Genomic DNA, 46,866 nt, shown 5'->3' on the forward strand with positions numbered 1-46,866 from the left:
CCAGGGGATCGAGACCCGACTGTTCTTCCAGCCGATGAGCCGTCAGCCGGGATACTTCGACCCCTCCTGGCCCGGCCTCACCCCTTCGACGTGTCCGGGGCTCAGCCCGGCTGGCCGGTCACCGCCACCGGGCGGCTCTCGTCGCTCGACCACTCGCTCCACGAACCCGGGTACAGCGTGGCGTCCAGGCCCGCCGCCTCCATCGCCAGGATCTGGTGCGCCGCCGTCACCCCCGAACCGCAGTACACCGCGGTCCTGCGCTCCCCCGCGCCGAACGCCCGGAACCGGGCCAGCAGTTCGGCGACCGGGCGGAACCGCCCGTCCGGGCGGAGGTTCTCGGAGGTCGGCGCCGACAGCGCGCCCGGGATGTGCCCGGCCCGCGGATCCACCGGCTCGGTCTCGCCCCGGTAGCGCTCCCCCGACCGGGCGTCCAGCAGCAGACCGCTGCGCGCCCACTCCGCGGCGCCGTCCGCGTCCACCGTCGGCAGCTGCCCCGGCACCGGCCTGAAGTCGCCCGCCGCCGGCTCCGGCAGCTCGGCCGTCACCGGCAGCCCGGCCGCCTGCCAGGCCGCGAAGCCGCCGTCCAGCACCCGGACGTCCCGATGCCCGGCCCAGCGCAGCAGCCACCAGGCCCGGGCCGCCGCCATCGAGGCCGCCCCGTCGTACACCACGACCGGGCGATCGGAGCTCACCCCGAAGCCGCGCATCGCCGCGCCGAACTCCTCGGGATCCGGCAGCGGGTGACGCCCGCCCCGGCCGGGGGCGCCGGGCGGGGCCGCGAGGTCCCGGTCCAGCTCGACGAAGTGGGCACCGGGCAGATGACCCGCCCGGTACTCCTCGGCCGCGGTCGGGCCGCCCGGTGCGGCACCGACCAACTGGTAGCGCACGTCCAGCAGTACCGGCGGACGCTCGGAGGCGAGCGCCTCCCGCAGCTCGGCCGCGGAGATCAGCGGGGAACCGTCGTTGAAGGTGGTCATGTCGGCCATTGTCGCGCAGCACGCCCGAACCACGGCTCTTTGTGCGCTCTTTGCCGGACTTTCCGCGCGGGTCGAGGGTTGGGCGCGCGCCAGGGTGGAAGCATCACCCTCGCGCGCGTGGACTTCCGTGCGCCAACCACGCGTGAGGAGGCCCGCATTGCCCGCGGTGGAACTCCGACTGGCCCAGGGCACGCCCTGCTGGGTCAGCCTGCTGACCCACGACCTGCCCGGCGCCCGCGCCTTCTACGGCGAGTTGCTCGGCTGGACGTACTCCCCCGGGCCCGGCCAACTCGGCGCCTACGTCCGGGCCGAGCTCGACGGCGCACCGGTCGCCGGACTCGGCGTCTCCACCGCCACCGGCTTCCCGGTGCAGTGGACCACCTACTTCGCCGTGGACGACGCCGACCGCACCGCCCAACTGGTGCGCGAGTGCGGCGGCACCGTCGCGGTCGGCCCGCTGCAGGCCGAACGGGCCGGACGGATGGCCATCGCCTCCGACGTCTCCGGCGCCGTCTTCGGGCTCTGGCAGGGCGAGGAGCACCTCGGCCGGGAGGCCGGCGCGGAGCCGGGCGGCCCCGCCTGGGCCGAACTGCTCACCCCGGACGCCGACGGCGCCGCCACCTTCTACGGCGCCGTGCTCGACCGGCCGGTGCGGCCCGCCCTCGGCGGATCCGCGCTGCTGGTGCACGGACGCCCGGTCGCGGGCATCCGCCACCACGCCGACCTGCGCGGCCACCCGCCGCGCTGGCGCACCCACTTCGCGGTCCAGGACGCCGCGCTGACCACCCGTCACGCCGTCGAGCTCGGCGGCCGCGTCCTGGTCGAGCCGCACGACACCGCCCGCGGCCGGGCCGCCCGACTGGCCGACCCGCAGGGCGGGCACTTCTCGGTGCTCGAAGCCGCTGCTTAGGCCTGCTCCTCGAACGGCAGCACGTCCGGGGAGAGCACCGAGGCGCGCGCGGTCGCGGCGGTCAGCCGGCGGCGGTGGTGGCGGCGGCACAGCACCTCGTAGCCGATCTCGTCCTCGCTCACCGTGATGTCGCCGATCACCACCTGGGCGCCCTCGACCACCATCACCCCGCCGACCGTACGGGCGTTGTGGGTCGCCCGCGCACCGCACCAGCACAGCGCCTCGACCTGCAGCACCTCCACCCGGTCGGCCAGCTCGATCAGCCGCTGCGAACCCGGGAACAGCCGGGTGCGGAAGTCGGTGGTGATGCCGAAGGTGAAGACGTCGATGTCCAGCTCGTCCACCACCCGGGCCAGCTGGTCGACCTGCTCGGCGGCGAAGAACTGGGCCTCGTCGCAGATCAGGTAGTCCACCCGGCCGCCGGCCGACAGCCGCTGCACCACGTGCGCGTGGAAGTCGAAGTCGTCGGTCACCTCGACCGCGTCGGCGCGCAGGCCCAGCCGGCTGGAGATGGTGGCCGCGCCGGCCCGGTCGTTGCGGGTCAGGATGACGCCCTGCCGACCGCGCGCGGTGTGGTTGTGGTCCATCTGCAGCGCCAGCGTCGACTTGCCGCAGTCCATCGTGCCCGAGAAGAACACCAGTTCAGCCATGGGTGGAGCAAAGGCCTTTCACATCAAGGGGTTTCGGGCACCGGGAAGTCAAGGATCCGGCTCAGCCGCGGACTTCGAGCAGCGGCACGAACTGCTCGACCGGGGTCATCGAGCCGTGCAGGCCGATCATCGCGGACTCGCCGGGCTCGTTGCGGGAGGCGACGATCGCGATGTCGTCGCGCGCCGCGGCGACCACGTCGCCGATCCGGTGGTACACCCGGTCGTCGACCTTCGGGCCGAACCAGCCCGCCGCGATCGCCTCGTCCCGGGTGGCCACCCACATCCGGTCACCCAGCACCTCGCTCCAGACCGTGTGCACGTCGGCCGCGGCGCCCGGCACGGCGTACACGTGCCGAGCCCGGCCCTCGCCGCCGAGCAGGGCGACGCCGGCGCCGAGCTCCCAGTCCTCGTCGAAGTCGATCCGGTCCTCCGGCGCGATGTCGATCATGCCGTGGTCCGCGGTCACGTACATCGCCGAGCGCGGCGGCAGCTGCTCGGCCAGCCGGCGGGCCAGCCGGTCCACCGCGTCCAGGGTCATCCGCCACTCGTCGGAGTCCACCCCGAAGCGGTGGCCCGCGCCGTCCAGCTCGCTGACGTAGGTGTACACCAGCGCCCGGTCGTGCTCGGCCAGCCAGGAGGCGGCCAGGTCCATCCGCTCCTCGCCGGTGGTGCGGCCCAGGAAGCTGCCGCCGGACAGCGCCACCTTGGTCAGCGGGGTCTGGGCGAACAGCGGGGAGGACACCTGGGCGGTCGCCACCCCCGCCCGGTGGGTCTGCTCGAAGACCGTCGGGTACGGCTGCCAGGCCTGCGGGTCGGTGTGCGGCTGCCAGCGCAGCTGGTTCATCAGGTAGTCGGCGCCCGGCACCGCCACGGTGTACCCGGCCAGGCCGTGCAGGCCCGGCGGCGTGCCGGTGCCGACCGAGGCCAGCGAGGTCGCGGTGGTGGACGGGAAGCCCGCGGTCAGCGGACGGCCGGTGCCGCCCAGCGAGCTCCCGGCCAGCGAGGACAGGAACGGCGCGTACTCGGGGTGGCGCAGCAGCAGCTCCCAGCCCAGGCCGTCCACCAGGAACACCACCGCCCGGTCGGCCGGGGCGATCGGCAGCGTCGCGGTGAACCCCGGGACGCCCAGGCCCGCCGCCACCGAGGGCAGCAGGTCGCAGAGCGAGCCGCTGCCGTACGGGGGCGCGGGGGCGGCGGCCGGGTCGAGGATCTCGAAGGCGTCGTAGCCGTCGGAGGGTGCGAAGGACATGGAACCGGATTCGTAGCGGTCGGAAACGCGGGCGGGAGCGCGAACGGGCGCGCGAGCGGGAACGCGAACGGAAACGGGGCGGGAACGCGGGCGGCAGCGGCCGGGGGCTCAGGCCCGCGGGCCGTTGTCGATCGTCGCGTCGGACAGCGCCCGGGCGAACACCAGCGCCTGGGCCACCGTCTCGGGGCCGTCACCGGCCTCGCTCACCCGCAGCGAGAGGTCGTCGGCCGTCGCCGAACCGGTGTAGCCGTGGTCCGCCTCGCAGTTCGGGTCCGAGCAGCCGGCCGGCTCCAGGTCGAGGCGCTGCACCGCACCCCAGCCGATCGTCAGCACCACCTCGCGCGGCAGCGTGCCGGGCGTGTAGGTCTCCGGGTTCGCCACCATCCGGCTCAGCACGACCGAGCCGATCCGGTCCAGCCGGACGCTCTCCGTCGAGGTCGTCGCGAACGGCACGGCGGGGCTGCCCGCGTCGCCCGACTGCTCATCGGTGTGGCTCACCACGAACCGGGTCGGGGTCAGCACCAGCACCGTCACGTGCCGGCGCACCTCGTTGGAGTCGAAGGTCGTCTCCTGGTGCACCAGGTAGGAGCTGATCGGCTCCGGGCCCACCGCGGACTCCACCGCCTCGGACACCAGGGCCGGGTAGTAGCCGCTGCGCTCGATCGCCGAGCGCAGGTCCTGAGTGGTGGTGGTACCGGTCTTCGCCATAACTCCATCCTGGCATGGTCCGCCGACGAAGCGGGCGGCACGGCGCCGAGCTTCGGACATCAGCGCCCACGGGCAGGCGCAACCAAGGAAGGTTACAGCGTGCTCATCGCGCGCGGGCCCAGATCGCTGCGGACGGGCAGCGGTGCGACCCGCACCCGCGCCCCCAGGATCGCCAGTCCGTGCGGGGCCACGACCACCGGTTCGAGGTCCACCGAAGCGATCTCCGGGAGGTCGTCCACCAGCCGCGACACCCGCAGCAGCAGTTCCTCCAGGGCGTCGGTGTCCACCGCCTCGGCGCCGCGCCAGCCGAACAGCAGCGGCGCCGCGCGCACCTCGCGGATCAGCCCGGCGACGTCCTGGTCCGTCGCCGGGACCAGGCGGTGGGCCACGTCGCCCAGCAGTTCGGCCGGGGCGCCGGCCAGGCCGAAGGACAGGATCGCGCCGACGGCCGGGTCGACCGTGGCGCCGATCACGGTGTCCACCCCGCGCGGGGCCAGCCGCTGCACCACCAGCTGGGCCTCCGCCGCGCCGCCGAGCAGGGCGTCCAGCTCCCGGTGGGCGCGGCGCAGGCCGGGTTCGCCGGTCAGGTCCAGGCGGACGCTGCCCAGGTCGGGCCGGTGACGCAGGTGCGGGGCCGTCGCCTTCAGGGCCACCGGGTAGCCGAGCTGTTCGGCGGCCCGGACGGCGCTCTCCTCGTCCGGGGCGGGCAGCGTGGGCGAGACGTCGATGCCGTAGCGGGCCAGCAGCACCCGGGCCTCGGTGTCCGGCAGGGTGATCCGGGCGCCACCGGGCTGGGTGAACGAGAAGGAACGGCGCGTAGCGCCTCGAACAAGGGTGGTGGTGGGCGAGGGGCGGGAGACCGCGGCCCGGGTGCTCAGCGCCGCCTCCACCAGGGCGCGGGCGCCGGGCTCGTCGATCCGGTCCAGCTCGGGGACGCGCGCCGTCTCCTCCGCCTCGGCGGTGCGGCGGCGCCACTCGGCGTAGTGCACGGCGTGCGCGAGGGCGTGCACGGCGCGCTCGGGCGCCGCGTAGGCCGGGATGCCACCGGGGCGCAGCCGGGGCGGCAGGTCGGTCAGCGCCAGGTGGGCCAGCACCAGGGGCTTGCCCAACTCCCGTGCGCGCTCGCCCGCTTCGAGCAGGGCGGTGGCGATCTCCGGGTCGTCCGAGCCCATCTCCGGGTCGTCCGGACCGGTCAGTCGGCCGCCCGTGAAGGCGTGGGCGGAGGTGCCGATCGGCGGGATGGCGACGGCGATCACCGCGTCCACGGCCGGATTGCTGAGCGCGACGTCCAGCGCGACCCGGAAGTTCTCGCCGGTGGCGGCGGTGGTGAGGTCGACGGGGGTGCGCGGGCGCAGCCCGGCGCTCAGGCAGGCGTCGTAGGTGAGCAGGCCGAGCGAGTCGGAGTTGCCGATCACGGCGACCCGGTCGCCGGGCGGCAGCGGCTGCTGGGCGAGCAGCTCACCGGTGTCGAACAGCTCGGTGATGGTCGCCACCCTGATCACCCCGGCCTGTTCGAACAGCGCGTCCACGGTGGCGTCGCGCAGGCCGGTGGCGGTGGCCGGGACGGCGTGGCCGGGCGGCAGGCTGCCGGTGTGCCGGGCGCCCTTGACCACCACCACGGGCTTGGCGGTGGCCAGGCGGCGGGCGATCCGGGTGAACTTGCGGGGGTTGCCGAAGGACTCCAGGTAGAGCAGCACCACCTCGGTGGCCTCGTCCTCGGCCCAGTACTGCAGGAAGTCGTTGCCGGAGACGTCCGCGCGGTTGCCGACCGAGGCGAAGGAGGAGACGCCGAGGCCGCGCCGGTGGGCGGACTCCAGCAGGGCCACGCCGATCGCCCCGGACTGGCAGAAGACCCCGAAGCCGCCGCGGTCGGGCAGGTGCGGGGCGAGCGAGGCGTTCAGCGGGCCGTCCGGGTCGGTGTTGATCAGACCGAAGGCGTTCGGGCCGATCACCCGCATCCCCGCCGCGCGGGCCTGGCGGACCAGGGCGCGCTGGCGGTCACGGCCCTCCGGGCCGGTCTCCGCGTAGCCGGCGGTGACCACCACCAGGCCCTGCACGCCGTGCGCGCCGCACTCGGCGACGGCCGCCGGGACGGCGCTCTCGGGGACGGCGATCACCGCGAGGTCGACCGGCCCGGGAATGTCCAGAATCGAACGGTGCACCGGGACGCCGTCCAGCTCGGTGCCGGGCGGGGCGCTGCGGTTCACCGCGTGGACGGCGCGGTCGGCCGGGCTGCTTCCCAGCAGGTCGCGCAGGATGGCCCGGCCGACGGTCTGCGGGTTGCGGGAGGCGCCGATCACGGCCACCGAGCGCGGGGTCAGCAGCCGCTGCACCGAGCGGGCCTCGGCACGGTGCTCGCGGGCGCGCATCACGGCGAGTGAGCGGTCGGTCTGTTCGAGGTCGAACTCCAGGTGCACCACGCCGTCGGCGAAGCTGCGGCGCTGGGTGTAGCCGGCGTCGGTGAAGACCTTCACCATCTTGCGGTTCTCCGGCAGCACCTCGGCCTGGAAACGGCGGATCCCGCGCTCCTGGGCGACCGCCGCGATGTGCTCCAGCAGTGCGGAGGCCACCCCGCGACCCTGGTGGGCGTCCTGGACCAGGAAGGCGACCTCGGCGTCCGTACCGTGTTCGGAGGGGCGGCCCTCGGCGTCGATCCGGTCGTAGCGGACGGTGGCGATGAAGTGGTCACGGACCACTACGGCGAGGCCGACCCGGTTCACGAAGTCGTGGTGGGTGAAGCGGCGGACGTCCTTGTCGGAGAGCCGCGGGTAGGGGGCGAAGAAGCGGAAGTACTTGGACTGGTCCGAGACCTGCTCGTAGAACTCCACCAGCCGTCCGGCGTCCTCGGGAGTGATCGGCCGGATCCGGGCCGTGCCGCCGTCGCGCAGCAGGACGTCGGCTTCCCAGTGCTGCGGATAGTCGGGTTGCGCGGGGTTCGCCACCGCGGGGTCTTCCACATTCGCCAGGTTATCCGGCGGCGGGCCGGATGGCGCCGGGCACGTGCCCACGGCAGATTGGACAGGGCCACTGGCCGGGTTATGCCCCGAAAAGAAACAATCACAACTCCCGAACGCGACGCCTCGCAGGGGTGATCTGCATGCAACACTGGTCTAGACAACACGGTCGTTTCCCCCGCTCCCCCGAGCACGGCCGTGACCAGCTTCACCGGAAAGGCACGTCTCATGGCCGAGCGCCGCGTCACCATCGGTTGGGCCGAGGGCCTGCACGCCCGTCCCGCCTCCGTCTTCGTCCGGGCCGTCACGGCCACCGGCGTGCCGATCACCATCGCCAAGCCGGGCGGCAACCCGGTCAACGCCGCCTCCATGCTCGGCCTCCTCGCCCTGGGCGCCCAGAGCGGCGAGGAGGTCATCCTCGCCTCCGAGGCCCCGGGCGCCGACGAGGCCCTCGACCGCCTCGCCAAGCTGGTCTCCGAAGGCCTCGACGAGCTCCCCGCGGCCGCCTGAGCCTCGCAGCGCACACGAAGCGCCCGGTAGTGCCCAGCACTACCCCGGCTGCATGGCGCTTCCACGAAAGAAGGCTGCGGCCGAGCAGGCAGCCGCGTGGGTCAGACCGCCCGACTGGAAGCGCATGCTCAAGCGCAGTTGGAGCAAGGCGGAGGATGACATCCTCCTGGCAGCAGCCAGCATTAGAGGAGCCGCAGAACAACTCGGCAGAACCGAGAAGAGCTGCGATATTCGCCGATGGCGCCTCAACGGCTGCCAACCGCGAAAGACAGCGTCCAAACTGAGGCCCCCGGAAAATCCGGGGGCCCCATTTGTCAACCCTTCACACAGACCACCTGCTTGAGGTGCGCGACGACCTCTACCAGGTCCTTCTGCTGCTCGATGACCTTCTCGATGTTCTTGTAGGCGCCCGGGATCTCGTCGACGACACCGCTGTCCTTGCGGCACTCGACGCCCTTGGTCTGCTCGGCCAGGTCGCGCGTGGTGAAGCGCTTCTTGGCGGCGTTGCGGCTCATCTTGCGGCCGGCGCCGTGCGAGGCGGAGTTGAACGCCGCCTCGTTGCCCAGGCCACGGACGATGTAGGAACCCGTCCCCATCGAACCCGGGATGATCCCCAAGTCGCCGGAGCCGGCCCGGATCGCGCCCTTGCGGGTCACCAACAGGTCGACGCCGTCGTAGCGCTCCTCCGCCACGTAGTTGTGGTGGCAGCTGATCACCTCGTCGAAGGTGACCTTCGCCTTGCCGAATTCGCGGCGCACGACGTCCTGGAAGAGCGCCATCATGACCGCGCGGTTGTTCTTGGCGTACTCCTGCGCCCAGAAGAGGTCCTGGCGGTAGTCCGCCATCTCCGGGGTCTTCGCGAGGAAGACCGCCAGATCCCGATCGACGAGCCCCTGGTTGTGTGACAGCGAGCGGGCGACGCCCATGTGGTGCTCCGCCAACTCCTTGCCGATGTTGCGCGATCCGGAATGCAACATCAACCAAACAGAATCGGTCTCATCTAGGCACACTTCTGAAAAGTGGTTGCCACTTCCGAGCGTTCCCATCTGCTGCATGGCACGTTCGCGACGCCATTTGACCGCTTCCGCCACCCCGTCGAAGCGCTGCCAGAAGTCGTCCCAGCCCGCCGCGCGGAAGCCGTGCAGCTTGGTCGGGTCGACCGGGTCGGTGTGGAGGCCGCGGCCGACCGGGATGGCCTGCTCGATCTTGGAGCGCAGGCCGGAGAGGTCGTCCGGGAGGTCCTTGGCAGTGAGGGAGGTCTTCACCGCGCTCATCCCGCAGCCGATGTCGACGCCGACCGCCGCCGGGCAGACCGCACCCTTCATGGCGATGACGGAGCCGACGGTCGCGCCCTTGCCCAGGTGGACGTCGGGCATCACGGCGAGGCCGTGCAGCCAGGGCAGCGAGCTGATGTTGCGCAGCTGCTGCAGGGCCGCGCCCTCGACCGTCGCCGGGTCGGTCCACATCCGGATCGGCACCCGGATTCCGGGCACTTCGGTGTACGTCATGGTTGAACGACCTCCAACGGTCGGTGGGTTCAGAGGAAAGGCATGCCGCGCGAAGAGAATCCCGGTGCGGCTCGGGGAAGTTCAGGAAACGGGTGCGCTCAGGCAGCCGGAGCGACGCAGGGGAGGTACGGCCTCGGGGAGCGCCGTCGTATGGCTTGCTCGACCCGCATGGTGACCGCCTCCCTTCCGTTCGTCGCAGTTCGCAGTTCGCACGTGCTGTGCGTCGTGGAACATCTATCCACGGAACCGGACGGGCCCGCAAGGGATTTAAAAACGCGTCCGGCCCGGCGGAGCGGAGGTGCTCCACCGGGCCGGACGGCGAACGACCGCAGGCGTCAGTTGACGACGGTGACCTCGCCGATGCCGAGCGCCCGCACGTCGTCCTCGATCTCGGCGGCGTCGCCGACCAGGACGGTGACCAGGCGGTCCGGCGGGAAGGCCGCGACCACGGCCTCGGTGGCCGCGGCGGTGGGCAGTTCGGCCAGCTGCCGGTAGACCTCGGCCTGGTAGTCGTCGGGGAGGTGCTGCTCGACCTGGTCGGCCAGGGTGCCGGCGACGGAGCCCGCGGTCTCGTACTTGAGCGGCGCGACGCCGACCAGGAACTGCACGGCCTCGTCGCGCTCGGCGTCGGTGAGGCCCCCGGCGGCGAGGTCGCGCAGGATGGTCCAGGTGTCGGCGAGCGCGGGGGCGGTGGAGGCGGTGTCCACCGAACCGCTGATGGCGAGCAGCGAGCGTCCGCTGCCGTCGGCGGCGGAGCGCAGCGGCTGGGCGAAGGCGCGGACGCCGTAGGTGTAGCCCTTCTCCTCGCGCAGGACGCGGTCGAGGCGGGAGGTGAGGGTGCCGCCGAGGCAGTAGGTGCCGAGGATCTGGGCGGCCCAGACCGGGTCGTGGCGGTCCGGGCCGATCCGGCCGATCAGCAGCTGGGTCTGGACGGAGCCGGGGCGGTCGACGATGAGGACGCGGCCGCGGTCGTCGCCGGTGACGGGGGCGTGGACGGAGGGTTCGGCGGCGGAGCCGGTCCAGGTGCCGAGGGTGCTCTCCAGCAGGGCCGGCAGGTCGACGCCGGTGAGGTCGCCGACCACCACGACGGTGGTGGTGGCGGGCCGCACGTGGGCGTCGTAGAAGGCCTTGACGGCGGCGCGGTCGATCGACTTGACGGTGTCGGCGGTGCCGCTGCGGGGCCGGGAGAGGCGGTCCGCGGCGTCGAAGAGTTCGGCGTAGAGGGCCTTGGCGGCGCGCCGGGCGGGGTTGGCCTGCTCGTGGACGATCTCGTCGAGCCGGTTGGCGACGAGGCGCTCGATCTCCTCGGCGGGGAGGGCGGGGGCGCGCAGGGCGTCGGCGAGCAGGGTGAGACCACGCTGGAGCCGGGAGGCGGGGACCTCCAGGGCGACCCGGATGCACGGGTGGTCGGCGTGGGCGTCGAGGGTGGCGCCGGCGCGCTCGAGTTCGCCGGCGAACTCCTCGGCGGTGAGGGTGTCGGTGCCCTCGTTGAAGGCGCGGGCGAGGATGGCGGCGACGCCGTCGAGGCCCTCGGGTTCGGCGGCGAGCGGGGCGTCGAGGAGGACCTCGACGGCGACCAACTGCTGGCCGGGCCGGTGGCAGTGCAGGACGGTGATGCCGTTGCCGAGGGCGGCGCGCTCGGGGGCGGGGAACGCCCACGGGCTGGGGGTGCCGGGCTGGGGCTGGGGGTGGAAGGTCATCGCGGGGACGTAGTCGGTGCTCATACGGCGGCACCCTCCTCTTCGGAAGCGGCGTCGGAAGCGTCGGCGGCGGTCGGCTCGTAGGCGAGGACGGCCCGGTTGTCGGGGTGGAGCCGGGCCTTGGCGACGGCCTGGACCTCTTCGGCGGTGACGTCGAGGACCTTGGGGAGGGCGTCGTTCAGCAGCTTGGGGTCGCCGAACAGGACGGCGTAGCGGCAGAGTTCGTCGGCGCGGCCGGCGACGGTGGTGAGCCGGTCGAGCCATTCGCGCTCGATCTGGGCCTGGGCGCGCTCGAGTTCCTCGGCGGTGGGGCCCTCGGCGGCGAAGCGGGCGAGCTCCTCGTCGACGGCGGCGTCGATCTGGGCGATGGTGGCGTCGCCGGAGGTCTTGACGTCGAGCCAGCCGAGGCTGGGGGCGCCGGCGAGGCGCAGCAGGCCGAAGCCGGCGGCGACGGCGGTGCGGTCGCGGCGGACGAGCCGGTTGTAGAGGCGGCTGGACTCGCCGCTGCCGAGGATGGTGAGGGCGAGGTCGGCGGCGTCGGCTTCCCGGGTGCCGTCGTGCGGCAGGCGGTAGGCGGCCATCAGGGCGCGGGAGGGGACGTCCTCGGTGAGGTTCTGGCGGACCTCCCGGCCGATGGTTTCGGGGAGTTCGCCGGAGCGCGGGGGCTGCTTGCCGTCGTGGGCGGGGATGGAGCCGAAGTACTTCTCGACCCAGGCGATGGTCTGCTCGGGGTCGATGTCGCCGACGATGGAGAGCACGGCGTTGTTGGGCGCGTAGTAGGTGCGGAAGAACGCGCGGGCGTCCTCGAGGGTGGCGGCGTCGAGGTCGGCCATGGAGCCGATGGGGGTGTGGTGGTACGGGTGGTCGTCGGGGAAGGAGAGCGCGGTGAGCTTCTCGAAGGCGGTGCCGTACGGGACGTTGTCGTAGCGCTGGCGGCGTTCGTTCTTGACGACGGCGCGCTGGTTCTCCATGGACGTCTCGTCGAGGGCGGCGAGCAGGGAGCCCATCCGGTCGGCCTCCAGCCAGAGGGCGAGCTCCAGCTGGTGGGCGGGCATGGTCTCGTAGTAGTTGGTGCGCTCGAAGCTGGTGGTGCCGTTGAGCGAGCCGCCGGCGCCCTGGACTAGTTCGAAGTGCCCGTTGTTGGAGACGTTGGCGGAGCCCTGGAACATCAGGTGCTCGAAGAGGTGGGCCAGGCCGGTGCGGCCCTTGACCTCGTGGCGGGAGCCGACGTCGTACCAGAGGCAGACCGCGGCGACCGGGGTGAGGCGGTCCTCGGAGAGGACGACGCGCAGGCCGTTGGCCAGGCGGTGCTCGGTGATGGCGATGCCTCGGCTGGAGGCGGGGGCCGGGTTGGCCATGCGCTCGGGTCCTTCCCGTCGTCGATGTCGGGGTTCGTGTGGCGTCCCCCATTGTGGTGCAACGCGTGGGGGGCGTGTTCGTGCCCGCGCGGAAGCGGCGTTCGCCAGGGGCGGAAGAGGGCCGCTGGCCGGGAGTGTCGGCGCGAGGGTCCACAATGGGGGCGCCGCGCCCTGTTGACCGCGCCCGGTTGACGGGTCGCGGCGGCAGGACGGTGAAGCAGGACGGCGACGCCCGTCCGACGATTTGACCGACGGCCGACGATCGACCGACGACACAGCCAGCGACACGTAAGGGAGCCCCGCCGCGATGGCCCGCCGCAGTTCGCAGACCCCGCCGCCCGGAGACTTCGAGGAGCGGATCCTCGACGTCGACGTCGTGGACGAGATGCAGGGCTCCTTCCTGGAGTACGCCTACTCGGTGATCTACTCGCGTGCGCTGCCGGACGCGCGGGACGGCATGAAGCCGGTGCACCGCCGGATCCTGTACCAGGCCAACGAGATGGGCCTGCGTCCGGACCGGGCGCACGTGAAGTGCGCCCGCGTGGTGGGCGAGGTGATGGGTCGGCTGCACCCGCACGGTGACCAGTCGATCTACGACGCCGTGGTGCGCATGGCGCAGCCGTTCTCGATGCGGCTGCCGCTGATCGACGGGCACGGCAACTTCGGTTCGCTGGGCAACGACGACCCGCCGGCGGCGATGCGTTACACCGAGTCGCGGCTGACGGCGGCGTCGATGGCGATGGTGGAGTCGATCCACGAGGACACCGTCGACTTCGGGCCGAACTACGACGGCAGCGAGCAGGAGCCGCTGGCGCTGCCGGCGGCGTTCCCGAACCTGCTGGTGAACGGCGCGACGGGCATCGCGGTGGGCATGGCGACGAACATGCCGCCGCACAACCTGTCCGAGGTGGTGGCGGCGGCCCGGCACCTGATCAAGCACCCGAACGCGGACCTGGACACGCTGATGCGGTTCGTGCCCGGTCCGGACCTGCCGACGGGCGGGCGGATCGTGGGCCTGTCGGGGATCCGGGACGCGTACGAGTCGGGCCGCGGCACGTTCAAGATCCGGGCGACGGCGACGGTGGAGGCGGTGACGGCGCGCCGCAAGGGCATCGTGGTGACCGAGCTGCCGTACAACGTCGGCCCGGAGAAGGTCATCTCGAAGATCAAGGACCTGGTCAACGCGAAGAAGCTGCAGGGCATCGCGGACGTCAAGGACCTCACCGACCGCGAGCACGGGCTGCGGCTGGTGATCGAGGTGAAGAACGGCTTCGTGCCGGAGGCGCTGCTGGAGCAGCTCTACAAGCTGACGCCGATGGAGGAGACCTTCGGCATCAACAACGTGGCGCTGGTGGACGGGCAGCCGCTGACGCTCGGGCTGAAGGAGCTGCTGGAGGTCTACGTCGACCACCGGTTCACGGTGGTGCGCAGGCGCAGCGACTTCCGCCGCCGCAAGCGCGAGGAGCGGCTGCACCTGGTCGAGGGTCTGCTGGTGGCCCTGGTCGACATCGACGAGGTCATCGCGATCATCCGGTCGAGTGACAACGCGCAGCAGGCGAAGGAGCGCCTGATGGAGCGCTTCTCGCTGTCGGAGACGCAGACCGGGTACATCCTGGACACCCCGCTGCGCCGGCTGACCAGGTTCGACCGGGTGGAGCTGGAGCAGGAGAAGGCGAAGCTGACCGCGGAGATCGCGGAGCTGACCGAGATCCTGGAGTCGGACAGCAAGCTGCGCAGCGTGGTGTCGTCCGAACTGGGCGCGGTGTCCAAGCAGTTCGGGACGGAGCGGCGGACGGTGCTGCTGGAGGCGGGGGCGGCTCCGTCGGCGGCGCTGTCGGTGCCGCTGGAGGTGGCGGACGACCCGTGCCGGGTGCTGCTGTCCTCGACGGGGCTGCTGGCGCGGACGGCGGACGGTGAGCCGTTCGAACTGTCGGAGAAGCGGGCGAAGCACGATGTGATCGTGTCGGCGGTGCCGGCGACGGCGCGGGCGGACGTGGGTGTGGTGACGTCGGCGGGCCGGGTGCTGCGGCTGCCGGTGATCGACCTGCCGGCGCTGCCGCCGACGCCCTCGCCGACGCTGGCGGGCGGTGCCGCGGTGGGTGAGTTCCTGCGGCTGGAGGCCGGGGAGCGGGTGCTGGCGCTGACCACGCTGGACGAGTCCTCTCCGGGGCTGGCGCTGGGCACGGTGCAGGGTGTGGTGAAGCGGGTGGTGCCGGAGTGGCCGGCGAACAAGGACGAGTTCGAGGTGATCGCGCTCAAGGACGGCGACGAGCTGGTGGGTGCGGTCGAACTGCGCACCGGCGAGGAGGACTTGGTCTTCATCACCTCGGACGCCCAGCTGCTGCGCTACCCGGCGGGCCAGGTCCGTCCGCAGGGCCGTCCGGCGGGTGGCATGGCGGGCATCAAGCTGTCGGACGGCGCCCGGGTGCTGTCGTTCACGGCGGTGGATCCGGCCGGGGACGCGGTGGTGGTCTCGGTGGCGGCCGCGTCGGGCACGCTGTCCGGTGACGAGCAGACGTCCTGGAAGGTCACCCCGTTCGAGCAGTACCCGCGCAAGGGCCGGGCGACCGGCGGCGTGCGCTGCCACCGCTTCCTGCGCGGCGAGGACGGCCTGGCGTTCGCCTGGGCGGGTGCCGCTCCGGCCCGGGCCGCCACCGCCAAGGGCGCGCCGGTCGACCTGCCGGAGCGCGACCCGCGTCGGGACGGCTCGGGCACGCCGGTGACGACTCCGATCTCGGTGGTCGCCGGTCCGGCGTAGCGGCGGGTCCGGTGGGCGGGGTGCCGGGGGCTGGGTGCCGGTGGGCTGGGTGCCGGTGGGCGCGCCGCCTTCCGGCACGCCCTGCGGCGCGTCCTCCGACCCGCCCCCGGCACGTCCGGAGGATCTCGTTCCGGCACGTCCGGGCCACTCGGCGGCCCCCGGGACGGGCCGAACCACTGAGGGTAGCCTTGCCCAGATGAGCACCTGTACGACCCTTTCGCGTGAACTTTCGGAGCCGTTGACCGCGACCGCGGCGGTGGCGACCACCTGGCTGCTGGTGGAGCAGAACGGCCCGTGGGGCGCGAAGGCACTGGGCGAGAGCCACCTCGACCGGGTCACGGGGCACGCGCTGGAGGGCGCCGCGGCCGGTACGGGCGTGCGGGTGGCGCTGATCCGGCGGCCGGGCCGGCACGCGGACTGCCCGCCGACGGCGCGGCACGAGGTGGTCGTGGCGCACACGGTGCCGGGCCGCGGCTGGGTGCGCCGGGCGCAGGTGGCGGATCCGGCGGAGCTGCTGGAGCTGGACTTCGCGGCGCTGGGCGTCGGCGACCACACGGGTTTCGGGGTGGAGCACGTCGGCGGTCCGCTGGCGCTGGTGTGCACCAACGGCCGTCGGGACCGCTGCTGCGCGCTGCTGGGCCGTCCGCTCGCGGCGGAGCTGGCGGCGGCCGGGCACAGCGAGGTGTGGGAGGTGACCCACCTGGGCGGGCACCGCTTCGCGCCCACGATGCTGGTGCTGCCGCACGGCTACGCGTACGGGCGGCTGACGCCCGAGACCGCCAAGGAGGTGCTGGCCGCGACGGCGGCCGGGCACATGGTGCCGGAGTGGTCGCGGGGCTGCTCGGGCTGGGAGCGGCCGGGGCAGGCGGCCGAGCACGCGGTGCGGCTGGCGACCGGCGAGACCCGGGTGGACGCGCTGACCCTGGCCCAGCGGCCGGACGGGGAGGGCCGCTGGCTGGTGCGCGTGGTGCACCGGGACGGCCGGGCCTGGGAGGCGGACGTGATCGAGACGGTGAGCCAGCCGCCGCGTCCGGAGAGCTGCGGCAAGGCGGCGGGGACGCCCTCGCGGATGGACGTGCTGTCGGTCCGGGGCGTATAGGGCCTGTCTGGTGGCCCCGCGCCCGTGGGGGTGAGCGCGGGACCGCGATGGTGGTCGGGGATCAGCCGGCGGCCTTGCCGACGACAGCACACCCCCGATGACGCGGACATGGGGGCGCCTGGACATGGGGAACCCCAGCGGCCCCAGGCCCGCCGGGGTTCCCCGGGGCGCGACGCTCAGGCCGCGCCCGCACCGGTGAGGGAGCGCACCTCCAGCTCGGCGAACCGGTCCGCGTCGGCGGGCTCGGGCGAGGTGAGCGTCCCGATCCAGCCGGCCAGGAAGCCGAGCGGGATGGAGACGATGCCGGGGTTCTCCAGCGGGAACCAGTGGAAGTCGACGCCGGGGAACAGCGCCGCATTGGAGCCGGAGACCACCGGCGAGAAGAACACCAGCACGATCGCCGGGACCAGCCCGCCGTACACCGACCAGACCGCGCCCCGGGCGGTGAACCGCGACCAGAACAGGCTGTACAGCAGCACGGGCAGGTTGGAGGAGGCGGCCACCGCGAAGGCCAGGCCGACCAGGAAAGCGACGTTCAGCTGCTGGGCGTACAGGCTGATCACGATCGCCACCGCGCCGATCCCGGCGGCGGCGAACCGGGCGACCAGCACCTCCTGCTGCTCGCTGGGCTTCTCGGCGGCCTCTCCCCCGCGGCGGCGGCGCGGGCCGCCGCGCCAGGCGCCGGCCCAGATGTCGTGGGCGAAGGCGGCGGAGGAGGCGAGCGTCAGCCCGGCGACCACGGCGAGGATGGTGGCGAAGGCGATCGCCGAGATCAGCGCGAACAGCACCACCCCGCCGGTGCTGCCGTTGCCGCCGCCGAGCACCAGGGCGAGCAGTGGAACGGCGGTGTTCCCGGCCGAGTTGGCGTGCCGCACCTCGGCCGAACCGACCAGCGCGGTGGCGCCCAGGCCGAGCGCGATGGCCATCAGGTAGAAGCCGCCGACCAGGCCGATCGCCCACATCGTGGAGCGGCGGGCGGCCCGGGCGGTGGGCACGGTGTAGAAGCGGGACAGGATGTGCGGCAGGCCGGCGGTGCCGAGCACCAGGGCCAGGCCGAGGCTGAAGAAGTCCAGCCGGCTGGTGAAGGTGGCGCCGTACTTGAGCCCGGGTTCGAGGTAGCGGTGCCCGGCGCCGCTGTGCTGGGCGGCCTGGCGCATCAGCTCGAAGAGGTCGCCGTGGAAGCGCACCACCAACAGCACGGTCAGCAGCATCGAACCCGCGATCAGCAGGAAGGCCTTGACGATCTGGATCCAGGTGGTGGCCCGCATCCCGCCGATCGTGACGTAGACGATCATCAGGGCGCCGACCCCGATGATGGTCCAGGTCCGGGCCTGGGCGCTGTTGGTGCCGAGCAGCAGTGCGACCAGCGAGCCGGCGCCGACCATCTGGGCGACCAGGTAGAGCAGGGTGACCACGACACTGGCACCGCCGGCCGCCGCGCGCACCCTGCGGCGCCGCAGCCGCAGCGCGAGCACGTCGGCGAGGGTGTACCGCCCGGCGTTGCGGACGAGTTCGGCGACCAGCATCAGCACGACCAGCCAGGCGACCAGGAAGCCGATGCTGTAAAGCACGCCGTCGTAGCCGTACAGGGCGATCAGCCCGGCGACGCCGAGGAAGGAGGCGGCGGAGAGGTAGTCGCCGGAGAGGGCGAAGCCGTTCTGCAGCGGGGTGAAGTCGCGCCCGCCGGCGTAGAAGTCCTCGGCGGCGTTGCCCTGGCGGCCGACCCAGAGGGTGATGCCCAGGGTGACCAGGACGATGACGGCGAACAGCACGATCGCCAGGCCGTGGTGCTGGCCGGTGGGGGCGACGGGGGGCGGGGTGGCGGTGGTCATCACACCGGTGGTGGTCGTCATCGCAGCTGGTCCTGGGTGTCCCAGCGCAGGCCCAGCGCGGCGCGGTCGCGCTTGGTCCGGGCGTTGCGGGCGTAGAGCCAGGTGAGCAGGAAGGTGGAGGCGAACTGCAGCAGGCCGAGCAGCCAGGCCACGTTGAACGGGCCGACCACCGGGCTGCGCATCGCGCCGGGCGCGGCGGCCGCGGCGGCGACGTACAGCAGGTACCAGCAGAGGAAGGCGCCGCAGGTCGGGAAGACGAACGCGCGGTAGCTGCGGCGGATGTCCTGGAAGGCCGCGCTGGCCTGGACGCTCCGGTAGACCTCGGTCCTGTCGGTGCCGCTCACCGGCGCCGGCGGCTCCTGCGCCACGACGGCCGGGACGACCGGCGGGACAGCCGGCGGGGCGAGCGGCGGCATGACGGGCGGGGCCGACGGCGGGGCCACGGGCGGAGCCGGCCGTGCGGTCACCTGCTCGGCAGCGGCGCCCGGCTGGGCGACGGTCGGCTGGGTGGCGCCCGCACTGCTGGGCCCCGGCTGGGCCGGTACGGCCGTTCGGCGGGGCGCGGCAGCCGGCTCGGAAGCGGTGGCGGCGGCCGGAGCGGCCCACCAGTCGAATCGCTGTCCCTGGTCGGGACTGCTGGTCTGCTGCTGTGGCACTGCTGCTCCTGGGCCGGGCCGGGCGTTCTGACCCGAACCATCATGGAGGCCGCCGGACACCGTCCCTGACCATCGCAGATACCTTCACTCAATGAGGTGATCGATCATCTGACGGATGCTCATCCGACTACTGCTGCGTTCCGGTGATTCCGTGGCGGAAGGCGTACGCGACCGCCTGCGCGCGGTCCCGCACCGCGGTCTTGGCGAACAGGTTGTTGATGTGCGTCTTCACCGTGGCCTGGCTGACGAACAGCCGCTGGGCGATCTCGGTGTTGGAGAGGCCCTCGGCGATCAGCCCGAGCACCTCGGCCTCCCGCACGGTCAACCCGTCCGGCAGCTCCCCGGCCCGGGCGGCGGGTCGCTCGGCGGCGCTCGACGCGTTCGAGGCGCCCGGCGCGTTCGGCGCGTTCGGCGCGGCCTTCAACGGAGCCTCCGAAAGCCGCTCCAACAATCGGAGTTGGACCTGCGGGGAGAGCCCGGCCGCGCCCGCGCGGACGTCCGCGATGGCCTTGGCGATCTCCTCGCCGCCGACGTCCTTGGTGAGGTAGCCACGTGCCCCGGCCTGCAGCGCCGGGAACAGCGACTCGTCGTCGGCGTAGGTGGTGAGCACCACGACCTCGGTCTCCGGGTGCGCGGCCCGGATCCGCCGGGTCGCCTCGACGCCGTCGACCCTCGGCATCCGCAGGTCCATCAGCACCACGTCCGGGTGATGCCGCTCCACCAGGGCGACGGCCTCCTCCCCGTCCGCCGCCGCGCCCACCACCTCGATGCCGGGCAGCAGCCCCAGCAGCATCACGATGCCCTCGCGCACCACCGTCTGGTCGTCCGCCACCAGCACCCTGGTGACCGCGGAACTCATGCCGGCACCCGCAGCAACACCCGCCACCCTCCGTCCTCCGGGCCCGCCAGCAGGGTGCCGCCGAGCAGTTCCGCGCGTTCGCGCATCCCCAGCAGACCGTACCCGCTGCCGCTGTCGGCCAGTTCACGGGAGGACGACTCACCACAGGACGCCTCTCCCGCGAACTGACCGCGCGACGCCCGGGCGTTGCGCACCTCCAGCTCCACCGCGTCGTCCAGGTACCGCAGTTCGACCGAGCACCGGGCGCCCGGCGCGTGCTTGCGGACGTTGGTCACCGCCTCCTGCGCGGTGCGCCGCACCGCCAGACCGGCCTCGGCGCCCAGCGGCCGGGGTGTACCCGTGACGGTGAACGGGGCCCGTTCCCGCTCGGTCAGTTCCACCAGGAACTCCCCCACCGGCGTGAACTCCCCGCGCAGCGCGGACAGCGCCTGCCGGGTCTCGGCCAGCCCGTCCTGCGCCATCCGCCGTGCGGCGACGACCCGTTCGCGGACCTGCTCGCGGTCCGTCCCGGCGTCCAGCATCAGCCGGGCCGCCTCCAGGTGGACCAGCTGCGCGGAAAGGCTGTGGGCGAGCACGTCGTGGATCTCCCGGGCGATCCTGGCCCGTTCGGCGAGCGCCGCGCTCTCCGCCTCGGCGGCCCGGACGGCACGCTCCTGGACCAGCAGCCGGCGGGCGGTGCCGCGCGCCTCGATGTCCAGCCGCAGCAGGAAGCCGACCAGGAGGGAACCCCCGACCGTGGCGGAGACGCTGAGCCAGCTCGCCGGGGAGGCCGCCGCGTACGAGCCCAGCGCGGCCGCCGCGACCAGCAACGCGGGTGCCGGCGGGACCCTGACCAGCACCGTCACGGCCAGCCCGATCCAGAGGAAGTCGGCCAGCGTGTAGGCCAGTCCCCAGTTGGCGAGCCAGGCGCCTCCGACCAGGGCGGCGGACAGCAGGTACGAGGCCACCGGGCGCTGCTCCCGGGTGACGTGCAGGTACAGCGCGCAGAGTGCCACGGCCGAGGCCAGGCCGGCCACCGCGGCCGCTACCCCCCAGCCCGCGTACTTGCCGCCGGCGAGGGTCCCCCACGCGACGATGACCACCATGACGAACCGGCCGAACACGGTGAGGACCCGTCGCGGCCGGCTCTCGGCCTCGCGCTCCATCCCCTCCCGGGACGGCCAGCGGGTCCAGTACCACCCGGGCAAGGAGTCCTCCTCGGTGCTCACGACGACGGTTCAGTGCAGTACGGCGGTGGCCCGCGAGGGCTCCAGCGTCCGGGCCCTCCAGTTGACCACGAGCGAGCGGACCAGTAGCAGGACCGCCATGCCGAGCATCAGCGAGCTGCCCGCCTGGTGGACGCCGAGGGCCGAGCCGGCCGCGTACAGGCCGATCCGGATGGCGAGCGTCCCGCCCCAGGCGGCCATGGTGGCCTTGGTGCCCTTGACCAGGACGTGGCCGTCGTCGTCCCGCCAGATCCGGACGGTCCAGCCCCAGACCGACCCCATCGCGAGGGTGGTGACCAGTCCGGCGGCGAGCAGGGTGGCCGACAGCGCGGTGTGCTGGTGGTCGATGATCTGCGGATCGCGCAGCGCGATCACGCCCAGGACCAGCGGCAGCACCCAGAAGCGGCGCTCGGTGTCCAGTCGCTTGACGCGCATCTGGCGCCCGACCACCAGGACCACCACCGCGGCGATCACGAGGAGGTTGACGAGGGCAGACATGAGGGGTTCTCCGTCCCGGGGAGAGGCCGTTCACTGACCTCTCCGACGCTACGGATCCGGCGCTCCCCGCTGATCGGATCCGGGGTGGACCCCGGGTGGAACCGGCAGCGCGAGGGCCCTCCACCCACGGGTGGAGGGCCCTCGTCGTCCGGGTGCGTCAGGCGTCGATGCGGGAGCGGTCCAGGGTGGCCGCCGAGTCCACGATGAACTCCTTGCGCGGGGCGACGTCGTTGCCCATCAGCAGGTCGAAGATCCTCTCGGCCTGCTCCAGGTCGCCCAGGTTGATCCGGCGCAGGGTGCGGTGGCGCGGGTCCATGGTGGTCTCGGCCAGCTGGTCGGCGTCCATCTCGCCCAGACCCTTGTACCGCTGCACCGGCTCCTTCCAGCGCTGCCCCTTGCGCTGGAACTCCAGCAGGGTGGAGCGCAGTTCGGCGTCGGAGTAGGTGTAGTGGTACTTCTCCTGGCCGCGCTTGGGGTTGGTGAGCTCGATCCGGTGCAGCGGCGGGACGGCGGCGAAGACCCGGCCCTGCTCGACCATCGGCCGCATGTAGCGGTGGAAGAGGGTCAGCAGCAGGGTGCGGATGTGCGAGCCGTCGACGTCGGCGTCGGCCATGAAGATGACCCGGCCGTAACGGGCCTGGTCGATGTCGAAGGTGCGGCCCGAGCCGGCCCCTATCACCTGGATGATCGCGGCGCACTCGGCGTTCTTGAGCATGTCGCTCACCGAGGCCTTCTGGACGTTGAGGATCTTGCCGCGGATCGGCAGCAGAGCCTGGAACTCGGAGTTGCGGGCGAGCTTGGCGGTGCCGAGCGCGGAGTCCCCCTCGACGATGAACAGTTCGCTGCGGTCGACGTCGTCGCTGCGGCAGTCGGCCAGCTTGGCGGGCAGCGAGCTGGTCTCCAGCGCGGTCTTGCGGCGCTGGGCCTCCTTGTGCTGACGGGCGGCGACCCGGGTGCGGGCGGCGGCGACGACCTTCTCCAGTACGGCCCGGGCCTGCTGCTTCTGGTCCTTCTTGGCCGAGGTGAGGAAGGCCTTGAGCTCCTTGGCGACGACGGCCGCGACGATCCGGTTGGCCGCCGAGGTGCCGAGCACCTCCTTGGTCTGGCCCTCGAACTGCGGCTCGGCGAGCCGGACGGTGACCACGGCGGTGAGGCCCTCGGTGGCGTCGTCCTTGGTGATGTCGTCCTCGGCGACGCGCAGCAGCTTGCTGGCGCGCAGTACCTCGTTGACGGTCTTGGCCAGCGAGCGCTCGAAGCCGGTGACGTGGGTGCCGCCCTTGGGGGTGGCGATGATGTTGACGAAGGAGCGCAGGGTGGTGTCGTAGCCGGTGCCCCAGCGCAGCGCGATGTCCACGCCGAGGTGGCGGGTGACCTCGGTGGGGGTCATGTGGCCGAGCTCGTCCAGGACCGGCACGGTCTCCTTGAAGGTGCCCTCGCCGCGCAGCCGCAGCACGTCGCTGACCGGCTTGTCGGGGGCGAGGAACTCGCAGAACTCGGCGATGCCGCCGTCGTAGTGGAAGACCGACTCCTCGATCTGCTCGCTCTCCACGAGCCGTTCGTCACGCACGACGATGGTCAGGCCGGGGACGAGGAAGGCGGTCTGCCGGGCGCGGTTGTGCAGGTGCTCCAGGGAGAGCTTGGCGTCCTTGAGGAAGATCTGCCGGTCGGCCCAGTACCGGATCCGGGTGCCGGTGCGGGTCTTGGGCACCTTGCGGGTCCTGGTGAGGCCGTTGGCGGGCTCGAAGGGCGCGTCCGGGCTGGCCTCGGTGAAGATGCCGGGGGTGCCGCGGCGGAAGCTGATCGCGTGGGTGTGGCCGCTGCGGTCGACCTCGACGTCCAGCCGGGCGGAGAGCGCGTTCACGACCGAGGCGCCGACGCCGTGCAGACCGCCGGAGGCGGCGTACGAGCCGCCGCCGAACTTGCCGCCCGCGTGCAGCTTGGTCATCACGACCTCGACGCCGGACAATCCGGTCTTGGGCTCGACGTCGACCGGGATGCCACGGCCGTTGTCGCGGACCTCGACCGAGGAGTCCGGGTGCAGCAGGACCTCGATGCGGTCGCAGTAGCCGCCCAGCGCCTCGTCGACCGAGTTGTCGATGATCTCCCAGAGGCAGTGCATCAGGCCGCGGCTGTCGGTCGAGCCGATGTACATGCCGGGGCGCTTGCGGACGGCCTCCAGGCCCTCCAGGACGAGCAGGTGCCGCGCGGTGTAGTTGGAACCGTCGTCGCCGGCCAGCAGCGCGGACGGCACGGTCGTTTCGGCACTCACGCGGCACTCTCCTCGGTGAAGTTCTGTCTCAGGTGAAGTTCTGTCTCATCGGTCACATCCGGACGCATCCGGACCGTCCGCCAGTGCAGCACACCGCACCGACAGCCGTCGCTCCCTGTGCCCGCACCCCTGCGGCGGGTGCACAGCACGGCGGGCCGGCCCGGCGCAGCTTGTACGCGCTGCGCGAACAAGGACCGCATCCGGGTGTGGGCCCCGGGGGCGCCATCTCCTTCCGGTACCACCGGTCCTGGCGGATCGTGGGGTCCGGTACAGGCTCCGGAACTGCCGTTATGCAGGCTACCGGGGCTCGGGACGGGGCTTATGCTCCAACCCGGCAGAGGATTATGCTACGCGGACCTCGAACCCCGCCCGATCGGACGTTCGAGCGATGGGTGGCTCCCGGGATCCGGCACGCATGAACCACCGGTGCCCGGGGCACGTCCTCATCAACACAGCAGAATCCTCAGAGAAGAAAAGCCACGAGCGGGAACGTTTTCGGCCTGGTTGGATGTTGAGCCTGGTACGACAGCTCGTCGAGCTAGAGAAGAGGCGACGTGACTACTGTTCTGACACCTGCGAGCCCGCTCACCGCGGCTGACCGCTGCGACCGCTGCGGCGCCCAGGCCTACCTGCGCGTCGTACTCGCCAGCGGCGGAGAGCTGCTCTTCTGCGCCCACCACGGCCGGAAGTTCGAGCCCGAGCTCAAGAAGATCGCCGTGGAGATACAGGACGAGAGCGGCCGTCTCACCACCAGCACCACCGCGACGGCCGCCGACGACGAGCGCTGATCACAGGCGCCCCCACCGGCCGGCGACGAGCTGTGTCCGGTCGCGCACCACGCGCGACCGGGGAGCCGGGTGGTCGACCCCTTCGAGGGTCGGCCACCCGGCTCCGCTGTTCTCCGGACAGTTCTCCCACGTTCGCCCGGCCCGGGCGCGGCGCGACCACCGGGAACCGAAGCGACGTCAGAACGTCATGACGCCATCACCCACGGCGATGGTTCAGAGCGCCGAGTGCACCGCGTCCGTGACCGAGGACATCCGGGTGTAGACGCCCGGGTGGGCAGCCTCGGCGCAGCCCGTCCCCCAGGACACCAGTCCGGCCAGCCGTCCGGCCACGATCAGCGGGCCACCGCTGTCGCCCTGGCAGGCGTCCTTGCCGCCCTTCTCCTCGCCCGCGCAGACCATGCCCCGGGCGTCGAACTTGCCGTCCGGCCCGCCTGGGTAGGCGTGCGCACAGGTCTGGTCCGGGACGATCGGCACGTCCACCCCGCGCAGCACCGGCGAGTAGTCACCCCGCCCGCTGGTGTCGCCCCAGCCGTAGACCTGGGCCCTCGTCCCCGCCGCGTACGGTCCGCTCTCGCCCTGGCCGACCAGCTCGACCACCGGCCGGGAGCCCTGGGACTCGGCGAGCGTGAGTACCGCCACGTCGTTCATGTTCGCGGCGAAGTCGTAGTCGGGGTGGATCCAGATCCGCTGGACGGCCACCTCTCGGCCGGCTGAGCCGCGCATGTCGTCCCGGCCGACGATCACCTTCAGGCCGGGCCGGTCCACCCGGCCCTTGGCCTCGTCGTAGAAGCAGTGCGCGGCCGTCACCACCTTCGTCGGGGTGACCAGCGCGCCGCCGCAGAACTGGCCGGAGCGTCCGCTGCCGAACTGCTGGCGGCTGGCCAGCGCCACGATCCAGGGGTGGTCGACGGTGCTCACGCTGCCCCCACCGACAACCCTGCGCTGCGCCTCGGCCGGGCCGGCCGTGCCGAGGGCGACCAGCGGGACGGCGGCGAGCAGCGCCAGCAGGGCGCCCCGACGCCGGAGGCGGCCCCGACGGGCCGTGCGCGGAACGGTGGCCCGGGCGGTCGGGGCGGCCCGGCACGGGGCGGGGGTCGGCAGGTCGGCTCGGTCCGGGTCGGTCAGCACCGTGACTCCACAAGGCTCGGCAGCAGGCAACCGGCAAAGCGTAGGCGAGCAACTACACTGCGCGACCACTTCCCGGTGCGCCGCCACCCGGACGAGCGACAAGCGCCACCCGGACGCTGACGCATCGCCCCCGAACGGCCCGAAGGCCCGGAACCGTGCGGTTCCGGGCCTTCGTCGCGTACTGCCGTCGATCAGTCCAGGTAGTCGCGGAGCACCTGGGAGCGCGACGGGTGGCGCAGCTTCGACATGGTCTTCGACTCGATCTGGCGGATGCGCTCACGGGTGACCCCGTACACCTTGCCGATCTCGTCGAGGGTCTTCGGCTGACCGTCCGTCAGGCCGAAGCGCATCGAGACCACGCCGGCCTCGCGCTCGGACAGGGTGTCCAGCACCGAGTGCAGCTGCTCCTGGAGCAGGGTGAAGGAGACCGCGTCGGCCGGGACGACCGCCTCGGAGTCCTCGATCAGGTCACCGAACTCGCTGTCGCCGTCCTCGCCCAGCGGGGTGTGCAGCGAGATCGGCTCGCGGCCGTACTTCTGGACCTCGATGACCTTCTCGGGGGTCATGTCGAGTTCCTTGGCCAGCTCCTCCGGGGTGGGCTCGCGACCCAGGTCCTGGAGCATCTGGCGCTGGACGCGGGCCAGCTTGTTGATGACCTCGACCATGTGCACCGGGATGCGGATGGTGCGGGCCTGGTCGGCCATGGCGCGGGTGATCGCCTGGCGGATCCACCAGGTGGCGTAGGTCGAGAACTTGTAGCCCTTGGTGTAGTCGAACTTCTCGACCGCACGGATCAGACCGAGGTTGCCCTCCTGGATCAGGTCCAGGAACAGCATGCCGCGGCCGGTGTAGCGCTTGGCCAGCGAGACCACCAGACGGAGGTTGGCCTCCAGCAGGTGGTTCTTGGCCCGGCGGCCGTCCTCGGCGATGATCTCCAGCTCGCGCTTGAGCTTGGGGGCGAGCTTGTCTGCGGCCGAGAGCTTGTCCTCGGCGAACAGGCCGGCCTCGATGCGCTTGGCGAGCTCGACCTCCTGCTCGGCGTTCAGCAGCGGGACCTTGCCGATCTGCTTCAGGTAGTCCTTGACCGGGTCGGCGGTGGCACCGGCGACGGCGACCTGCTGGGCCGGCGCGTCGTCCTCGTCGTCATCGGAGAGGACGAAGCCCTCCGACTCCTCCTCCGGGCCCGCCTCGGCCTCGGCCTTGTCGCCGGGCAGCGCGACGTCCTCGAGCAGCTCCTCGTCGCCGAGCAGCTCCTCGTCGCCGCCCTTGGCGGCCTTGGCGGTGGTGGTCTTCTTGGCGGCGGCCTTCTTGGCCGGCGCGGCGGTCTTCTTGGCCGCGGCCTTCTTGGCCGGGGCGGCCTTCTTCGCCGCGACCGACTTCACCTCGGTGACGACGCCGGCCGTCTCCTCGACGGTGATGTCCGCGGACACGATGGGGGCGGGCGCCGCGGCGGCGGCCGCGACGGCCGGAGCCGCGACAGGAGCGCCGGGGGCGATCCGCACGGGCGGCTTGGTCGGGGCCGACGGAGCGGCCGGGGTCCGGGTGGTGACAGCCTTGGTGGCGGTGCGCTTGGTGGGGCTCTTGGCAGCAACGCTCTTGCGCTTGGCGCCGGCCGGTTCGGCCGCGCTGACCATGAGGTCCACCCCCTCCTCAATCAGCACCTGGTTGAGGCTGCGCATGACGTTCTTCCACTTGGTGACCGGGATCTGGTCCGCCTCGAACGCCTGGCGCACGTCGTCACCGGCGATCTGCCCCTGGGCCTTGCCCCGCTCGATGAGCGCCAGCAGAGCCGCGGACTCGGCGATCTCGGGGGGAAGCGAACGGGATGTGCTGGCCGACACGAACAACCTCTCGGACGATGAGTGGACTCGAACCCGTACCGGCCGCCCGAGCGGGCGGGGAAGGAGATCGCGCGTCGGACGCGCGGTGTCGATTCCGACCGACTCGGGCTTGAGGACTGGGTTTGCAGGACGGCAGCAGCGCCGCGGACCAACACAGCATTCTGACATGTTGGAGTATTCCGGAGCTGCTTCCGCTCAGGACACATCGCTGCTACTCGTCAAGTGTTACGCATGGCCTTCGTGTCGCGGGTCACACCGCTCGGCGCCCGCGGCCACGGGGCCGGGATCCATCATCGCGCACTCGCGGCGGAGTCGGTTGTCATGAGCGGGTCGGGCTGTTCGGGGTGACTGCTCCGGGCGGTGCCGCGGGGCGCGGCTCCGCTTCGTGGCGCCGCCGATTCGTGGCTCCACCTCTTCGTGGCGTCCACCGCTTCGTGGCTCAACTCGCCGGCGCTGCCTCGCTGCCGCCGTCGGCCGGGGCCCCCGGGCGGTCGCCGCTGTGCGGAGGCCCTCCGGCTGCGCCGCGCGGTGCGACCGGAGGGCCCTTGTGGAACGGACCGCGTCCCGCGCGCCCGCTCGCCGAGAACAGCCCGCTCAGTGCTCCCGGGGCGCGGGGACGGAGGGCTCCAGCTCGGGGTGAACGGTGAGCAGCGCCCGCATCGCGGCCTCGCCCGCGGTGCCGTCGCCTGCACCCAGCGCGTCCACCAGCCGGGCGTGGAGGCTGACCGAGGACTCGGAGGGCCGCTCGCAGGAGATCGCCGGACCGCCCGAGACCTGCAGCGCGCAGGAGACGATCCCGGACAGGTGCTCCAGCATCCGGTTGCCGGCCATCTGCAGGACCAGCCCGTGCAGCTCGGCGTCGGCCCGGGTGTAGGTGGACAGGTCGGCCTGGGCGGCGGCGTGGCCCATGATCTCGACCAGCTCGACCAGCCGCTGCTGGACGTCCTCCCGGCCGTGGCCGGCCGCGAGGCGGGCGGCCAGCGGCTCGATCGCCCAGCGGAGCTCGAACAGCTCCCTGCGCTGCTCGTCCCGCTGCGGACCGAAGGCGCGCCATTCGATGATGTCCGGGTCCAGCAGGTTCCAGTCGCCGACCGGGCGGACCCGGGTGCCGACGTTCGGGCGGGCGCTGACCAGGCCCTTGGCCTCCAGCACGCGCAGCGACTCGCGGACGACGGTCCGGGACACCTCGAACCGCTGGCCGATCTCCTCGGGCACGAGCGGACGGTCGGCGCCCAGGTCGCCGGAGACGATCATCTGGCCGAGCTGCTGGACCAGCTGACCGTGCAGACCGCGCCCGCGGCTGCTGGTGGTCTTGCGGCCGACCCGGCCGATGTCGGACTCGGCGCCCTCCCAGCGGGGCGCCGGCGGGGTCGGCCGGTCGGCGTACGAGAAGCGGTCCGGATCGCCGGGGCCGTGGATCGGCCCTTCGGCGGAACGGGCGGGGGTCATGGTGGGGTGCGCAAGGGTACTCACGCCTCCTTTGTCGGCGATCGGCAGGCGCAGCTTGAGAATTCTCGTGAAAAGCACACGAAAGGGTGATCGACCGTGACTGGATAATTGACTTCATATCAGGAAGAACCGCCCAATACGTTCGTCACTGGTCGATCTTGGTGCTTCGAAGCGGGCACGCGGTCCGGGCGGCGGGCCGAGGAACACGCCACGGCGGGCGCTGGAACGCACGGCAGGGGCCCGGCGCGAGACGCGGCGGGCCCCTGCACGAGTGACGGCGGGTCCGGTCGGAGCGGGAGGTGGGAGAAAGCGGCGCCGGACCTGGACGGGTCTAGAGCGAGCGGCGCCGGACCTGGAGGAGCAGGGCGGCCAGCAGCAGGGCCGCCGCGGGGGCCGCGACCGCCGCCAGCAGCGCCGGGTCAGTCAACGCCGCGCTCCCGGCTGCCGCCTCACGGGCTCCGCCGTACACCCAGCCGTAGGCCCACTCGATGCCGGACTGGAAGGGCAGCAGCTCCGCCGCCCTGGTCGGCCAGGGACGGCCGGTCCGGCGCAGCAGCAGGGCGACGCCCGACTCCAGCAGCGGCGGCAGCGCACACAGCAGGAGCACCCCGGTGGCGGCGCTGCGGGTCAGCGAGGCGGTCAGCACACCGGTCCAGGCGGCCACCACGGTCAGCAGGACGAAGGCCAGCAGCGCGGCCGGCACGCCGTGCCCCAGCACCAGCGCCAACGGGGCGAAGACGCCCGGCAGGTCGGCCGGAACACTCAGCCCGACGGCGCCCAGCGCCTCGGACACCCGGTCGGACAGCGCGCCGGAGTCCGACCAGGCCGCCACCGTCACCCCGTCCGGCAGCGCGAGGTGCACGACCACCGTGTCGACCAGCAGGGTGCCCAGCGCCAGCAACGCCGCCACCGGGCCGACCAGCAACAGCTTGGCCAGCAGCAGGCGCACCCGGCGCGAGTACGTCACTTGGGAGGCCGCGAGCCCCGGGTGACGCACCTCGTGCCCGTACGAGAGCGCGCCCAGCGCTCCGGCCCCGAGGGCCGCGAAGGGCAGCGGGATCAGCGGGATGGCGGCGGTCAGCAGCCGCACCCCGGCCGGAGCGGCCAGCGGACCGGCCGGGGCCTGGCTCGCCAGGAGAGCGGCCACGACGGCGTCGCAGAGCAGGACGGCGGCGAGCAGCAACCAGGTGGAACGCAGGCCGCGCAGGCGGCGCAGCTCGTAGGCCAGGACACGCACGGTTCACTCGCTCCGGTGGTCGTCGGGGGTGGCGGGGGCCTTGCTGGTGGTGACCCGGCCGAGGCGGACGGTGTCGTCGGTGAGCAGGTCGGCAGCGCTCTCGCGGTGGCGCGGGGGCTCGGGCTCGGTACGAACGGGGTCGGTGCCGACGGGGTCGGCGGCCGCGGTGGGGCGGGCGCCGGGGGTCAGCTGGTTGCGGAAGAGCCGGTCGACAGCGACGGCGGGGGCGGCGGAGGTAGGGGCGGGCTCCGCCTGCGAGGTGGTGGCCGCGGCAAGGGCGGGCAGGGCGGCCCTCACGGTGGCGACCGGCAGCGCGCGGGTGGGCCGGACCGCCGCGCGGTCCCGGGGGCGGCCCTTCGCGGCGGGCTCGGGGACGGTGAATTCGGGGACGGTGGGTTCGGGGAGGGTCGCTTGGCGGCCCGGTTCGGGGCTCGGCTCGGGGCTCGACGCCGGGCTCGGCTGCGCGGCCTCGGGGGGCGACTCGTGGGCAGGCTCGTGGGCCCGCTCAGGGGCCGGATCGTGGGCCGGACCGTGGGCCGACTCGGATCCCGGCTTGAGGCGGAGGCGGCCGGAGCGTCCGGAGGCGGCCGGCACGGCGGCCCGGGGCACCGGCTGCTCGACCACCCGGTCGGCGAGTTCGTGCAGCAGGATCCCGTGGCGGTAGGCGAGTTCACCGATCTCGGTGCGGTCGATGCCCGCCACCGCGAGACCCGCGCCGCCGTCCGGGCGCACCTCGGCGCCCTGGCTGACCAACAGGTCGGACAGCCGGGTCATCTGCGGCCCCCGGACGGCCACTTCGGGGCTGAGCCTGGTCCGGCGGAACTCCGCGACCGGCTGGTCGGCCACCAGAAGGCCGCGGTCCAGAGTGACCACCCGGTCCGCGAGCTGCGCCGCCTCCCGCGGGGTGCGGGTGGTCACCAACACCGTTCCGCCCGCGACGGCGAAGGAGCGCAGGAAGGAATGGAACCACTCGACGTTGCGCGGGGACAGGCCCTCGGTGGGCGCGTCCAGCAGCAGCGTGCCGGGATCGCCGAGCAGCGCGGCGGCCAGCGAGAGCCGGCGGTGCATGCCCGGCGAGAAGGTGCGCAGCCGCTGCTCGGCGACGGCGGCCAGCCGGGTCTGCTCCAGCAGCTCGTCGGCCCGCCGTACGGGGACGCCGACGGCTGCGGCAAGCATTCGCAGGTGACCGCGCGCCTTGCGCCCCGGGTTCCCGGCCACCGCCGCGACGCCCTCCCCCGGCCCGGGCAGCAGCACACCGACCTCGCGCTCGGGGCGGCGGATCCGGCGGTAGGGGCGGCCGTCGAAGAGTGTGACGCCCTGGCCGCGTTCGAGTTCGAGCATCAGCCGCAGCGCGGTGGACTTGCCGGCCCCCTCGTCACCGAGCAGCACGGTCACCATGCCCGGCCGGGCGTCGAAGGTCAGATCGAGCACGGCGGGCGGTGCGCCCTTGCGATGGATCTTGGTCAGTCCGGTGATCTGGATCATCGCTGGCTACTCCCATGCCCTCGGCCGACCTGCTCGACGCCAGCACATTAGGGGTCAGCACCGCCGATTCCGGGCATTATCGAACCGCCACGGGCCCAACGCCCGCCCACCTCACCCGATCAGGGGACAATCCGATCCTGCGATTCACGGGGCGGGCGCACTCCGGAGGCGGTCGGGCCTCCGGTCGGAGGCCGGAGGCGCGGTCTGGAGGAATGCCGCGGCACCCGGCGGCAGCGGCTGACCGACGCACTCTCCCTGGAACTCCTCGACGGCGGCCTTGCCCTCGGCGGCGATCACGGCCAGCTGTTCCTCCTCGGCGCTCAGCGTCTCCTGCACGGAGGCGATCGTGGCCGGGTCTGCGTGCGCGGCCTTCAGGGCGGCCAGCTGCTTCTCGGTTCCGGTGACGGTCGCGCTGAGGTTCTTGAACTCCGCCACCTGGCGCTCGATGAGGTCTCGCTGTCTGGCGCAGTCGTTGTCGGTGGTCATCGCGGCTCCCAGGTCCCAAGGCCTTCGGCCCGGTGACCGAAGCGTCCAACGTCACTGTGCGCCGGTGCCACCGCGTCGGCCTCCGGGCCGGGGCCGTTCGGCCGCCGCGGGCGTAGGCGGGTCCGGGGCCTGGCGGGCCTGGCGGAGGCGGGTGCGGGCGGAACCGGGGCCCGGAGCGCTCAGGAGTCGGGGCGGAGCATGGGCGGGTTGAGGACGGTCGCGCCTCCGGCGGTGAAGAGCTGGGCCGGGCGACCGCCCTGTCGGGTGGTCGTGCCACCGGAGGGGAGGAGGAACCCGGGGGTGCCGGTCACCTTGCGGTGGAAGTTGCGCGGGTCGAGGGCGACGCCCCAGACGGCCTCGTAAACGCGGCGCAGCTCGCCCACGGTGAACTCGGTCGGGCAGAAGGCGGTGGCCAGGGAGGAGTACTCGATCTTGGAACGGGCGCGTTCCACACCGTCGGCGAGGATCAGACCGTGGTCGAAGGCGAGCGGGACTCCGTTGGCCGGGCTCTCGCCGAGCAGCTCGCTGACCGGGGCCCAACGGGCGCTGCTGGCGTCGCCGCCGGCCCGGGGGGTCGGGAGGTCGGGGGCGAGCACCAGGTAGGCGACGCTGACCACGCGCATCCGGGGGTCGCGCTGCGGGTGGCCGTAGGTGGCGAGCTGCTCCAGGTGGGCACCGGCCGCTCCGGGGCCGACCGCCTCGTGGCCGGGTGCGGAGTGGGCGCGCAGGCCGGTCTCCTCGGCCAGCTCGCGGGAGGCCGCTTCGGCCAGGCCCTCGTCCGGGCGGACGAAGCCGCCGGGCAGTGCCCAGTACCCCTGGAAGGGCGGTTCGCCGCGTCTGACCAGCAGGGCGCAGAGCGAGTGGTCGCGCACCGTCAGAACCACCAGGTCAACCGTGACAGCGAACGGGGGGAAGGCCGACGGATCGTAGCGCGACATGGCGACGATCATAGTCGTCTCTTTGACGATAAGCACAGGCCCGTACACGGAGCGCGCAGTACCGGTGACCGTGGCCGCCCGGCACGGTTCGCGCACGGGCAGCCACGGACCCGGCGGCGCGCTGACGGAGCGGCGCGCTGACGGGGGCACCGGCAAGCCGGGGTGCCGCGGGCCCGGCGCGGCGGATGCTGCCGGGCCCCCAGTGTCAGTGGGCGACCAGTTGCAGCTCCGTGGAGGCCTCCTCGACCATCGCCACCCCGATCCGGCTCACCCGCACCGAGAAGGGCTCGCCCGCCACCCGCAGGCCGGTCAGTTCGAGTTCGCCGAGCGGGGCGGTGCTGGCCGGGCGGACCAGGACGCGGCCGCCCGGGACGTCGGGCCGGACTCCGGCGAGCGCGAACACGGCGTGAACGGCTCCGGCCGCGGAGACCGCCGCCGGGCGGCAGGCGGCGGGGTGCGGTACCGGCGGGCAGCCGGGGGTGCGCTGTTCCCCGGCGTACATCTCGGGCAGCCGTCCCTCGAAGTGGGCGGAGGCGGCGAGCAGGCCCTCCAGCAGGGTGCCGGCCTCGTTCTCGTGGCCGGCCTCGGAGAGTCCGGCGATCGCCAGCGCCGTCTCGTGGATCCGCACCGCGCCGCCGCGGTGGCCCAGGGGGTTGAAGCGGGGGGACTTGACGCTGAGCGTCCGCAGCCCCCAGCCGCTGTCCAGTTCGGGCGCGACCAGGCGCTGGGCGAACAACCGGGTCTGTTCGCGATCCAGCAGGCTCTCGTGTCGGCCGCCGTCGGCGGCGAGCCCGGTGTCGAGCAGGTGCACCAGGGAGGAGGCGACGGCTGGCAGCGGCTGGCCGCCCGGGGCCAGTCCGGCGGCGGGGCGGCCGCCCGAGAGGTCGTCGATCCAGAACTGCCGGCGGAAGCGCCCGCGCAGCTCCGCGGCCCAACTCCGCCATTCCCCGGCGCCCGGCCTGGCGAAGGCCTCCAGGAGTTCGGCGCCGTGCAGCGCGGCGCGGTGGGCCTGTGCCTGGACCTCGGCGCGGGCGGCCACCGGGTGGGCGGCCCGGTCCTCCGCCGGACGGCTCAGATCGGTGACGAAGCCGTCGACCAGGCCTTCGCGCAGCGCGGCCAGGGCTCGTTCCGCGGCTGGGAGCAGCTCGGCGACCTCCGCCCGGGGCAGGCCCCAACGCCAGGCCTCGGCCAGCACGGTGACGAAAAGCAGGGTGGCCTCGGTGGCCGTGCAGGTGGGCGGCAGTTCGGGGCCGCCGTGCCGCAGCGCGCCGGGCAGCAGGCCCTCGGTGCGGCCCGGGGCGGGGGTGAGCTGCTGGCGGCGGACCAGCGCGCGCAGGGTGCCGGCCGCGAGCCGGGTGCCGAGCGGGAGGGTCAGCCGGGCCGCCCAGAGCGCGTCGGCCGGGGCGAGACCGAAACGCCAGGGCGCGCCGGAGGCCGGGTAGAGGTCGGTCGGGCGATCCGGGTCGGCGAACAGCAGGCCGCCGAGGGCGTCCAGGGAGCGGTCGACCAGCAGCGCGGCGCGCGGGTCGTCGCTGCGCACCTCCGGTTCGGCCCAGGGCAGCGGGACGCCCGTGCCGCGCCCGCCGGGCGGGCGCGGACCGCCGGGAGCGCTCTCGAGTTCGGCGCGCAGTTCGACCGACCAACGGGCGCCGGGCTGGACCTCCAGGTCCCAGCGGAGCACCCCGGCCCCGGCCAGGACGGCGTGCGGGGAGGGCTTGGCGCTGACCACGGCACTGTGCACCGGGCCGGACCAGCGCAACCCGGCGGACTGCACCTGGCCGGGCAGGTCGGGCGGGCGGTGTCCGGCGGCGATCTCGGCGACCGGGCCGAGGTCGGTGCCGAGGGCGATCTCCAGTGGAAGCCGGGCCGGCCGGGCGCCGGTGTTGCGCACGGTGACGGTCTCCACGCCGTCCGCGTGGCGCAGCCGCTCGACCGTGAGCGCCGGATCCGGGTCGAGGTCGCCAGGGACGCGGACGGCGCCGAGGAAGCGGGCCTGGGCGGCGCTGGTCAGGGTGCCCTGGAGCGGTAGCGGCTCCATGCCGCCCAGCCGCAGTTCCATCCGGGCCAGCACCCGGACGCCGTTGCGGTAGAAGCCGTGCAGGCCGTGGCCGCGCAGCTGGCCGTCCGGGCCGGAGGCGGCCATCGCGGGGGCGTTGACGCAGAGCAGGGCGTGGTGGGCGGCCGGGGGCTGGGGGCGCGGCGGGGCCATGGGCCGTCCGGGGCCGGCGGGGGCGCCCGCCGGCCCGGACGCCGGCCCCTGATCGGTACGGCTGACCGGTCTGGGCGCGCCGACCACGCTCTCGGCCGGCATGGCCTGCAGTGGCCTCATGGCGGTCACCGGACTCTCCTCCCCTCGGCGGTCCGGCGGCCGGTGAGGCCGGTGGGCCGCGAGCATGCTCGTTCGCGTGCTGATGGTGCCTGGCCGGCGGGACTCGCCCCGTCAGCGGGTGTGCCGTGTCTGGCCGTACCCGGTGGTGGGCCGTGCCATGCGGCGCGCCGGTACCGGGCCGGTACCGGCGCGCCGCGCCTCTCGTGTCGGGCACGTCATCGTGCCCGACACCTCGTCAGGTCCGGCGCCCCGGCCCGTCGGTGGCGCCCTGCCCGTGACGTCTTGCGGCCGTGGCCCGCACCCGACCGGCTGCCAGTCGCGCTCGGCCGGTCCGCGCCGCCGGACGGCCCCGGAAAACGGGCTGCGGTCGGACACCGTCCGGGCGCAGGGCCCCCAGAGGTGAACGCCGCGCACCGCCGCCAGGTCACGCCCGCCGTGGCCGCTGCTGGTCGTGCTCGGCCCGCCGGGCGGTCGTGCCGCCTCCGCCGGGTCGGCGCAGAGGGCTTCGCCCCGCCCCCTGGCGCGTCCGTGTCCTGGGTCCGGCTCCGGCACCGCTCGGGCCGGGCCTGGCGGTGGCCGGCTGCCCGGTTCGGTGAACGGGGGCGGTCGAACCCGCGCTCGACCGCGCCAGGATACGGTGCGGGGGTCGCGGCGCCCGCACCCGGTGACCCCGAGAACCGCGACGCAACCGCTGTGACCAGCAAAGACCGAGGAGTTGCATGTCCACCATCAGCCGACTGCCCGGGATTGTCACGACCGACCACGTCTTCCGGGTCCCGCTCGACCACGCCTCCCCGGAGGGCGAGCAGATCGAGGTGTACGCCCGCGAGGTGGTGGCCTCCGGCCGCGAGCGGGACGACCTGCCCTGGCTGCTCTTCCTCCAGGGCGGGCCCGGCGGCAAGGCCGCCCGCCCGCTCGGCCGGGACACCTGGCTGGAGCGCGCCCTGGACGACTACCGAGTGCTGCTGCTCGACCAGCGCGGCACGGGGCGGTCCACGCCGGCGACCCGGCAGACCCTCGCCCGGCGCGGCGGCCCGCAGGCGCAGGCGGACTACCTGGCCAACTTCCGCGCGGACTCGATCGTTCGGGACGCCGAGCTGATCCGCCACCGGCTGCTCGGCGCCGACAAGCGCTGGAGCGTCCTGGGCCAGAGCTTCGGCGGCTTCTGCACCCTCACCTACCTCTCGTTCGCTCCCGAAGGCCTGGCCGAGGCCTTCATCACCGGCGGCCTCTCCGGCCTCGGCAGTTCGGCCGACGACGTCTACCGCGCCGCCTACCCGCGCGTCGTCCGCAAGAACGAGGACCACTACGCGCGCTTCCCGCAGGACGTCGAGGCCGTGCGGCGGATCGTCGCCCACCTCGCCGACACCCCCGCCACCCTGCCGGACGGCGGGCTGCTCACCGTCGAGGCCTTCCAGGTGCTCGGACTGATGCTCGGCGGCGGCAACGGCTCCGGCGCCCTCCACTACCTGCTGGAGGAGGCCTGGGTGGAGGGCCCGGCCGGGGCCGAGCTCTCCGACACCTTCCTGGCCGGTGTCCAGGCCAAGCTCTCCTTCGCCGAGGGCCCGCTGTACGCCGTGCTGCACGAGTCGATCTACGGCCAGCGTTCAGTGGACCAGGGCGGCACCGACTGGTCGGCCGAGCGGGTCCGCAAGGAGTTCCCGGAGTTCGACGCCCGGGCGGCGCTGGAGACCGGCGCGCCGGTGCTGTTCACCGGGGAAATGATCTACCCCTGGATGTTCGACACCGACCCGGCGCTGCGCCCGCTGAAGGAGACCGCGGACCTGCTCGCCGCCCGCACCGACTGGCCCGACCTCTACGACCCGGCGCGACTGGCCGCCAACACCGTGCCCGTCGTGGCGGCGGTCTACCACGACGACATGTACGTGGACACCGCCGACTCGCTGGAGACCGCTCGCGCGGTGCGCGGCCTGCGGACCTGGATCACCAACGAGTGGGAGCACGACGGTCTGCGGGTGAGCGGCGGCAAGGTGCTGGACCGGCTGATCAAGATGGCGCACGGCGAGGCGTAGCGGCCTTCCGATCGGTGGAACGGCGAGCGGTTCAGTCGGCACGACGGGCTCCTCTCGCCGCCCGCCGGGAGCCCCGGCACCGGTGGAGCCCGGTGCCGGACCGGGCGGCGGCGGAGGCACAGGCTCCCACCCGGCCGAGCCGCACGCCCCGAGTGGGCCGCACCCCGGGCGTCGGGCCGCAGCCGGGCGCCGGGAGCAGGGCGACCGGTTCGGAACCGCTCCCCTCCGGCCTCGGCTCACCGGGATCGGAGGGACGGCCGGGACTGCTCGGGCTGCCAGCGCTGGTGGGACTGTCCTGGCAGCCGGGGCTGGCAGGACAGCCGGAACCGCGATCGGCCCGGGCCGACGCCGTGGACACGCCCTTCCACCGGCCACCCCGCCGACGTCGGCGCCCGCCGGCCGGGGCCTGACCAGGCCCAGGCGGCCCTGACTCGCCGCCCATCGCCGGCCCGGGCTCGGCCTCGGCCTCGGGCTCGGGCCGTACGGCGGCCGCGCGCTCCTCGCGCCGTCGACGCTGGGCCTCGACGGCGACCAGCAACGCCCCGGGCGTCATGCCGTCGTTCATCGACTCGTACAGCAACTCGGCCAGCAGGTAGTCCGGAGAGAGCCGCAGCACGTGGCCGAGCACCACCCGGGCGGTGGCCGTGTCCCCGGCGACCCAGGAGGACCAGGCCAGCAGGGTGAGCGGGGCCACCGCACAGCCCTCGTACGGCGGCACGGCGCGCCGGGCGAGGAAGCGCCAGAGGCGTTCCGCGGGGGCGAGCTCGGCGGGCCGGACGTACTCGACGCCGCGGTCCCGGGTCAGGCGGTCCCGCAGGGCGAACAGCAGCCGGGCCGTCCGCTCCTCGTCGAGTTCCCGAGCGCCGGCCGCGAACTCGGCGAAGGCCTGCTCCAGCAGTTCCAGGCCCTCCTCCCGGGAGACGGCCCCCGCGACGGGCTCGGCGCGGACGAGCGCCTCGCGCTGCGCTCCGTCCTCCGGCGGGCCGACCGGGGCCAGTCCGGCGACGATCGCCTTCCGGCTGCCACGCGGCACCAGGCCGGCCACCGTCGCGGCGGCGGCCGCCGGGCCCGGATCGGGCCCGCGTCGCACCGGGGTGCCCGCCGGATCGCAGCACCCCTCCCGGCGGCAGAGGAAGGACCACCAGCGGTCGTCCGAGACGCACAGCGACTCCTTGACCGCCACTCCCCTGCGCCCGAAGGCCGCGCGCAGGTGGTCGGCCAGCGGCCGCAGGTCCTCCACCGGCGGCGGTGCGTGCGCCGTGCCGGGATCCTGGCAGAGGTAGAGGAGCACCTGGAGCGGCCTGCCACCGTGCCGCTCGGAGAGGGCGACCAGCAAGGCTGCCGTCTCCTCCGCCGCGGCGGGCCACTCCGCGGGCGAGACCGGGAGGTCCGCCCGGATGACCCCGCCCTGGTGCAGGTCGGGGCCCTGGAGGCCGACCGCGACGATGCTGTCGTCGGGGTAGAACCCCAGGAGGTAGGGCAACAGTTCGGCCATGTCGGCCGGACCGCGCATGACGACCGGCCGCTGCTCGGAAGCCGGGCCGAGGGACAGGATGACGTGTTCGTTGTTCATCGCGTTCATGGCCGCAAGAATGGGCGCTGTCCGACTGCGACCCCGGAATTTTCTTTTTTCCTGTGGATAACTCGGCATCCGAATTTTCCTTCGCCCATTCGGAGCACGTGAAACTCACTCCGGAGAGTGGAATTTGACAGCCGTTCAGCGGATCAGCACATGAAATCCACTCCGTCTTCCGCTACACCGCCCCGCCCGCATTCGCCCCTTGTCGGCGGCATGGGGTTACATCGACGCCATGAAGCAGCCCGACATCCACACCACCGCCACCGCCGACCGCGCCGAGGTCCGGGCGCGGGCCGAGGCCGTCCTGCGCGAGCTGGCCGGCCCCTCCGCCGGCCTGCGCGAGGACCAGTGGACGGCCATCGAGGCCCTCGTGGTCGACCACCGCCGCGCACTGGTCGTCCAGCGCACCGGCTGGGGGAAGTCCGCGGTCTACTTCATCGCCACCGCCCTGCTCCGCGCCAGCGGTGCCGGGCCGACGGTGATCGTCTCGCCCCTGCTCGCCCTGATGCGCAACCAGGTCGAGTCGGCGGCCCGAGCCGGCATCCACGCCCGCACCATCAACTCGGCCAACACCGAGGAGTGGGAGGAGATCCAGGCCGAGGTCGCCGCCGGAAAGGTCGACGTCCTGCTGGTCAGCCCCGAGCGGCTGAACAACCCGGACTTCCGCGACCAGGTGCTGCCGAAGCTCGCCGCGTCCACCGGACTGCTGGTGGTCGACGAGGCCCACTGCATCTCCGACTGGGGCCATGACTTCCGGCCCGACTACCGCCGGCTGCGCACCATGCTCGCCGACCTGCCGCCCGGCGTCCCGGTGCTCGCCACCACCGCCACCGCCAACGCCCGAGTCACCGCGGACGTCGCCGAACAGCTCGGCACCGGCACCACCGACGAGCACGCCCTGGTGCTGCGCGGTCCGCTCGACCGGGAGAGCCTCACCCTGGGCGTGCTCGCCCTGCCCGATCCGGCGCACCGGCTCGCCTGGCTGGCCGATCACCTCGACCGGCTCCCCGGCTCGGGCATCGTCTACACCCTGACGGTGGCCGCCGCCGAGGAGGTGACCGCCTTCCTGCGCGAGCGCGGCTTCCCGGTGGCCTCCTACTCCGGCCGCACCGAGGACGCCGAGCGCCGCACCGCCGAGGCCGACCTGCTGGCCAACCGGGTCAAGGCGCTGGTCGCCACCTCCGCGCTCGGCATGGGCTTCGACAAGCCCGACCTCGGATTCGTCGTCCACCTGGGCTCGCCGAGTTCGCCGATCGCCTACTACCAGCAGGTCGGCCGGGCCGGGCGCGGTGTGGACCGCGCCGAGGTGCTGCTGCTGCCCGGGCGCGAGGACGAGGCGATCTGGCGCTACTTCGCCTCGCTCGCCTTCCCGCCGGAGGAGCAGGTGCGCCGCACCATCGACGCGCTCGCCGAGGCCGGCCGCCCGCTCTCCACCGCCGCCCTGGAGCCCAGGGTGGACCTGCGCCGCGCCCGGTTGGAGACCATGCTCAAGGTGCTGGACGTGGACGGCGCCGTCCGCCGGGTCAAGGGCGGCTGGACGGCCACCGGGCAGAGCTGGGAGTACGACACCGCCCGCTACGCCAAAGTCGCCGCCTCCCGGGAGGCGGAGCAGCGGGCGATGCGCGACTACGCCGCGGCCACCGGCTGCCGGATGGAGTTCCTGCGCCGTCAGCTGGACGACGAGCAGGCCGCGCCGTGCGGGCGGTGCGACAACTGCGCGGGGCCGCTGCACACCCCGGAGGTCTCCGACGCGACGCTGGCCGCGGCCCGGGCCGCGCTCGGCCGCCCTGGCGTGAGCTTCGAGCCGCGCCGGCTCTGGCCCACCGGGATGGACGCGCTCGGGGTGCCGCTGAAGGGCCGGATCCCGGCGGGCGAGCAGGCGGAGACCGGCCGGGCGCTCGGCCGGCTGTCCGACATCGGCTGGGGCAACCGGCTGCGCACCCTGCTCGCCGAGCAGGCGCCGGACGTGCCGGTGCCCGGCGAGGCGGTGGACGCGCTGGTGGCGGTGCTGGCCGACTGGGCGCGCGGCCCCGGCGGTTGGGCCGGGCCCGCGACGGCGGAGGGCGTCCGGCTGGAGCGGCCGGTCGGCGTGGTGACCATGGCCTCCGCGACCCGCCCCCAGCTGCTCGGCAGCCTCGGCGCTCGGATCGCCGAGATCGGGCGGCTGCCGCTGCTCGGCCGGATCGAGTACGCCGGTGGGCGGCCCCCGCACGGGGCCCGCAGCAACAGTGCCCAGCGGCTGCACTCGCTGGCCGGGGCCCTGGTCCTGCCGCCGGAGCTGGAGCAGGCGGTGGCTGCCGCCGGCGGACCGGTGCTGCTGGTGGACGACCTCGTGGACTCGGGGTGGACGGTCACCGTGGCCGCCCGGCTGCTGCGCCGGGCGGGAGCCGGCGCGGTGCTGCCGCTGGTGCTGGCCGTGCAGGGGTGAGCGGGCGGCGAGGCCGCCCCGTACACGCCCGCCTTCACTCGAACGACCCAACAGAAAGGAGCCGCCAGGGCGATTTCGATCACACCGGAGACCCGACCCGAGAAAGGAGTGCCCACCATGCCGATGACGGTTCGCCGTGCGCTTCGCGCAGCGTGGATCAAGGCCGGGCACCACCTGAAGCGCGTTCGGGTCGCCGTGGAACATATCCGGCAGAACATGGGCTATCGGATGGCGTTCGTCATTTCATCATTGCCGCTCCGGCCCCGTTGCCCCGAGAATTGGGAGGTACCCGAAACCCGGTCCGCTGGACCCACGCTTCGGCGTACCCAGGCACCCCCCTGCCCACGGGCCAGGAAGGAGGATCGTGATCAACGGTATCGGCCGAGGTCAACATCCCCTCTCCGGGAGTTCGGCGCCCAGACGGCTGCTGGACCTGGAGACCTGGACCGCCTCGGGGATCCCGTTGCTGCGCGATCCGCGCGAGTTCGTCCTGGAACTGCACCAGCGTCACCTGCCTCAGCCGGGCACGGTCGTGGTGGCGGTCCTGGACGCGCTCCACCACCTCGCCGCCTCGGCCTCGTTCACGCCCTGGCCGCACGACACCGATGGCTGGCAGCACCGGAACGCCCTGCTGGCACACCTGCGTCGGATCATCCCTCACGATCTCCGACTGCCCGCGCCGACCCGGACGGCCGTGCTGCTGCGCTGTCGCGACGGCGCGCCCGGCTGGACGGAGCAGGACGGCGCCTGGATGTGGGCACTGCGGGACGCGGCCGGGCTGCACGGGCTGCGCTGCGGCTCGTACATCGGACTCACCCCGGCGGGCTGGCAGATCCTCGGCGACGGACGGAGCGGGCGCAATCCGCACGCGGGCTCGTGGGCGGACGGACCGGTGCACACCGTAACGGAGCTGCCGCCGCGGTCGGTGCTCGACGACGCCCCGCGCAGCCAGCGCGCCCGGCAGCAGGCGGCCGAACAGGCCAAACGGGTCGACGCTCCGCAGCGCTCCCAGCAGTCCGAGCCCCCGTGGATCACGGCGCGGGTCACGGCCGTCGAACCGGGTCGCCGCACCGGCACGCTCTGAGCCGCACCGGCACCGTACGGCACCGCGGACGGACTCCGGGCCCGGTGCCGTACCGCACCGGGCCCGGAAGGCGAAGACGACTGCTGGACCTCTGGTCAGGCCTTGACCGGGCGCCCCGGTGCGGCTCCGGCCGCCGCCGTCGCGGCCGGGCCGGCCTCCCCGCAGACCACCAGCAGCGCGGTCGCGCGGCCGAGCGCCTCGCTGTACGCCTCGGCAGCCCGGGCGGCCGAACCGCCGTTGACCACTAGGACGACCACCTCGCGGCGGACCGGCCGGGTCAGCGCGGCGTCCGCGTAGAACACGTCCCCGCCCTCGGTGAGCTGCGCCCAGTAACGCTCCTCACCGAAGGAGAGCTCGTGCTGCTGCCAGGGGTGCGCCTCACCGACGGTCAGCACCAGGATGTCGCCCGGGTTGCAGCCCGAGTCCAACAGCAGGTCGACCGCGTCGTCGGCGCGCTCCAGCGCCTGGGCCGGGGCGGCGGCGATGCGCTGGACCTCGACCTGCGGCACGGCGGGGGCCGGCCGGCGCGGTGCCGGACCGGGCTTGGGGATCGGACGCGGCGGGCCCGGGCGGTCGGCACGGGGCGGTGCCGGACGCGGGCCGGGCACCGGAAGCGGCGCGGCAGCGGTGGTGGGTGCGGTGGCAGGTGCGCCGCCGGTGGCAGGCGCGTGGAGGGCTTGTGCGTCCGACTCGTGGGGGAAGGGAACGCCGGGGCCCGGGAGGCTCTCGTGAATCTCCGGCTCCTCGGGGAAGACAGGCATACCCGGATATCTATCAAATGCCGATCGGAGGCGCACGGGCACCCCACCCATTGGGCATCGGGCGCCCCGATCGCCACCCGGGGCAATTCAGACGGACTGTCAGAAACCGAGCGTCAACTGTTCGTCGGCGGATCCCCCGTCAGCGCCCACGACGTCCCGACCGCGCTTCAGATGGCGCCACTTCGGCAGTGCGTCCAAGTACGCCCAGGAGAGCCGGTGGTGCCCGGTGGGGCCGAACTCCTCCAGCGCGGCGCGGTGCACCGGGGACGGATATCCGGCATTGTCCGCGAAGCCGTACTCCGGGCACGCCTCGCCCAGTTCGGCCATCAGTCCGTCGCGGTGGACCTTGGCGATCACCGAGGCTGCGGAGACGCAGATGCAGGACTGGTCGCCCTTGATCACCGTGCGCACCCGCCAGGGGCCGCCGAGGTAGTCGTGCTTGCCGTCCAGGATCACCGCGTCGGGCACGACCGGCAGCGCCTCCAGCGCGCGGATGGCGGCCAGCCGCAGCGCCGCCGTCATGCCGAGGTCGTCGCACTCCTGCGGTGAGGCGTGACCGAGCGCGTATGCGGTGACCCAGTCGGCGAGCACCGGCGCGAGGGCCTCGCGGCGCAGCTCGGTGAGCAGTTTGGAATCGGTGAGCCCCTCCGGCGCCCGGCGTAGGCCGGTGACGGCCGCACCGACGGTGACCGGTCCGGCCCAGGCGCCGCGACCCACTTCGTCCAGCCCGACCACGACCTTGGCGCCCGCCCGGCGCAGCGAGCGTTCGACGGAGTGCGTCGGCGGGACGATGGGCATCACGGACTCCGTTCGGCGAAGCAGCCCCGTCGAGCAGGACAGCTGGTTGGGCAAGGCGACCCGGGGAGGCAAGGCGGCCCGCTCCGATGGGGCAGTCTCCAGCCTAAGCCCGCCCACGGACGCCCACCGACGCCCACGGGACGCCCACCGGCGCCTCCGGAAGCCCTCCGCCCGCCCGGTACGACCGGCGCGACCGGCGCGACCGTTCCGGGCCCCGCTACGGCTGGCGGATCATCGGGACCAGCACGTCGTCCACCAGCCGGACCGCGAAGTCGGGGGCAACCCCTCCGTCGAGGACCTTCATCTGGAACAGCAGCATCGCCGGGAGCACGTCGGCGACGAGTGGGGAGACCGCGTCGGGCCGGACGTCGCCGCGCTCGACGCCGCGGCGGAGGATGTCCAGGATGGTGTCCTTGGTCGGCCCGATCACCCGCTGCACGATGAAGTCCTTGAACACCTGGGCCTGCTGCTGGGAGAGCTCGGCCATCAGCGCATGTAGGGCGGCACCCGTGCGGGAGCCGATCGCGTCCGTGAACAGCCCGATGAGCTGCAGCAACTCGGCGCGGGCGGACCCGAGATCGGGGACGCCGTGAGGGCGTGGGAGAGTGGAGTCCAGGGCGTCGATGACGAGTTCGACCTTGGACGCCCAGCGCCGGTAGAGCGCGGCCTTCCCGGTCCGCGCCGCAGCGGCGACGCCCTCCATCGTCAGTCGCGCGTAACCGCCGGAGGTGAGCTGGTCGAGCGCGGCCTCGAAGATCGCCGTCTCCAACTCCTTCCCCCGACGCCGCACCGGTCGCGCCAGCGCCTCCCGAGCGGCCCGCACCGGACAGCGGGGCTCGGAGTCCGTGCCGGGAGCAGCCGAAGCAGCCGGAGCGCCCGAAGCCTCCGGCGCTCCCGGCGCCGTCAGAGGCGCGCCGGGCTCCGCCGCCACGGCAGGATCCGCCGGCACCCCGGCCGCCCGGTCCACCGACAGGCGCCGCATCAACCGATCCATCAACACCATCCTTAAGGAACGCTTGCGTTCACTATCGAGCCCAGGATATCGTCCAGATTAGTGAACGGCACCGTTCCTTCCTAGGCTGCGCCATCGCGCAGCAGCACGTTCGGGCCAGCGGATCCGCGGCAGACCCATGTACCACAACACCCAGAACAGCCGGCGCACCCGAGCGCCAAGCACCCAAGCACATAGCCAGCAGGGGGCACATTCGTGGCTATCTCCGACACGCTCAGCAAGAACTCACCGCCGAAGGACGGACAGAGCCGGGGGAAGGGCATCACCCTGGCCGTCATCGCGGCCACCCAGCTCATGGTGGTGCTCGACGCGACCATCGTGAACATCGCGCTGCCGCACATCAAGGACGCGCTGAACTTCTCGACCACCGACCTGTCGTGGGTCATCAACGCCTACACGCTGACCTTCGGCGGACTGCTGCTGCTCGGCGGTCGGGCCGGCGACATCCTCGGCCGCCGCCGGGTGTTCATCTTCGGCACCCTGCTGTTCGGCCTGGCCTCGCTGCTGGGCGGCTTCGCCCAGGACAGCGGCCTGCTGCTGGCTGCCCGCGCGCTCCAGGGCATCGGTGGCGCGATCTGTTCGCCGACCGCCTTCGCCCTGATCGCCACCAACTTCGAGGAGGGACCGGAGCGCAACAAGGCGTTCGGCGTCTTCTCGGCGGTGGCCGGTTCGGGCGCCGCGATCGGCCTGCTGGCCGGCGGCGTGCTCACCGAGTACCTGAACTGGCGCTGGGTCTTCTTCGTCAACGTGCCGATCGCCGTCCTGATCGCGATCGCCGCGCCGCGCTACATCGCCGAGTCCGAGCGCCACCCCGGCCGCTTTGACCTGCCCGGCGCCTTCACCTCGACGCTCGGCCTGGTCGGCCTGGTCTACGGCTTCATCCGGGCCGCCAACCCGAACTACGGCTGGTCGGACGGCCTCACCATCGGCTCCTTCGTCGGCGGTGCGATCCTGCTGGCCGCGTTCTTCGTGATCGAGCGGCGCACCGACCAGCCGATCACCCCGCTGCACCTGTTCGCCAACCGCAACCGCACCGGCGGCCTGGTGATGATGCTCTGCCTGGCCGCGGCCATGTTCGGCATCTTCTTCTACGTCGTCCTGTTCGTGCAGGGGCCGCTCGGGTACAGCCCGCTCAAGGCGGGCGTGTCGTTCCTGCCGATCAGCGTGTCGATCATCATCGCCGCACAGATCGCCTCCAACCTGCAGGCCAAGTACGGCCCGAAGCCGTTCATGGTGGGCGGCGCGCTGCTGGTCACCGTCGGCCTCACCTGGCTGACCCAGCTCCACAAGGACAGCGGCTACCTGGACGGCGTGCTCGCCCCCACGGTGATCTTCGGCTTCGGCATGGGTCTGATCTTCGTCCCGGTGATGCTGCTCGCCGTCGCGGGTGTCCCCGGTGAGGAGACCGGCGCCGCATCCGGACTGCTCAACTCGATGCAGCAGATCGGGGGTTCGCTCGGCCTCTCGATCCTGACCACGGTCTTCGCGCACTACGCCGTGCCCGAGTTCAAGGCGCAACTGCCCGCGTTCATGCAGAGCGCCACACCGGAACAGCTGGGCTACTTCAAGGAGCACAACGACTTCCCGCCGGGCACCGACGCCGCCAACTCGGTGCTGACCCAGGGGATCTCGCACGGCTTCATCGTGGGCGCGGCGCTCGCCGGGGTCGCGCTGCTGGTCGCTCTGTTCGCGATCAAGGCGAAGGCCAGCGACCTGCCGAGCGGCGACACCGCCGGTGTCGCGATGCACTGAGCCACCACCGGCCGGGCCCGCCGGGAGCTGTACGCTCC

Annotated in this window: 35 protein-coding genes; 9 read left to right on the forward strand and 26 right to left on the reverse strand. The window is 73.2% G+C overall.

The window, feature by feature from the left end:
- Positions 1–101 precede the first annotated feature (101 nt).
- The gene (locus ACWCYO_RS27575; RefSeq protein ID WP_270143562.1) at positions 102–977 is read right to left on the reverse strand and encodes a sulfurtransferase; all 876 of its coding nucleotides are present in this window, start codon (positions 975–977) and stop codon (positions 102–104) included.
- Positions 978–1,143: 166 nt separating this feature from the next.
- Between ACWCYO_RS27575 and ACWCYO_RS27580 the strand changes: the two genes are divergently transcribed.
- Positions 1,144–1,887, forward strand: coding sequence for a VOC family protein (locus tag ACWCYO_RS27580; RefSeq protein ID WP_449785704.1), 744 nt, complete (start codon positions 1,144–1,146; stop codon positions 1,885–1,887).
- Here ACWCYO_RS27580 and ACWCYO_RS27585 read toward each other — a convergent pair.
- The 4 genes from ACWCYO_RS27585 to ACWCYO_RS27600 form a co-directional block, all read right to left on the reverse strand.
- Entirely contained in the window at positions 1,884–2,537 is a 654-nt protein-coding gene (locus tag ACWCYO_RS27585; RefSeq protein WP_449785693.1) for a thymidine kinase, read from the reverse strand. The genes ACWCYO_RS27580 and ACWCYO_RS27585 overlap by 4 nt on opposite strands.
- Before the next feature lie 61 nt (positions 2,538–2,598).
- Positions 2,599–3,786, reverse strand: coding sequence for an alkaline phosphatase family protein (locus tag ACWCYO_RS27590; RefSeq protein WP_270143565.1), 1,188 nt, complete (start codon positions 3,784–3,786; stop codon positions 2,599–2,601).
- Positions 3,787–3,894: 108 nt separating this feature from the next.
- On the reverse strand, positions 3,895–4,494 hold the full coding sequence (locus ACWCYO_RS27595) for a DUF5998 family protein (RefSeq protein ID WP_270143566.1): 600 nt from the start codon (positions 4,492–4,494) through the stop codon (positions 3,895–3,897).
- Positions 4,495–4,586: 92 nt separating this feature from the next.
- Positions 4,587–7,451 (reverse strand): bifunctional acetate--CoA ligase family protein/GNAT family N-acetyltransferase, encoded by a 2,865-nt coding sequence (locus ACWCYO_RS27600; protein WP_449785694.1) that lies wholly within the window; start codon positions 7,449–7,451, stop codon positions 4,587–4,589.
- A 225-nt stretch (positions 7,452–7,676) separates the two neighbouring features.
- Between ACWCYO_RS27600 and ACWCYO_RS27605 the strand changes: the two genes are divergently transcribed.
- Positions 7,677–7,958, forward strand: coding sequence for an HPr family phosphocarrier protein (locus ACWCYO_RS27605; RefSeq protein WP_449785695.1), 282 nt, complete (start codon positions 7,677–7,679; stop codon positions 7,956–7,958).
- 314 nt (positions 7,959–8,272) lie between these two features.
- Here ACWCYO_RS27605 and ACWCYO_RS27610 read toward each other — a convergent pair whose 3' ends face one another.
- From ACWCYO_RS27610 to ACWCYO_RS27620, 3 genes are all read right to left on the reverse strand, one after another.
- Entirely contained in the window at positions 8,273–9,466 is a 1,194-nt protein-coding gene (locus ACWCYO_RS27610) for an RtcB family protein (protein WP_270143570.1), read from the reverse strand.
- 335 nt (positions 9,467–9,801) lie between these two features.
- The gene (locus ACWCYO_RS27615; RefSeq protein WP_270143572.1) at positions 9,802–11,190 is read right to left on the reverse strand and encodes a M16 family metallopeptidase; all 1,389 of its coding nucleotides are present in this window, start codon (positions 11,188–11,190) and stop codon (positions 9,802–9,804) included.
- Positions 11,187–12,524: a M16 family metallopeptidase gene (locus ACWCYO_RS27620; protein ID WP_270143574.1), complete on the reverse strand. Its 1,338-nt coding sequence runs from the start codon at positions 12,522–12,524 to the stop codon at positions 11,187–11,189. Before ACWCYO_RS27620 ends, ACWCYO_RS27615 begins: the two co-directional genes overlap by 4 nt.
- Before the next feature lie 307 nt (positions 12,525–12,831).
- Here ACWCYO_RS27620 and ACWCYO_RS27625 point away from each other — a divergent pair, with 307 nt between their 5' ends.
- On the forward strand, positions 12,832–15,282 hold the full coding sequence (locus tag ACWCYO_RS27625) for a DNA gyrase/topoisomerase IV subunit A (protein WP_270143576.1): 2,451 nt from the start codon (positions 12,832–12,834) through the stop codon (positions 15,280–15,282).
- A gap of 196 nt (positions 15,283–15,478) precedes the next feature.
- Positions 15,479–16,381 carry a sucrase ferredoxin gene (locus ACWCYO_RS27630; RefSeq protein ID WP_449785696.1) on the forward strand — a complete coding sequence of 301 codons (903 nt, stop codon included), beginning with the start codon at positions 15,479–15,481 and terminating at the stop codon, positions 16,379–16,381.
- A gap of 176 nt (positions 16,382–16,557) precedes the next feature.
- Here ACWCYO_RS27630 and ACWCYO_RS27635 read toward each other — a convergent pair whose 3' ends face one another.
- The 6 genes from ACWCYO_RS27635 to ACWCYO_RS27660 form a co-directional block, all read right to left on the reverse strand.
- On the reverse strand, positions 16,558–18,234 hold the full coding sequence (locus ACWCYO_RS27635; protein ID WP_405000634.1) for a solute symporter family protein: 1,677 nt from the start codon (positions 18,232–18,234) through the stop codon (positions 16,558–16,560).
- Positions 18,231–18,869 (reverse strand): DUF485 domain-containing protein, encoded by a 639-nt coding sequence (locus ACWCYO_RS27640; RefSeq protein ID WP_449785697.1) that lies wholly within the window; start codon positions 18,867–18,869, stop codon positions 18,231–18,233. Before ACWCYO_RS27640 ends, ACWCYO_RS27635 begins: the two co-directional genes overlap by 4 nt.
- 127 nt (positions 18,870–18,996) lie before the next feature.
- Positions 18,997–19,728, reverse strand: coding sequence for a response regulator (locus tag ACWCYO_RS27645; RefSeq protein WP_449785698.1), 732 nt, complete (start codon positions 19,726–19,728; stop codon positions 18,997–18,999).
- Positions 19,725–20,873: a sensor histidine kinase gene (locus tag ACWCYO_RS27650; RefSeq protein ID WP_449785705.1), complete on the reverse strand. Its 1,149-nt coding sequence runs from the start codon at positions 20,871–20,873 to the stop codon at positions 19,725–19,727. Before ACWCYO_RS27650 ends, ACWCYO_RS27645 begins: the two co-directional genes overlap by 4 nt.
- A gap of 72 nt (positions 20,874–20,945) precedes the next feature.
- On the reverse strand, positions 20,946–21,431 hold the full coding sequence (locus ACWCYO_RS27655) for a DUF1453 domain-containing protein (RefSeq protein ID WP_270143580.1): 486 nt from the start codon (positions 21,429–21,431) through the stop codon (positions 20,946–20,948).
- Between the two features lie 157 nt (positions 21,432–21,588).
- The gene (locus tag ACWCYO_RS27660; RefSeq protein ID WP_270143582.1) at positions 21,589–23,700 is read right to left on the reverse strand and encodes a DNA gyrase/topoisomerase IV subunit B; all 2,112 of its coding nucleotides are present in this window, start codon (positions 23,698–23,700) and stop codon (positions 21,589–21,591) included.
- A gap of 554 nt (positions 23,701–24,254) precedes the next feature.
- Here ACWCYO_RS27660 and ACWCYO_RS27665 point away from each other — a divergent pair.
- Positions 24,255–24,488 (forward strand): DUF7455 domain-containing protein, encoded by a 234-nt coding sequence (locus tag ACWCYO_RS27665; protein WP_270143583.1) that lies wholly within the window; start codon positions 24,255–24,257, stop codon positions 24,486–24,488.
- A 213-nt stretch (positions 24,489–24,701) separates the two neighbouring features.
- On the opposite strand, the gene ACWCYO_RS27670 is transcribed toward ACWCYO_RS27665, so the two are convergent.
- From ACWCYO_RS27670 to ACWCYO_RS27705, 8 genes are all read right to left on the reverse strand, one after another.
- Entirely contained in the window at positions 24,702–25,616 is a 915-nt protein-coding gene (locus ACWCYO_RS27670; RefSeq protein ID WP_333493452.1) for a S1 family peptidase, read from the reverse strand.
- 191 nt (positions 25,617–25,807) lie between these two features.
- Positions 25,808–27,463 carry an RNA polymerase sigma factor gene (locus ACWCYO_RS27675; RefSeq protein ID WP_270143585.1) on the reverse strand — a complete coding sequence of 552 codons (1,656 nt, stop codon included), beginning with the start codon at positions 27,461–27,463 and terminating at the stop codon, positions 25,808–25,810.
- 588 nt (positions 27,464–28,051) lie between these two features.
- A complete protein-coding gene (locus ACWCYO_RS27680) occupies positions 28,052–28,984 on the reverse strand; it encodes a FadR/GntR family transcriptional regulator (protein ID WP_270143588.1) in 933 nt (310 codons plus the stop codon).
- Between the two features lie 253 nt (positions 28,985–29,237).
- A complete protein-coding gene (locus ACWCYO_RS27685) occupies positions 29,238–30,143 on the reverse strand; it encodes a hypothetical protein (RefSeq protein ID WP_270143590.1) in 906 nt (301 codons plus the stop codon).
- 3 nt (positions 30,144–30,146) lie between these two features.
- Entirely contained in the window at positions 30,147–31,628 is a 1,482-nt protein-coding gene (locus ACWCYO_RS27690) for an ATP-binding cassette domain-containing protein (RefSeq protein WP_449785699.1), read from the reverse strand.
- Positions 31,629–31,772: 144 nt separating this feature from the next.
- Positions 31,773–32,114 (reverse strand): hypothetical protein, encoded by a 342-nt coding sequence (locus tag ACWCYO_RS27695; protein WP_270143594.1) that lies wholly within the window; start codon positions 32,112–32,114, stop codon positions 31,773–31,775.
- Positions 32,115–32,293: 179 nt separating this feature from the next.
- Positions 32,294–33,052, reverse strand: a complete 759-nt coding sequence (locus ACWCYO_RS27700) for an NUDIX hydrolase (protein WP_449785700.1) — start codon at positions 33,050–33,052, stop codon at positions 32,294–32,296.
- A 205-nt stretch (positions 33,053–33,257) separates the two neighbouring features.
- Complete coding sequence (locus ACWCYO_RS27705; protein WP_449785706.1) at positions 33,258–35,381, reverse strand: amylo-alpha-1,6-glucosidase; 2,124 nt, start codon at positions 35,379–35,381, stop codon at positions 33,258–33,260.
- A gap of 719 nt (positions 35,382–36,100) precedes the next feature.
- Here ACWCYO_RS27705 and ACWCYO_RS27710 point away from each other — a divergent pair.
- Positions 36,101–37,414 carry an alpha/beta fold hydrolase gene (locus ACWCYO_RS27710; protein ID WP_270143598.1) on the forward strand — a complete coding sequence of 438 codons (1,314 nt, stop codon included), beginning with the start codon at positions 36,101–36,103 and terminating at the stop codon, positions 37,412–37,414.
- A gap of 31 nt (positions 37,415–37,445) precedes the next feature.
- Here ACWCYO_RS27710 and ACWCYO_RS27715 read toward each other — a convergent pair whose 3' ends face one another.
- Positions 37,446–38,996, reverse strand: coding sequence for a DUF4192 domain-containing protein (locus ACWCYO_RS27715; RefSeq protein ID WP_270143600.1), 1,551 nt, complete (start codon positions 38,994–38,996; stop codon positions 37,446–37,448).
- A gap of 229 nt (positions 38,997–39,225) precedes the next feature.
- On the opposite strand from ACWCYO_RS27715, the gene ACWCYO_RS27720 reads away from it, so the two are divergent.
- Together ACWCYO_RS27720 and ACWCYO_RS27725 are read left to right on the forward strand one after the other, a co-directional pair.
- Complete coding sequence (locus ACWCYO_RS27720) at positions 39,226–41,421, forward strand: RecQ family ATP-dependent DNA helicase (RefSeq protein WP_449785701.1); 2,196 nt, start codon at positions 39,226–39,228, stop codon at positions 41,419–41,421.
- A 364-nt stretch (positions 41,422–41,785) separates the two neighbouring features.
- A complete protein-coding gene (locus ACWCYO_RS27725; protein WP_270143603.1) occupies positions 41,786–42,505 on the forward strand; it encodes a hypothetical protein in 720 nt (239 codons plus the stop codon).
- Positions 42,506–42,600: 95 nt separating this feature from the next.
- Here the strand turns inward: ACWCYO_RS27725 and ACWCYO_RS27730 are convergent, their stop codons facing one another.
- The 3 genes from ACWCYO_RS27730 to ACWCYO_RS27740 form a co-directional block, all read right to left on the reverse strand.
- Entirely contained in the window at positions 42,601–43,014 is a 414-nt protein-coding gene (locus tag ACWCYO_RS27730; RefSeq protein WP_449785702.1) for a hypothetical protein, read from the reverse strand.
- A gap of 351 nt (positions 43,015–43,365) precedes the next feature.
- Positions 43,366–44,064 carry a ribonuclease HII gene (locus ACWCYO_RS27735; RefSeq protein WP_270143609.1) on the reverse strand — a complete coding sequence of 233 codons (699 nt, stop codon included), beginning with the start codon at positions 44,062–44,064 and terminating at the stop codon, positions 43,366–43,368.
- 217 nt (positions 44,065–44,281) lie between these two features.
- On the reverse strand, positions 44,282–44,833 hold the full coding sequence (locus tag ACWCYO_RS27740) for a TetR-like C-terminal domain-containing protein (RefSeq protein ID WP_270143611.1): 552 nt from the start codon (positions 44,831–44,833) through the stop codon (positions 44,282–44,284).
- A gap of 438 nt (positions 44,834–45,271) precedes the next feature.
- Here ACWCYO_RS27740 and ACWCYO_RS27745 point away from each other — a divergent pair, with 438 nt between their 5' ends.
- Positions 45,272–46,828, forward strand: a complete 1,557-nt coding sequence (locus ACWCYO_RS27745; RefSeq protein ID WP_449785703.1) for an MFS transporter — start codon at positions 45,272–45,274, stop codon at positions 46,826–46,828.
- Positions 46,829–46,866 lie beyond the last annotated feature (38 nt).

This window comes from Kitasatospora sp. NPDC001683, from assembly GCF_053596495.1.

What these genes read in the sequence shown, in the direction of transcription:
- ACWCYO_RS27575 (WP_270143562.1), bottom strand. Translation starts at nt 977, where the DNA reads ATGACCACCTTCAACGACGGTTCCCCGCTGATCTCCGCGGCCGAGCTG.
- ACWCYO_RS27585 (WP_449785693.1), bottom strand. Translation starts at nt 2,537, where the DNA reads ATGGCTGAACTGGTGTTCTTCTCGGGCACGATGGACTGCGGCAAGTCG.
- ACWCYO_RS27590 (WP_270143565.1), bottom strand. Translation starts at nt 3,786, where the DNA reads ATGTCCTTCGCACCCTCCGACGGCTACGACGCCTTCGAGATCCTCGAC.
- ACWCYO_RS27595 (WP_270143566.1), bottom strand. Translation starts at nt 4,494, where the DNA reads ATGGCGAAGACCGGTACCACCACCACTCAGGACCTGCGCTCGGCGATC.
- ACWCYO_RS27605 (WP_449785695.1), top strand. Translation starts at nt 7,677, where the DNA reads ATGGCCGAGCGCCGCGTCACCATCGGTTGGGCCGAGGGCCTGCACGCC.
- ACWCYO_RS27610 (WP_270143570.1), bottom strand. Translation starts at nt 9,466, where the DNA reads ATGACGTACACCGAAGTGCCCGGAATCCGGGTGCCGATCCGGATGTGG.
- ACWCYO_RS27615 (WP_270143572.1), bottom strand. Translation starts at nt 11,190, where the DNA reads ATGAGCACCGACTACGTCCCCGCGATGACCTTCCACCCCCAGCCCCAG.
- ACWCYO_RS27620 (WP_270143574.1), bottom strand. Translation starts at nt 12,524, where the DNA reads ATGGCCAACCCGGCCCCCGCCTCCAGCCGAGGCATCGCCATCACCGAG.
- ACWCYO_RS27625 (WP_270143576.1), top strand. Translation starts at nt 12,832, where the DNA reads ATGGCCCGCCGCAGTTCGCAGACCCCGCCGCCCGGAGACTTCGAGGAG.
- ACWCYO_RS27630 (WP_449785696.1), top strand. Translation starts at nt 15,479, where the DNA reads ATGAGCACCTGTACGACCCTTTCGCGTGAACTTTCGGAGCCGTTGACC.
- ACWCYO_RS27635 (WP_405000634.1), bottom strand. Translation starts at nt 18,234, where the DNA reads ATGACGACCACCACCGGTGTGATGACCACCGCCACCCCGCCCCCCGTC.
- ACWCYO_RS27645 (WP_449785698.1), bottom strand. Translation starts at nt 19,728, where the DNA reads ATGAGTTCCGCGGTCACCAGGGTGCTGGTGGCGGACGACCAGACGGTG.
- ACWCYO_RS27650 (WP_449785705.1), bottom strand. Translation starts at nt 20,873, where the DNA reads ATGGAGCGCGAGGCCGAGAGCCGGCCGCGACGGGTCCTCACCGTGTTC.
- ACWCYO_RS27655 (WP_270143580.1), bottom strand. Translation starts at nt 21,431, where the DNA reads ATGTCTGCCCTCGTCAACCTCCTCGTGATCGCCGCGGTGGTGGTCCTG.
- ACWCYO_RS27690 (WP_449785699.1), bottom strand. Translation starts at nt 31,628, where the DNA reads ATGATCCAGATCACCGGACTGACCAAGATCCATCGCAAGGGCGCACCG.
- ACWCYO_RS27695 (WP_270143594.1), bottom strand. Translation starts at nt 32,114, where the DNA reads ATGACCACCGACAACGACTGCGCCAGACAGCGAGACCTCATCGAGCGC.
- ACWCYO_RS27700 (WP_449785700.1), bottom strand. Translation starts at nt 33,052, where the DNA reads ATGTCGCGCTACGATCCGTCGGCCTTCCCCCCGTTCGCTGTCACGGTT.
- ACWCYO_RS27705 (WP_449785706.1), bottom strand. Translation starts at nt 35,381, where the DNA reads ATGAGGCCACTGCAGGCCATGCCGGCCGAGAGCGTGGTCGGCGCGCCC.
- ACWCYO_RS27710 (WP_270143598.1), top strand. Translation starts at nt 36,101, where the DNA reads ATGTCCACCATCAGCCGACTGCCCGGGATTGTCACGACCGACCACGTC.
- ACWCYO_RS27715 (WP_270143600.1), bottom strand. Translation starts at nt 38,996, where the DNA reads ATGAACGCGATGAACAACGAACACGTCATCCTGTCCCTCGGCCCGGCT.
- ACWCYO_RS27720 (WP_449785701.1), top strand. Translation starts at nt 39,226, where the DNA reads ATGAAGCAGCCCGACATCCACACCACCGCCACCGCCGACCGCGCCGAG.
- ACWCYO_RS27735 (WP_270143609.1), bottom strand. Translation starts at nt 44,064, where the DNA reads ATGCCCATCGTCCCGCCGACGCACTCCGTCGAACGCTCGCTGCGCCGG.